The 57,671-nt window shown below is 38.7% G+C and carries 48 protein-coding genes, 1 tRNA gene and 1 pseudogene (2 of these 50 cut by a window edge); 12 read left to right on the top strand and 38 right to left on the bottom strand.

The window, feature by feature from the left end; all coding sequences use genetic code 11:
- The 6 genes from IR083_RS20315 to nusB form a co-directional block, all read right to left on the bottom strand.
- On the bottom strand, positions 1–37 hold the 5' portion of the coding sequence (locus tag IR083_RS20315) for a metal ABC transporter solute-binding protein, Zn/Mn family (protein ID WP_194225675.1). Its footprint begins 860 nt before the window's first position; 37 of the gene's 897 nt are visible here — the first part of the coding sequence; its start codon is at positions 35–37; its stop codon lies off the left edge, out of view.
- Between the two features lie 28 nt (positions 38–65).
- Positions 66–716, bottom strand: coding sequence for a carbonic anhydrase (locus tag IR083_RS20320; protein WP_006799551.1), 651 nt, complete (start codon positions 714–716; stop codon positions 66–68).
- A gap of 6 nt (positions 717–722) precedes the next feature.
- A complete protein-coding gene (gene coaE / locus IR083_RS20325; RefSeq protein ID WP_006799550.1) occupies positions 723–1,307 on the bottom strand; it encodes a dephospho-CoA kinase in 585 nt (194 codons plus the stop codon).
- Between the two features lie 78 nt (positions 1,308–1,385).
- Positions 1,386–2,369 (bottom strand): YbbR-like domain-containing protein, encoded by a 984-nt coding sequence (locus tag IR083_RS20330; RefSeq protein WP_006799549.1) that lies wholly within the window; start codon positions 2,367–2,369, stop codon positions 1,386–1,388.
- A gap of 37 nt (positions 2,370–2,406) precedes the next feature.
- A complete protein-coding gene (gene yajC / locus IR083_RS20335; RefSeq protein ID WP_006799548.1) occupies positions 2,407–2,757 on the bottom strand; it encodes a preprotein translocase subunit YajC in 351 nt (116 codons plus the stop codon).
- A gap of 116 nt (positions 2,758–2,873) precedes the next feature.
- On the bottom strand, positions 2,874–3,800 hold the full coding sequence (nusB, locus tag IR083_RS20340) for a transcription antitermination factor NusB (protein WP_194225676.1): 927 nt from the start codon (positions 3,798–3,800) through the stop codon (positions 2,874–2,876).
- Between the two features lie 477 nt (positions 3,801–4,277).
- Here nusB and lipA point away from each other — a divergent pair, with 477 nt between their 5' ends.
- Both lipA and IR083_RS20350 read left to right on the top strand, forming a co-directional pair.
- Positions 4,278–5,120, top strand: a complete 843-nt coding sequence (gene lipA / locus IR083_RS20345; RefSeq protein WP_006799546.1) for a lipoyl synthase — start codon at positions 4,278–4,280, stop codon at positions 5,118–5,120.
- A 2-nt stretch (positions 5,121–5,122) separates the two neighbouring features.
- Positions 5,123–5,533: a secondary thiamine-phosphate synthase enzyme YjbQ gene (locus tag IR083_RS20350; RefSeq protein WP_194225677.1), complete on the top strand. Its 411-nt coding sequence runs from the start codon at positions 5,123–5,125 to the stop codon at positions 5,531–5,533.
- Here IR083_RS20350 and IR083_RS20355 read toward each other — a convergent pair whose 3' ends face one another.
- Entirely contained in the window at positions 5,534–7,444 is a 1,911-nt protein-coding gene (locus IR083_RS20355; protein ID WP_194225678.1) for an alpha-amylase family glycosyl hydrolase, read from the bottom strand.
- A 441-nt stretch (positions 7,445–7,885) separates the two neighbouring features.
- On the opposite strand from IR083_RS20355, the pseudogene IR083_RS20360 reads away from it, so the two are divergent.
- Positions 7,886–9,483 (top strand): annotated as a pseudogene (locus IR083_RS20360) (IS1182 family transposase).
- Positions 9,484–9,586: 103 nt separating this feature from the next.
- Here IR083_RS20360 and pfkA read toward each other — a convergent pair.
- From pfkA to cmk, 3 genes are all read right to left on the bottom strand, one after another.
- The gene (pfkA, locus tag IR083_RS20365) at positions 9,587–10,567 is read right to left on the bottom strand and encodes a 6-phosphofructokinase (protein WP_006799542.1); all 981 of its coding nucleotides are present in this window, start codon (positions 10,565–10,567) and stop codon (positions 9,587–9,589) included.
- A 99-nt stretch (positions 10,568–10,666) separates the two neighbouring features.
- Positions 10,667–11,542: a 4-hydroxy-3-methylbut-2-enyl diphosphate reductase gene (locus IR083_RS20370; RefSeq protein WP_006799541.1), complete on the bottom strand. Its 876-nt coding sequence runs from the start codon at positions 11,540–11,542 to the stop codon at positions 10,667–10,669.
- Entirely contained in the window at positions 11,543–12,235 is a 693-nt protein-coding gene (cmk, locus tag IR083_RS20375; protein ID WP_194225679.1) for a (d)CMP kinase, read from the bottom strand.
- A gap of 457 nt (positions 12,236–12,692) precedes the next feature.
- Between cmk and IR083_RS20380 the strand changes: the two genes are divergently transcribed.
- Entirely contained in the window at positions 12,693–13,610 is a 918-nt protein-coding gene (locus IR083_RS20380; RefSeq protein ID WP_006799539.1) for an EamA family transporter, read from the top strand.
- A gap of 76 nt (positions 13,611–13,686) precedes the next feature.
- Here IR083_RS20380 and IR083_RS20385 read toward each other — a convergent pair whose 3' ends face one another.
- Both IR083_RS20385 and IR083_RS20390 read right to left on the bottom strand, forming a co-directional pair.
- A complete protein-coding gene (locus tag IR083_RS20385; RefSeq protein WP_194225680.1) occupies positions 13,687–14,172 on the bottom strand; it encodes a hypothetical protein in 486 nt (161 codons plus the stop codon).
- A 4-nt stretch (positions 14,173–14,176) separates the two neighbouring features.
- Positions 14,177–15,055, bottom strand: coding sequence for a helix-turn-helix domain-containing protein (locus tag IR083_RS20390; protein WP_006799537.1), 879 nt, complete (start codon positions 15,053–15,055; stop codon positions 14,177–14,179).
- A 335-nt stretch (positions 15,056–15,390) separates the two neighbouring features.
- Here IR083_RS20390 and IR083_RS20395 point away from each other — a divergent pair, with 335 nt between their 5' ends.
- Together IR083_RS20395 and IR083_RS20400 are read left to right on the top strand one after the other, a co-directional pair.
- On the top strand, positions 15,391–15,966 hold the full coding sequence (locus IR083_RS20395) for a superoxide dismutase (protein WP_194225796.1): 576 nt from the start codon (positions 15,391–15,393) through the stop codon (positions 15,964–15,966).
- 82 nt (positions 15,967–16,048) lie between these two features.
- Positions 16,049–16,837, top strand: a complete 789-nt coding sequence (locus tag IR083_RS20400) for a hypothetical protein (RefSeq protein WP_242052496.1) — start codon at positions 16,049–16,051, stop codon at positions 16,835–16,837.
- Here the strand turns inward: IR083_RS20400 and IR083_RS20405 are convergent.
- From IR083_RS20405 to IR083_RS20435, 7 genes are all read right to left on the bottom strand, one after another.
- The gene (locus IR083_RS20405; protein WP_194225681.1) at positions 16,834–17,478 is read right to left on the bottom strand and encodes an EcsC family protein; all 645 of its coding nucleotides are present in this window, start codon (positions 17,476–17,478) and stop codon (positions 16,834–16,836) included. The genes IR083_RS20400 and IR083_RS20405 overlap by 4 nt on opposite strands.
- A 121-nt stretch (positions 17,479–17,599) precedes the next feature.
- Complete coding sequence (locus tag IR083_RS20410) at positions 17,600–18,046, bottom strand: peroxiredoxin family protein (RefSeq protein WP_006799533.1); 447 nt, start codon at positions 18,044–18,046, stop codon at positions 17,600–17,602.
- Between the two features lie 428 nt (positions 18,047–18,474).
- Positions 18,475–20,025 carry a peptide MFS transporter gene (locus tag IR083_RS20415; protein WP_194225682.1) on the bottom strand — a complete coding sequence of 517 codons (1,551 nt, stop codon included), beginning with the start codon at positions 20,023–20,025 and terminating at the stop codon, positions 18,475–18,477.
- Between the two features lie 139 nt (positions 20,026–20,164).
- Positions 20,165–21,025 (bottom strand): formyltetrahydrofolate deformylase, encoded by an 861-nt coding sequence (gene purU, locus IR083_RS20420; RefSeq protein WP_006799531.1) that lies wholly within the window; start codon positions 21,023–21,025, stop codon positions 20,165–20,167.
- Between the two features lie 10 nt (positions 21,026–21,035).
- A complete protein-coding gene (locus IR083_RS20425) occupies positions 21,036–22,889 on the bottom strand; it encodes a DNA topoisomerase IV subunit B (protein WP_194225683.1) in 1,854 nt (617 codons plus the stop codon).
- A 91-nt stretch (positions 22,890–22,980) separates the two neighbouring features.
- Complete coding sequence (locus IR083_RS20430) at positions 22,981–24,120, bottom strand: hypothetical protein (RefSeq protein ID WP_006799529.1); 1,140 nt, start codon at positions 24,118–24,120, stop codon at positions 22,981–22,983.
- 185 nt (positions 24,121–24,305) lie between these two features.
- Positions 24,306–24,863, bottom strand: a complete 558-nt coding sequence (locus IR083_RS20435; protein WP_006799528.1) for a 5-formyltetrahydrofolate cyclo-ligase — start codon at positions 24,861–24,863, stop codon at positions 24,306–24,308.
- Positions 24,864–25,010: 147 nt separating this feature from the next.
- Here IR083_RS20435 and IR083_RS20440 point away from each other — a divergent pair, with 147 nt between their 5' ends.
- Entirely contained in the window at positions 25,011–26,222 is a 1,212-nt protein-coding gene (locus IR083_RS20440; RefSeq protein ID WP_194225684.1) for a glycosyltransferase family 87 protein, read from the top strand.
- 39 nt (positions 26,223–26,261) lie between these two features.
- Here the strand turns inward: IR083_RS20440 and IR083_RS20445 are convergent, their stop codons facing one another.
- From IR083_RS20445 to IR083_RS20465, 5 genes are all read right to left on the bottom strand, one after another.
- A complete protein-coding gene (locus IR083_RS20445; RefSeq protein ID WP_006799526.1) occupies positions 26,262–27,896 on the bottom strand; it encodes a S41 family peptidase in 1,635 nt (544 codons plus the stop codon).
- A 101-nt stretch (positions 27,897–27,997) separates the two neighbouring features.
- Positions 27,998–28,441 (bottom strand): deoxycytidylate deaminase, encoded by a 444-nt coding sequence (locus tag IR083_RS20450; protein WP_006799525.1) that lies wholly within the window; start codon positions 28,439–28,441, stop codon positions 27,998–28,000.
- Between the two features lie 300 nt (positions 28,442–28,741).
- The gene (locus tag IR083_RS20455; RefSeq protein WP_194225685.1) at positions 28,742–30,895 is read right to left on the bottom strand and encodes a S9 family peptidase; all 2,154 of its coding nucleotides are present in this window, start codon (positions 30,893–30,895) and stop codon (positions 28,742–28,744) included.
- 124 nt (positions 30,896–31,019) lie between these two features.
- The gene (locus IR083_RS20460) at positions 31,020–32,204 is read right to left on the bottom strand and encodes a DUF418 domain-containing protein (RefSeq protein ID WP_194225686.1); all 1,185 of its coding nucleotides are present in this window, start codon (positions 32,202–32,204) and stop codon (positions 31,020–31,022) included.
- 135 nt (positions 32,205–32,339) lie between these two features.
- Positions 32,340–32,597 (bottom strand): hypothetical protein, encoded by a 258-nt coding sequence (locus tag IR083_RS20465; RefSeq protein WP_006799522.1) that lies wholly within the window; start codon positions 32,595–32,597, stop codon positions 32,340–32,342.
- An 819-nt stretch (positions 32,598–33,416) separates the two neighbouring features.
- On the opposite strand from IR083_RS20465, the gene IR083_RS20470 reads away from it, so the two are divergent.
- The gene (locus IR083_RS20470) at positions 33,417–36,308 is read left to right on the top strand and encodes a PD-(D/E)XK nuclease family protein (protein WP_194225687.1); all 2,892 of its coding nucleotides are present in this window, start codon (positions 33,417–33,419) and stop codon (positions 36,306–36,308) included.
- Between the two features lie 17 nt (positions 36,309–36,325).
- On the opposite strand, the gene IR083_RS20475 is transcribed toward IR083_RS20470, so the two are convergent.
- Positions 36,326–36,715: a DUF1398 domain-containing protein gene (locus IR083_RS20475; protein ID WP_194225688.1), complete on the bottom strand. Its 390-nt coding sequence runs from the start codon at positions 36,713–36,715 to the stop codon at positions 36,326–36,328.
- Positions 36,716–36,917: 202 nt separating this feature from the next.
- Between IR083_RS20475 and IR083_RS20480 the strand changes: the two genes are divergently transcribed.
- Positions 36,918–37,973: a hypothetical protein gene (locus tag IR083_RS20480; RefSeq protein ID WP_194225689.1), complete on the top strand. Its 1,056-nt coding sequence runs from the start codon at positions 36,918–36,920 to the stop codon at positions 37,971–37,973.
- 46 nt (positions 37,974–38,019) lie between these two features.
- On the opposite strand, the gene IR083_RS20485 is transcribed toward IR083_RS20480, so the two are convergent.
- Positions 38,020–38,091, bottom strand: a tRNA-Met gene (locus IR083_RS20485).
- Between the two features lie 126 nt (positions 38,092–38,217).
- The gene (locus tag IR083_RS20490) at positions 38,218–39,702 is read right to left on the bottom strand and encodes a DUF3078 domain-containing protein (RefSeq protein WP_194225690.1); all 1,485 of its coding nucleotides are present in this window, start codon (positions 39,700–39,702) and stop codon (positions 38,218–38,220) included.
- A 306-nt stretch (positions 39,703–40,008) separates the two neighbouring features.
- On the opposite strand from IR083_RS20490, the gene aroC reads away from it, so the two are divergent.
- Positions 40,009–41,085, top strand: a complete 1,077-nt coding sequence (gene aroC, locus IR083_RS20495) for a chorismate synthase (RefSeq protein WP_006799517.1) — start codon at positions 40,009–40,011, stop codon at positions 41,083–41,085.
- A gap of 114 nt (positions 41,086–41,199) precedes the next feature.
- On the opposite strand, the gene IR083_RS20500 is transcribed toward aroC, so the two are convergent.
- From IR083_RS20500 to recR, 9 genes are all read right to left on the bottom strand, one after another.
- Entirely contained in the window at positions 41,200–41,931 is a 732-nt protein-coding gene (locus IR083_RS20500) for a DUF1796 family putative cysteine peptidase (RefSeq protein WP_194225691.1), read from the bottom strand.
- A gap of 45 nt (positions 41,932–41,976) precedes the next feature.
- Positions 41,977–43,254, bottom strand: coding sequence for a glycosyltransferase family 4 protein (locus IR083_RS20505; protein WP_194225692.1), 1,278 nt, complete (start codon positions 43,252–43,254; stop codon positions 41,977–41,979).
- A gap of 281 nt (positions 43,255–43,535) precedes the next feature.
- The gene (locus IR083_RS20510) at positions 43,536–45,179 is read right to left on the bottom strand and encodes a hypothetical protein (protein WP_194225693.1); all 1,644 of its coding nucleotides are present in this window, start codon (positions 45,177–45,179) and stop codon (positions 43,536–43,538) included.
- A gap of 717 nt (positions 45,180–45,896) precedes the next feature.
- The gene (locus IR083_RS20515; protein WP_194225694.1) at positions 45,897–46,949 is read right to left on the bottom strand and encodes a CDP-glycerol glycerophosphotransferase family protein; all 1,053 of its coding nucleotides are present in this window, start codon (positions 46,947–46,949) and stop codon (positions 45,897–45,899) included.
- Positions 46,950–47,940: 991 nt separating this feature from the next.
- The gene (locus IR083_RS20520) at positions 47,941–48,507 is read right to left on the bottom strand and encodes a pentapeptide repeat-containing protein (protein ID WP_194225695.1); all 567 of its coding nucleotides are present in this window, start codon (positions 48,505–48,507) and stop codon (positions 47,941–47,943) included.
- Positions 48,504–49,067: an L-threonylcarbamoyladenylate synthase gene (locus tag IR083_RS20525; RefSeq protein ID WP_194225696.1), complete on the bottom strand. Its 564-nt coding sequence runs from the start codon at positions 49,065–49,067 to the stop codon at positions 48,504–48,506. The genes IR083_RS20520 and IR083_RS20525 overlap by 4 nt, the downstream gene beginning before the upstream one ends.
- Positions 49,068–49,081: 14 nt before the next feature.
- On the bottom strand, positions 49,082–49,609 hold the full coding sequence (locus IR083_RS20530; RefSeq protein ID WP_006799508.1) for a GNAT family N-acetyltransferase: 528 nt from the start codon (positions 49,607–49,609) through the stop codon (positions 49,082–49,084).
- Between the two features lie 68 nt (positions 49,610–49,677).
- Complete coding sequence (locus tag IR083_RS20535) at positions 49,678–50,133, bottom strand: BT0820 family HAD-type phosphatase (protein WP_006799507.1); 456 nt, start codon at positions 50,131–50,133, stop codon at positions 49,678–49,680.
- Positions 50,134–50,233: 100 nt separating this feature from the next.
- On the bottom strand, positions 50,234–50,857 hold the full coding sequence (gene recR, locus IR083_RS20540) for a recombination mediator RecR (protein WP_194225697.1): 624 nt from the start codon (positions 50,855–50,857) through the stop codon (positions 50,234–50,236).
- Between the two features lie 503 nt (positions 50,858–51,360).
- On the opposite strand from recR, the gene IR083_RS20545 reads away from it, so the two are divergent.
- Positions 51,361–52,020, top strand: coding sequence for a suppressor of fused domain protein (locus IR083_RS20545; protein ID WP_194225698.1), 660 nt, complete (start codon positions 51,361–51,363; stop codon positions 52,018–52,020).
- 108 nt (positions 52,021–52,128) lie between these two features.
- Here the strand turns inward: IR083_RS20545 and IR083_RS20550 are convergent, their stop codons facing one another.
- The gene (locus tag IR083_RS20550) at positions 52,129–54,249 is read right to left on the bottom strand and encodes a S46 family peptidase (RefSeq protein WP_194225699.1); all 2,121 of its coding nucleotides are present in this window, start codon (positions 54,247–54,249) and stop codon (positions 52,129–52,131) included.
- A gap of 40 nt (positions 54,250–54,289) precedes the next feature.
- Complete coding sequence (locus IR083_RS20555) at positions 54,290–55,813, bottom strand: lipopolysaccharide biosynthesis protein (protein WP_194225700.1); 1,524 nt, start codon at positions 55,811–55,813, stop codon at positions 54,290–54,292.
- Positions 55,814–56,038: 225 nt separating this feature from the next.
- On the opposite strand from IR083_RS20555, the gene IR083_RS20560 reads away from it, so the two are divergent.
- Positions 56,039–57,671: the 5' portion of an AMP-dependent synthetase/ligase gene (locus tag IR083_RS20560; RefSeq protein ID WP_194225701.1), read on the top strand. Its footprint extends 179 nt past the window's final position; only the first 1,633 of its 1,812 coding nucleotides appear in the window; the start codon lies at positions 56,039–56,041; its stop codon lies beyond the right edge, outside the window.

The raw sequence follows: 57,671 nt of genomic DNA on the forward strand, positions 1-57,671 counted from the left end.
CCAGCAATATCGTGGTAACAGCTAATTTATAACTCATAACTCATAATTTATAACTTGCGTCAGACTTATTCTCCTTTTGTTAGATCGTATATCTTACGGATACGGTTCAATTCTTTTTCAAAGTCTATTTCCAGATCGTGGAGTATGCCGTCATTCAGGTCGTAAACCCAGCCGGCTACACGGGGATAACCTTTTGCCAGGTATGATTTCTGTACTTCTGCTGTCTTTATTATATTGAGACACTGTTCATATACATTTATTTCTACCAGGCGGTTATATCTGGCTTGCGGATCGGAAATAGTATCCAGCTCTTTCTCGTGCAGGCGGTACACATCGCGTATATTACGCAGCCAAGGATTCAGTATTCCTAAATCTTTCGGTTCCATTGCGGCTTTTATTCCTCCGCAATTGTAATGTCCGCATACAATGATATATTTCACATTGAGGTATTCCACGGCATAATTAATGACTGACAATACGTTGAGGTCGTTGTTGACGACCATATTAGCAATGTTGCGGTGAACAAATACTTCTCCGGGTTGCAGGCCCATTATCTCATTGGCATGCACGCGGCTGTCGGAGCATCCTATGTAAAGATAGTCCGGGTTTTGCTGATCTGCCAGATGGGTGAAAAAATCCGGGTTTTCCTCATTTATTTTCTCTACCCATTTCTTATTCGCTTCGAATATACCTTTATATGATTTTTGTATTTCCATTATGTTTTATAAGTCTTTTACTTGTTTCAGAATGTCAAGCACTTGTTCGATCAGTGAATGTGCACCATCATTAACAATTACAAAATCAGAAAGTTTAGCTTTTTCTTCATCAGGCATCTGATTGTGTATGCGTTCCAATACTTTTTCGCGGGTAGTATGATCCCGTTTCATCGTGCGTTCCAGCCTTATCTCGAGGGGAGTGTATACCATCACTATCTTGTCCATAAGTTTATTGAACCCGGACTCGAAAAGAATCGCGGCTTCGTGTGCTATCACCGGACTGTGTGCATGGTTAACCACCCATTCTTTAAAATCTTTTTCTACTTCGGGATGTATTATTGCGTTTACCTGCTCCAATTTGGCTTTATCATTGAATATATGGGACGCCAGCAATGCTTTATTCAGCACACCACCCTCAAATAATTCTTTACCATAGATATTAATCAATTTTTCCTTTATAACAGGTGAAGTTGCCACAAGTCTTTTACTTTCTGTATCGGCTATATAAACAGGTACATTACAAAGGGAGAATATCTCCGAAACGGTAGATTTACCACTGCCTATTCCTCCTGTTATACCTAATTTGATCATTCTATGAGGGATTATTATTCGTGTAAAAGAATGTATTGATATATTGCATGTAGAGGCAAATAAAAAAGTCTGCTGCCTTTATTTTTGTTCCAGGACAAATTCCACTTCGGACGGAACAGGTCCTTTGGTCTGTATATAATCCGGACTTTCAGTTATCCGTACGGGGATCGAAGCCTCTTTCAGGTCTTTGAGATCATTATAGTCTACAATTACCTGAAAGTCGTGAGACGAAATGTCATTGTATCTTTTTATACCTACAAAGAATGGTATCTTGATTGATGACGGGAAAAACTTGATTGTCAGATTTTCCGGCAGATTGATACATTCGATGGGAACTTCTACTTCCTTTGTACTGAATTTATCTACCGATACATTTAGTTCCACAGTGTTAGGTACAAACCGAATGCCTTTGGTTTGCTTCATTGCTACCAGCATTTTTTTATCCTCGGTCACTTCTCTGAGTGTATCATTCACAGTGTGGGCATAATGCAGTGTATCCAATGCAGCACGGCTGCCATATACAAGCACCGAATCGGGTTCGATTGTCAGTTCCCCGTCGATCAGATAACCTGATGCCAAACTTATATATCCGTCGTATATAACGGGCAGTTTCTTTTGGTGCAGTACGGCATAGGCATAGGATACACGGGTGGGGGAGTAGCTTATCAGTTCTGAAGAAGCGAAGAGTTTTCCCCGGACCAATTGTTCGAAGTTCCGGCCCTGTATCACTTTTTCCTGTGTTCCTTTCACTATATCCCTCACATCCACTTCCAAAGAGTCGTTTCTATGAGTGAAATAGTATTTGAACATGGCGGCCCCATCGTCTTTTATACGTACATATATTTTCAACGGCAGCTCGTTTTCGAAAACGATGCTGTCGGGTACATTTACATATTTAACAGGTATAGTAAGAGTAGACTCAAATTTTTGGCGATAGACCTGCATCATCCAAAAAACTGAGGAAAGCAATACAAAAAACAAAAAAGTCAGTATCTTTTTCCATGATATATTGGTGAAAAACGATCTGACTTCTTGTATGATGATATTTCTAGTATCGCTCATATAGCTATACCTGACTTTTATGTTTCATTCAAAAGAATTATCTGTTGTTAGCCTGAGTATCAGCAGCTGAAACGTAAACAGAAGATTTTTCGATTGTAATTTTTATTCCGTCGGCGATTTCCAGCACAAATGTAGAATCGTTTACTTCTTTCACTTTTCCGTGGATACCTCCGGCAGTAACTACTTTGTCGCCTACTTTGATAGCATTACGTGCTTCCTGCAACGCTTTTTGTTTCTTTTGTTGCGGACGTATCATAAAGAAATACATGATGGCAAATAAAAGCACCATCATCACGATCATGCTACCGCTGCTACCTAATCCCAGAAAACCTCCGCCGGCAGGTGCACCACCTTCGGCTGCTTGTAATAATACATTTAATAAAGTCATAGATTCTTTAATATTTGATTTATATTATTCTTGATTTTTCTCCTTTCCTAAAAAAGCTTTACAAATATAAGCGATTATTTTGAATTAGAGTGAAGGTGAAAATATGATAAATATTATTATTTCTTAATTATCTTCTTTTCTTCCTTTAGTTCTTTTACAATTGCATCCAGAATACCGTTTATAAATGATGCACTTTTGGCTGTGCTGTACGATTTTGCTATGTCGATATATTCGTTCAGAGTTACGCTTATCGGTATGGATGGGAAACTCACTATTTCACCTATTGCTATCTGCATTATTACCATGTCCATGAGGGCGATACGTTCCGATTCCCAGTTCTTGGTATACTTATCTATCAGTTCGCGGTATTCCTTGCCATTCCAGAGGGATTCACGAAGCAATTTTACGGCGAATTCCCTGTCGGAATCATCTTTGAACATAGGAAGTAACTCCTGAGCGGCTCCCTTATTTTCTTCAAACCTTTTAATCGTTTTCAGGACAAAAGATTCGATGATTTCGATGTCGTCATTCCAGTAAAGGCTTTCATCCTCGAGCAAGGTGTATAATTCTTCATCGGTACAGATGACATGCTTGAACGTTTTGCGCCAAAACTCACGGTCGTCATCATAACTATGGGAATCACAGTCCATATATTCTTTATAGATGTCCGAATTGAGGATGTTCTCAAGCATTTTACGAACGAAAGTATCGTGGTCGTACCAAGAAAAAGGCCTGTCTTTAAGATATTTATTCAATTCGAGGTTTTCTCTCAATTGAAGAATAAACTTATTGTTTAACAACCTGATGTTTGGCTTTATATCTTCTTCTGTGGGCAAAAGTTTTGACTTGCGGTTGTCGACTTTCTGGGCATAAGAGTCGGTAAGTTCAACCAAAAGTGACAGTAGATAGAAGTATAAATCGTATGATTTTTGCAGACTGAAAAGAAGCTCGTTTTCGGCTTTCCTCATGTCTGTAGTTTCACCCTGACTGTACGAAAACAGTATTTGGACAACTCTGATACGGATAAGAACGCGGTTTATCATTTCTACATTAAAATGTTTCAGGCTGCAAAATTAAACATTTTTTTCAATATAGTGAATAGAGTTAGGGTAAACCACGAAATTTATTTTTTTTGAAAGAGTTTATCTATATGATAAGCTATTAGCTATTAGCTGTTAGCTTATAGTTCTTTGACAGATTTGAATAAGTAGTAAGTTGAAAGTAATAAGCCAAGTCTTATAAGTTACAAGTTACTTCGCCTTGTGGGCAGTTACGAAATACGAAATAAGTTATTGACTGATTACTGAAAAGGGTGTAACCTTTGTTACCTTTTAACTATATATTGTCAATGTATGTGAAGCTGAGTAATGGTAAATAATGGTTGTTCTTTCGTTTTGTATTTTGTTCATCTATCAATGATAGTATAAATAGATGACTTTTTAACCCTTACTATTTTCATGGGAAACATTCTAAGGCTTATCTTTGTTTTATATTTTCTAAAATCATAATTCACAATATAGATGGAACATGTAAAAAAACCGGACTGGTTGAAAATAAAACTGGGAGGTAGCGACCATTTCTCCGAAACTTTAAATATAGTAGAATCACATGGATTACATACAATTTGCACCAGCGGACGTTGCCCGAATATGGGTGAATGCTGGGGGAGGGGAACTGCCACATTTATGATCGGCGGTGATATATGTACCCGCTCATGCAAGTTCTGTAATACAAAGACAGGACGTCCACTGGCTTTGAATCCTTTCGAACCGGCAAATGTTGCCAAATCGATACAGTTGATGGGGCTTAAGCATGCTGTGATAACTTCGGTTGACAGGGACGACCTGCCGGATCAGGGGGCTCAGCACTGGGTAGATACCATCAATAAAGTACGTCAGGTGAATCCCTCTACTACTATTGAAGTATTGATTCCTGATTTTCAGGGGAAATTTGAATTTGTAGATATGGTATGCAAGGCTGCTCCGAATGTTATCTCGCATAATATGGAAACAGTAAGAAGCCTTACCCCGAAAGTACGCAGCGCGGCAAAATATGATATAAGCCTGTCAGTATTGAAGCGTATTGCAGATAATGGATTGAAAGCTAAATCGGGGATGATGGTCGGTTTGGGAGAAACTACCGACGAGATATTCCAGTTAATGGATGATCTCCGGGCATCGAATTGCTCGGTGTTGACAATCGGCCAGTATTTGCAACCATCCCGCAAGCATCTGCCTGTGGTTTCATACATTCATCCGGATGAGTTTAAGCGTTTCAAGGAAGTTGCCTTAAGCAAGGGATTCGATTATGTTGAGAGCGGCCCATTGGTTCGATCTTCTTATCATGCCGAAAACTGCTTGTAATTATGGTCAACCAGATAGAATTCTCATTACAGCCCCGAAAAAGAGGCTTTCATCTGGTAACAGAAGAAATAAAGCAAAACCTGCTTGCTTTACCTCAGGCAGGTTTGCTGCATCTGTTCATAAAGCATACCTCTGCAGCTCTCACCATCAATGAGAATGCCGATCCCGATGTGCGGGAGGATATGGAATCTATTTTCAATCGTCTGATACGCGAACGTGAGCCTTACTATGTTCATACTATGGAAGGTGATGACGATATGCCTGCACATGCAAAGACGACTCTTGCAGGGGTTAGTCTTACTATACCGATTACAAAGAGCCGTCTTAATATGGGTATCTGGCAGGGGATCTATCTGTGCGAGTTTCGCAACCATGGAGGCAGCCGCTACATTGTGGCTACCGTCCTAAGCTGATTACTTGCTGAAGTACAGATAATATTCGCCCGGATCCAGTGTTATTTCTTGTGTCGGTTCATTTACAACCAAAGTCTTGCCGGTGAAATAATCCTGCCATGTTCCTGCCTTACCGAAGTTTACGGTTGCAGTCGCAGGTACAGTAGCGAAGTTTGCAATAGCACATACATGGCCCTCTGCCGACTTTAGCAGTATTTGTTTGAAGTTGTCGCCAATACCGATAGTATAATCAGTGGTAGAGAAAATAGGATTGGTCGTACGCAACTTGTTCATCTTGGCATATACATCATACAAGGCTTTCCTGTTTGTATCTTCTAAATAGTCCCATTTGATTGGTTTCTTAGCTGTACGAAAGCGCCCGTCTTGATAGTCGATCGTCCAATTGCCATCCTCACGGGCATTGATTGAGTAGTCATATCCCAATTCGCCAAACTGCCAGATCATCTTTGGCCCGGGAAGCGACATCAGGATAACAGCGGCAGCTTCTGTACGTGCCAGTCCGACAGGTAACTCCTGCACATTGTAAGACGGGTTGTTTGTATTGCCATACATGTTGTTTTTGAACATGATACGTTCCTCGTCGTGGCTTTCCATATAAGCCACAAGGTTTGGCTTTGTCCAGCCCCGTACCTTGTATGAAGCCCAATTGATATCTCCTTTCAGTTTTTTATTGTCTCCCATCTCATGCCCCCAACCCATGGTCACTTCGTTGAAGTTGTAGTTGATGTTACCCCAAAGATAAATTCCATAGTCGGACAGCACCTTCTCTTCACTATTATCCGCCAGATGTTCAAAGATAACGATCGCATCAGGATTACGCTTGCGGATTTCACTCACCATTCTTTTCAGTATATTAATACGGGCCTGGTCAAATGCATTGCCATCTCCTTTAGTATTGGTAAAACCTTTTGTAAAGTCGAAGCGGAAACCATCCACTTTATACTCTTTCATCCAGTATGAGCAAACACTGTCTACAAAGGCCTGAGTATATTTGCTTTCGTGATTGAAGTCGTACCCCCAGGAATAAACAGAGTTGGGAGACTCCTTATTGTACCATGGATTATCCCCTATATTATCATCATTCTCATTCTTATACATGGTGACCATGGGGCTTTGGCTATAACTATGATTCAATACCATATCCATAATTACGGCTATACCGTTTTGGTGGCAGGCGTCGATGAAAGCTTTATAATCGTTTGAGGTACCATATGCTTTATCGGTGGCGAAATAGAAAGACGGATTGTATCCCCAACTGTCATTCCCTTCAAACTCATTGAACGGCATAAGCTCTATCGCATTTACTCCCAGGTTCTTTATATAATCGAGTTTCTCCTGCACACCTTTTATACTTCGTTTCTCCGTAAAATCGCGGATAAGCACTTCATAAACAACCATGTTTTCAGGATTCTGAAGGCTAAAATCGGATATATTCCAGGAATATTTGCCAGGTGAGGTATTCACTACCATAGACAGGCCGGTAGTTTTTGTAGAAGGTGTAATCAAATCCGGATATATCTCATATTCCATATTGATATACTTATCATTATTGGGATCTGATATCTTAGATGCATAAGGGTCCGCAACCCTTATTTTATTATCGATCAGATATTGGCATATATACTCTTTGCCTTTCTCCAAACCACCGATCTTTATCCAGAAACGGTCATCCTTCTGATTCATTTTGTATGCCTCAGACACTTTCCAGTCATTGAAATCGCCGATAAGATGTACTGATTGCTTACCGGGTGCGAATAATACAAAGGCTAAGGAATCGTCACTGATAATAGTTATTCCATCTCTTAGGCTCTCAGAGGCGGATGGCTGTTTCGGTACTATAATGGGATCATCATTGTCGCTACATGCTACAAATATTAATAAGAACAAGAATAAAAAATGGAACTTTTTCATGATTAAAATTAGATTGAATTATCAATAGGTAGAAGTGAATGTAAAACTAACGTAATTTATTTATGCTGGTTTTTGTTTAACTGTTTAATCGATAAATTTAACCTGCAAACGGTTGCAGGTTAAATGATTGAAAGAGGTACATAGATATGTATGATTTGGACTATAACGATAAGTCAGGATAATAATATGTTTTGAAATGTTTGTTAGGAGCAGTTGAAATAATAGATGTATTAAATTAGAAGTAATTTATCTATAAGGTATGTTATTGCAAATGGATAATAATAAGAAAGATAATAATTATGAGCGAAATAGTAAAAGTACAAAAGGTGCTTTTCTTACAGGCTTCTATAAACGAAAGAGGCTGTCCCAAAAGGGTTTCAGCCTCTATTTTTTGTGTATTTCGTTAAAATATAGTATCTTAACGTTGCTTACAAATACGTTATGAAGATACGGTTTAAAGAGTTAAGTTCCAATCAAAGTGTTCTATTTCCGACTAATTTATTAGAACGGATTCCTTCTAATCATCCTGTTTTGATTGTTAATCAGGTAGTTGATCAGTTAAATATTGACTGTTTATTATCCCGTTATAAGGGAGGCGGTACTAGTGCTTACCATCCACGTATGTTACTCAAGGTATTGTTTTATTCCTACCTGTGCAATATCTATTCCTGTCGTAAGATAGCCAAAGCTTTACAAGAAAACATCTATTTTATGTGGCTCTCAGGCAATAGCACTCCAGATTTCCGTACTATTAACCGTTTCCGGGGCGAAGGTTTGAAAGAAGATATAAAATCCTTGTTTACCCAGATTGTGCTATTACTTCAGGAAGCAGGTTATGTAAGTTTGGATGTCCAGTATATCGATGGAACAAAGATAGAATCAGCCTCTAACAAATATACCTTTGTTTGGCGAGGCAGTGTAGAAAAGTACAAATCGAAACTGGAAGATAAAATACGTGATGTATTATCGTTGGTAGATAAACATATCGAACAAGATAAGCAAGAAGAAAATATATCAGAAACAAGTAATCCCATCAATAGTGACTTACTCCGTTCTAAAGTTAAAGTGCTGAACTCGCGCTTGGATAAGATAAACAAGATAGAACGCAAACAGGTTCAGCTACTGCAACAGGATTATCTTCCCCGTTTAGAGAAGTATGAGAATCAATTAGACAGGCTTGGAGATCGCAACTCTTACAGTAAGACAGATAAGGATGCCACTTTCATGCGTATGAAGGAAGACCATATGAAGAACGGACAATTAAAACCTGCCTACAATATACAGATAGCCACCCAAGAACAATTTATAACTAATCTGGGTATTTATCAGCGGGCCGGAGATACAGCTACTTTGCCTTCCTTCCTACAGGCCTTCGAAAACTCTTATCACAAACAATCCAAAACAGTAGTAGCTGATGCTGGGTATGGCAGTGAGCAGAACTATCAATTTATGGAAGATAACTTCATTGATGCTTATGTTAAATACAATTACTTCCATAAAGAACAGAAACGCACATGGAAAAAGAACGCCTTTGCTGTACAGAACCTATTTTACCATAAAGATAAAGACTTTTTTATTTGTCCAATGGGGCAAAAGCTGCTCAATATTGGACACAAGAAAAGTAAATCCGATTTAGGTTATATCTCTACTGTTACCCGTTATCAGGCACAAAATTGCAATGGATGCCCCCTTAGAGGCTTATGTCATAAGTCAAAAAATAACCGGACAATCGAAATCAACTACAAACTCAATGACTACAAACAAAAAGCAAGGGAACGTTTATTATCCGAGCAGGGGATTTATCACAGGGGACGACGATGCATAGAACCTGAAGCGGTATTTGCTCAGATAAAACATAACTCACAGTTCAACAGGTTCAGATTAAGAGGGTTAGAAAAGGTAAATATCGAATTTACCCTGGTAGCTATTGCTCATAACTTGAGAAAAATGGCAAGGAAAGCCGGTCTTTCTTCGCTTTTACTCAAAATAACAGTCTTTGGAAAGAAAAAAGGACTATCCAAAAAATTGTATACCATTAAGTCTCCAGGAATAATTTATTCTACCGCTGCTTAACAGAAAAAGAAGGCATCCCCTTTTAGGACACCCCCTTGTATATTTATTACAGTCGAAAAATTTTTCTGATTATATAGAAAGTATCTTCAGCGTATTTACCAAGTCTTGTTGTAACGGCTTATTCTTCTTGATCGCTTTTGAGAAAGGCACATTTACTATTTCGTCATTCTGTATGCCAATCATCACATTACGTTGTCCGTCCAATAACGCATCAATTGCCGCTGCACCCATTCTGCTTGCCAGAATCCGGTCGTTGGCGGTAGGAGAGCCTCCACGTTGCACATGTCCCAAAATAGTAACACGTACATCGTATTGCGGATATTCTGTTTTCACACGTTCAGCCATAGCCATTGCACCTCCGGTGATATCGCCTTCGGTTACAAGGACTAAACTACTGTTTTTGCTTTTGCGGAAACCGTTCGAGATCAAATCTCCCAACTGGTCTTGTTGCAGCATCATTTCAGGGATAATAGCTGCCTCGGCACCCGATGCAATGGCACCGTTCAGGGCAAGGAAACCACATTCACGTCCCATCACCTCTATAAAGAACAGCCGTTCGTGTGAGCTTGCAGTATCACGTATCTTATCTACAGCCTGCATAATGGTATTCAAGGCAGTATCATATCCAATGGTAAGGTCGGTACCTTGCAAGTCGTTATCAATTGTTCCGGGTAAGCCAACGATAGGATAGTTGAACTCCTGCGCAAATATACGTGCTCCGGTAAGGGAACCGTCTCCGCCGATAACTACCAATGCATCAATACCTTCTCTTTGCAGTGCTTCAAAAGCGATCTTACGACCTTCCGGCGTTTGGAATTCTTTACTACGGGCGGTTTTGAGAATTGTACCACCTTGTTGTATTATATTACTTACACTATTGGTTCTGAAAGGTTCTATTTCATCGAATATCAGCCCCTTATAACCACGCATAATACCTTTTACTTCCAGCCCGTTATAAATAGCAGCACGAGTGACAGCACGAATTGCAGCATTCATACCGGGAGCATCGCCTCCGGATGTTAAAATACCGATACACTTGATTGTAGACATAGTTTTACTAATATTTTATTCTCTTTTTTGCACGTTAAAAAATCAGGTACAAAAGTAAGAATAAAATGGCTGATTCGGTAATTTTTTAAAGCAATTTGGCTAAACTAATACCGATCTTATTTCATTTATCTTGGCTTCAACCTCTTCCATCTGCCATTTTGGTGTGGAGGTAGCACCACAAATTCCGATGGATGCAGTCTTACTTACAACATCGGGATCGATATCTGAAGGCGTGGTTATGAAATAAGAGTTTGGATTGTATTTCTTACATTCGGCAAAAAGTACTTTACCATTCGAACTCTTTTCTCCGGCTACAAAGAAGATAATATCATTTTTGGATGCAAACTCTTTGATATTCGGAATGCGGTTCGATACCTGACGGCAGATAGTGTCAAAGAATTCAAATTTGGCGTCGCCTATCATACGGCTCTGCATGATATCTATGATCTCCTGAAATCCATCGAGAGGTTTGGTCGTTTGTGAGAACAGGCATATATTTTTTGAGAAGTCGAGTTTTTCCAAATCCTCTTTCTTTTCAATGACAATTGCAGTTGATTCAGTCTGGCCTAAGAGTCCGTTTACCTCAGCATGACCATTTTTTCCATAGATAACGATCTGTGTATTATTGTCTTTCTCATTATCATATTTGTCGTGTATCTTTTTTTGCAGGCGAAGCACGACCGGGCATGAAGCATCGATAATTTCAATATTATTGTCCTTTGCAATCTGATATGTTGATGGCGGTTCGCCGTGTGCCCTCAATAAAACCCGGGCATCTTTCAATTTTGCAAATTCCTCGTGATTGATTGTTTTCAAGCCCAGTTGTTCAAGCCTGTCAACTTCCAGATTATTGTGGACTATATCACCAAGGCAATACAATGTGCCTCCTTTTGCGAGTTCCTCTTCCGCTTTTTTTATGGCGTTGACCACTCCAAAACAGAAACCTGATTTTGCGTCTATCTCTATATTACTCATTTAGTTTGTTGTTATTTGTTTGAACTTTTCCAGCAACCATTGCATCTGTTCATCAATGGTCATATGTGAATTGTCCAGAAGGATGGCGTCATCTGCTTTTATCAGAGGGCTTTCGGCCCGCGTCTGATCCATGTGGTCTCTGGACTTTAAATTTTCTAATACTTCATTAAAAGTTGTTTCTGTATTGCCTTTCGAACGTAATTCATCGAAGCGTCGTTGTGCCCTTATCGTTGCATCTGCTGTGACAAAGACTTTCATTTCAGCGTTAGGAAATACAACTGTGCCGATATCTCTTCCGTCCATTACTATGCCTTTAGCCTCACCCATTTTCTGCTGTAAGGCAACCATTGCATGACGTACAAATGGAATGGCACTAACAATACTTACTTTTGAAGAAACCTCCATGCTACGAATAGCGGATTCAACTTTTTCTCCGTTAAGATATGTGTCAGGCGCTCCTGTATCTTTATTTAGATGAAATTCTATTTTTATACTCTTTATTTCGTTATGCAATTTACTTTCGTTTAGTTTACCATCTTCGAATAAATTCTGTTGTATGCAGTAAAGTGTAACCGCTCGGTACATGGCCCCGCTGTCGATGTAGATGTATCCGATTTGTTTTGCCAGGCTTTTAGCCATTGTACTTTTACCGTTCGATGAAAAACCGTCGATTGCAATAACTATTTTCTTCATATTTAATTTTAAAACATTCTATCAGACTAAATGTTTAGTCTATCCCTTATAAATTTATTTAATTATCAGAGAGCAAAGATAGCTATTTTTGGTTATTAGCTGATACCTTTCTTATTCTGATTACTAAGCACGTAATGATTCTACTCTGATGATAATTTCTATAGGTTTGATTATCTGTAGCAAAGAAATTTATTTAGTTGTTAGATGTTTTTTGTTATTAACATTATTGTTGCATGTCAATCAAAAGCTGGATTTGAGCACTTTATTTTTTTATATTTTGACCAGGAGAATAAATTTTGTAATTTTGCAGTACCAACCCGTATATGATATTTCTATCTGATATTATATACGAACGATAAAACAAATGGAGGGGGTATCCGCAAAAGGGTACTCCCTTTTTGTGTGTCTTCTTCTGAAAAAAAAGTATGTTAGAATGGCAATAAATAACTTAAATATTATGAATGAAAGAATAAAAGGTGGGCTGCTGGTATTCGTGGGGGCAGCCAGCTTTGGCCTGTTGTCTACTATTGTAAAATTTGCTTATGCTAATGGTTATACGCTAGGCGAAATTACAGGTACTCAGTCTTTTTCGGGAATGGTTATCTTATGGATGCTATATATGGTCACCAAATCGTTTAAAAGAAAAGATAAACCAGAAGAGGCAAAAGTAATAAAATCTGAGACCAGTTGGTGGAAAATTACCCTGTCAGGAACCTTTACCGGTTTGGTTGGAATATTCTACTATCAGTGTGTCAGATTGTTACCTGCATCTGTGGCTATTATTTTGCTTATGCAATATTTGTGGATAAGTATACTGATCGAAGCTATCGTATTTAAGAAAAAGCCAAGCCGGAAGCAACTGTTGCTGCTTGGCGTTGTCCTCTTAGGTACGCTTCTGGCCGGTGGAATATTCAGTCAGGAAATAATTCTTAATCTGAAAGGTATTGTCTTCGGTTTACTGGCGGCAACTTGTTATGCTATATTTCTGATGACCAGCGGGCGTGTAGGCAATGATCTTCCTGTATTGAAAAAGAGTGCATTGATGATTACCGGTTCATGTGCTATCACCTGGATTATTTTTCCTCCTATGTTTTTCTTCAACGGTATATACTGGGAAGGATTGGTCTTTTGGGGATTAATTCTGGCTTTACTCGGTACTGTTATCCCTCCGCTTCTTTTTTCGATGGGTATACCGCGTGTAGGTGTTTCTATTGGAGCCATATTAAGTGCAGTAGAATTACCTGTAGCAATTTTATCTTCGGCATTTATCCTTCACGAATCTGTAGATAATACACGGTGGGTCGGGGTTATTCTTATATTAACAGCTATTATAGCTACAAATATCAAAACAAAAGAAATTGTGAGCCAATCTTGACTAAGAGATGGTTGTGACGGGTTTGAGTACATATAACAATGAGAATATTAAAGTAATACATCATTAATGTATCAGGTTATAGAGGCTGCATATTTTCGGGGCCGGGGTTATCCAACAGGTTATCATCTTCTATAGCCGGTTTAACTTTCTTTTTTCGAAATATGATTATTAAATATGTGACCGACAGAATTGAAGTGGCGAAAAGTAGATACACTCCGCTTCCATATTTCGGAAGTTTATAGAAAAGATTGAGGGATACGACGAAGGCCAATATGCCCGCTACCATAAGAAGTATTTGTGCTGATTTCTTTTTGAGAGACAGCCATAATACGGCGCTGAAGATGCTGAGAAGAGGAACAAGATAAACTATATATGTAGTATAAACCGATTCTTTATTACGGGAGAAGAAATTAGTGACTTTTGTTACTTTCTTCTGTATGTCGGGTATATCCCAACCTACGATTTTTACCAATCCCATATCGAGCCACGGTAACGAAAATGCGATGATAAATAACAGAGCAAAGAGCAATTCGAAAGATATGTAACGGTTTAGCTTGTCCATAATATTATAGTTCTATTTCGTCGGCGGTTATATATCCGTTTGTCATGCAATAGAATATCAATCCTGATACTGTTTTTATTCCCAGTTTGGCCGTGATATTCTTTCGGTGCGACAATACGGTGTTCAGGCTTATATTGAGTTTATCGGCCACCTCCTTATTTAGTAGTCCCAATGCTACAAGCCGGAGAACGTCCAGTTCGCGCTGCGACAAAGCCTGAGCTTTTGTTGCCTTGATAGCATGGCTAACCGATATCAGTTCCTGTAGATCTTCTACCCCTGATTCGGACAAATCAGCGATCATGGGTTTTAAAATCTTCTCCCTTATTCGGTTGTGCTTCTCCAAATCCCGTTGAAAACTGTCTATGGTAAATATAGTGGCATAGCACATGTTTTCGTTGAAGTTGCCGGATATATGTTTAATTATGATGCTTTTAAGGTCTGTAAGGAGGGCTAGGGGAGCGTCTCCTTTCATCATCCCCTGCTCAATCTGCCCGATCAGTTCGTTCTTAAACTCTGTGAACAGGCGGCTTATCAGTTTCAACTGAGGATTATTAGGGTCGCTCATAGATATAAAAGCGTTCAGATGCTTTTCCAGATTATGAAGTTGTCCGTGTATCAGGTATGCATCAGTCTGCTTTATATACGTAATTACCAGTTCGATATCGAATTTTTGAAGTTTACGCTCAGGGAAGTAGTCCTCATTCAGAAAAGTATTGAGTATGGCCAGGAAAAACTCCGTATTGATATTTGCTTTTCTGCAAATGTCGGCAATGGTACTATCTCCCAGTCCCAGCTTTATTCCGAAACGGTTTATAACGGGGATCAGCTGGTGATTTTCTTCTATGATTTCCGATAAAATAAAGGACGAATCTACAAAGAGCATATACTTGATAATTTTGATAACAAAAGTACATATTTATTCTGATATCTTTTTCTAAAATCTTTATCTATATAATTTAAGAAATATAGTCTGTATTTATATCACAATCAATACTTATAGATTTTAGCGATAAACCCTTAAAAACAATTTATGATAATTATCAGCCAATTGTTAAACAAATATCGGATTAAGATTGTTAAATTTGCATACACACTAAAAAACAGAAGTTTATGAAAAGGATATTTTTTACGTGTCTAACGCTCTCTGTATTACTTATTGGTAATATAAAAGCACAAAATATAAACAACGATAATAATAACAATCAAAAAACAAAAGCTATGAAATTTGAATTACCAAAGTTGCCATATGCAACAAATGCTTTAGAACCGGTTATAAGCCAACAGACTATCGAGTTACATTATGGTAAGCACCTTCAGACTTATATAACAAACCTGAATAATCTTGTTCCCGGAACAAAATTTGAGAATGCCGACCTTGAAACAATCGTAAAAGAAAGTGACGGCGCTATTTTCAACAATGCAGGACAGACATTGAACCACAATATATATTTCCTTTCTTTCAGTCCTAACGGAGGTGGAGAACCTAAAGGAAAACTTGCTGAGGCCATTAACAAAAAATGGGGTTCGTTCGAAAACTTCAAAAAAGAATTTGTTACAGCTGGTACAGCAGTATTCGGATCGGGCTGGGTATGGCTGGCTAAAGACAACGCAGGCAACCTGGAAATTACAAAAGAGCCTAATGCCGGAAATCCTATCACAAAGGGCTTGACCCCGCTTTTGGGATTCGACGTATGGGAACATGCTTATTATCTTGATTACCAAAACCGTCGTGCAGACCATCTTGCCGAATTGTGGAAGATAATCGATTGGAGTGCAGTAGAAGCTCGTTATTAATAGATTAGTGTTTATTATATTAAAAAAGCAACCTTCCGGGGTTGCTTTTTTGCTTATATTTGTATCAGAATGTAATACTTAAATGATGAAAAAAACAGCCATACTTGCCATAGACCTGCAAAATGATTTTACCTCTCCTGCAGGCTCCCTTTTTGTGAAGGATGCTGATATAGATGTAGTCCGTATTGCGGACTTTATCCGGAAAAATCAGGCTAAAATAGATTATGTAGCTCTCACGCTCGACTCACATCAACCTATACATATAGCTCATCAAATTTATTGGAAGAATAAGGCAGGAAATCATCCGCCGTTGTTCTCCAATATTAGTGTGGCGGATGTTAAGTCGGGATTATGGCAGGCGCAATATAACAAGGAATTAGCCATTCCATATCTGGAACAGCTTGAAGCCAAAGGCGAAGTATGTACTATATGGCCGATGCACTGTATATTAGGGACAAGCGGTTGGTCTATAGACAAAGCTGTTACCGACAGTCTTGTTGAATGGGCCGTGAATAATAATAAGTCGTATGAACTATTCCATAAGGGTTATTCGCAGTCGACCGAACATTACAGCATCTTCAGAGCGGCTGTAGAATGGGATTTCCAACCTGAAACACAATTGAATAGCAGGTTGCTGTCTAATTTAAACTCATATGACGAAGTATTGCTTATCGGAGAAGCTGCGGATTATTGTGTGGCTAACTCTCTTAATGACATCCTTGATACTTGCAGCGAACTGGCGAGGAAGACTGTAGTGCTCACAGATTGCATGTCTTGGATCAATTCTGAGAATGAAAGGGCAAAAATAATATTCGATAATGCCCGAAGAGCGGGAGTCCGTTTCGAAACAGCAGATAGCTATACCGTCTAATTCTCTTCAATCACTTCTTCAAATTTGCTTGCAGCCGGATTGTCAATAAATATTCTTTTTGCTACTTTTCCCACTACACGGGTAGATATGGCATCATACGAGCCTCCGACTACCCCGCCAATAACAGGAACGGCTTTTCCGAGTGAGGTTACTCCCTTCTCACCTGCTTTTGCAGCTAATTTGGTACTGACTTTTTCAATGGTTTTGCTTATCAGTTTCTCACTGGCTTTGATACTTACGTCCTTCAATAGCTCCTTTGCTCCATTACCTACCATGCAGATATAAACGAGCGATTTAACCCTGTCGTCTCTGATGTCGTGTCCACCCATGTAAGCTATAGCTGCTATCATGCGTATTTGCACATAAATCACACTGGCAATATTTGCAGGAACAGTCAGAGGCATAATCATAACCCCGCCTAGCCCGGTAACAAAGCCGCTGGTTGCCGCTTTTGCTACCTGCCATTTGATAAGTGAATCTACTTGCTGGCTCAGTGTACCATCCTGATGCAGATAGCTGTTGCCAAGATCATAGGCCGAATCCACACCAGTCAGGCCGACTACTGCTTTTGAATATGCCCAGTCGAGAGTTTTGGCTATCAGTCCGTTATTTGGCTTTATATTTTGTTTTTTGTCAGTCATAATTGAAAACCTTTAAACTATTCTTTATCTAAAATAAAACAATAACTATGCCAAGTTAGGCAAAAAGAATAAAGCGTCTCATTTTCAAGAAATGAAACGCTTTAATAAAAAGTAAAATAATTTAATTCTCATTCAACAGTCTGCCGAGATCATTAGGCGTAAGATTCATTGCCACAATTACCCCGTTTTCATCAATCAGGTAATTCTTAAATCCACGTTCTAACTGATAGCGATTGTACAGTTCGGAGGAAGCATCCCCTTTGGCCAGGAACTGATACCTGGTATCAATCTTATCCATAACCAACGTTCTCTCGTACACCGACTCGCTCTTGTCAAAAGAAACCGAAACCATCCGCACCGGATACTGCTTACTCTCGATCAGATGAGACAGCAGCACATTGTCCTTGTGCGAATAGGCGTCATAAGCCGCCCAGAAGTTTACCAATACTTTTTGACCTCTAAGGTCAGACAAATTAATTTTTGTTCCTGATTCATTTACCAAATTTTTAATATCAGGCAACAGGTTTCCCGGATAAATACCTTCCGAAAGACTAGAAGTTCTTGACATATTGGATGATAAACTTATAAACGTTATACCCGCAATCAAGAAGTACTTCAAATACTTCATAAAATAATCATTAGGTTACCACTAAAGTCTTTATCCCTCACTTCCCTCACAGAAAAGGGAAAAAGACCCTCCCAACTTTTGGGAACAGAATCAATTATCTACGCTTAGATAATTCATAATTCTGTATTTTGGGGTCAAAGATAATACAATTTTGCGAAATGTGAATAATCTGTTCTGGCTAATTATTAACAGTTGTAATTTTTATAGTCTCTGAATATTTTTCATATGGTTGATAATCAGTCTATTTATTAATTTGTCTTTACGCTTCTTTTTGCTTTTGCAACATACTTTAAATTAGTGTCAGGAAATAAATAAACCCCGGTTTCTGTTATGAAACCGGGGTTTTGTTCTAAATATTTAAGTATTATTTATTTTGTAATACGCTCAAGCCATTTTAGCATAAAGAGCATTGTAAACATTGAAACACAACATGCTGCAACAAATACACACCATGTAGCCCAGATAGGAATATTTTCATACAGGATAGCTCCAATAAATAATAATTGATTGCCTAATGCTGTAGCGCCAAGCCAGCATCCTTGCATAATTCCTTGATATTGTGGAGGTGCCACTTTAGACACGAATGATATACCAAGAGGGCTAATAAACAATTCTGCTATTGTCAATATTAGGTAAGTCCCGATTAGTAAAAATGGTGTTACACGAGCTGAATCTGCTAATCCTCCCACTGCTTTTACTTCATTAGCCGATGGTAAGCCTAAGGAGCCTAAAGACATTACGACATAGGCCAAAGCTGCAATACCCATACCGATAGCAATCTTTTTAGGAGCTGAAGGCTCCTTGCCTTTTGCGCGTAACCAACCAAATACAGCAAGAACTATAGGTGTTAATAGGACAACAAAGAGAGGGTTAAACGACTGGAATAATTCGGCACCTTCTAAAGTAACTAAACCAAACAGGTCAAGCTTCATACTGCTCAAATCGGTATAGTCATTGGCAAAAAATGTTAAAGTTAATCCGTTTTGATGGAATGAGAACCAGAAGAAAATCACAACGGCAAATACAGCAAATAACGCATATAAGCGTTGCTTCACCTCATTTGCATCCATTACAGGTGCTTCAACAATTTCTGTAGAAACATCCTTCTTAACAGCTTTCTTCAACGCTGGATCCGGAAAACGCTTTTTATTTATAGTATAAATAGTAAGAGAGATTAGCATCGCAAAGATTGCTATACCGAATGCATAATGAAAGCCGGTATTAAATACTCCCAGATATTCATTTGCAAATAAAGTCAAATCCGTAGGGGCTCCATTCAAACTAACTTCAGGAGCTAATTTTGTAAAACGTTCAGCAGCCTCTCCAGTAAGAGTTCCTCCGATTTGCTGGTGACAAAGAGCCGGAAGATCGGAGTTATATATAAAGCCGTTTGTTTTAAGCCACCAGTTTCTGATACCTACAGCTATAAGTGGTGCAAAAATAGCACCTACATTGATAAACATATAGAACAATGAGAAACCGGAGTCACGCATTTTTCCATATTCTTCATTATCATACATCTGTCCAACCAGAGCTTGCAGATTTCCTTTAAATAAACCATTTCCAAAGGCGATAACAAATAAGCCGAAACAAGTAAGAGTTAAATACAACGCTAAATTAGGAACCGGGGTAGGGGTAGGAATCGCTATAAGCAGATATCCAACAGCCATTAATATAATACCTGCCTGAATCGTACTTTTATATTTCTTTGTTTTATCTGCAATAAGACCTCCAACAAGAGCCAAAGCATAGATAGAAAAATAAAATACGGAGTAAATTATACCAGCATTTGATTTATCTAAGCCAAATTTAGACATTAAGAAGAGGGACAGAATCGCCATCATAATATAGAAGCCAAAACGCTCTCCCATATTAGATAATGAGGCCGCTACTAAACCTTTAGGATGATTTTTAAACATAAAATTATATTTAAGATTAATATTATAAGTTATTTCATTCCTTCCTATGGTATTAAACTTTACAAAAGTAAGAAAACATACCAGATAATCGTTTTATCCAAACATATTAAAGAACATAAAAGCTTGCTAACCGCATTTTTTATGCAAATAAGATAGTTTTGTTCTTATATACCAATACCCTTCTAGTAAGATGATATTCGATAGCATGGGATAATACTATTTTTTCCAGATCTTGCCCTTTACGCACCAAATTTTCCACACTATCGCGATGGGTAATACGGGTGATGTCCTGTTCTATGATCGGCCCTGCATCAAGCTCGGCTGTTACATAGTGGCTTGTAGCGCCGATAATTTTCACACCTCTCTCATATGCCGCATGATAAGGTTTTGCCCCCACAAAAGCCGGAAGGAAAGAATGGTGGATATTTATTATTTTATTAGGATATGTTTCGATGAATTTATCCGTCAATATCTGCATATAACGTGCAAGGACAATAAAATCGATTTCCTTTTCTTTCAACAGTGCCAACTGTTGAGCTTCTATTTCATCCTTATTATCCTTGTTGAGCTTTAATACATGGTATTCAATACCGAAGCGTTCGGCAACCCACCGCATATCTTCGTGATTACTTATGATAAGGGGAATCTCCACATTCCATTCTCCTGCTGTGTAGCGAGCCAGTATATCGAACAGGCAATGTGACATCTTGGAAACAAAAACGGCCATACGTGGTGTATAGTCGTTGAAGTAAAGCCGGAATGTCATGTCGTACTTCTTAGCATACATCGTCTGGAAGTAATCGCTGATCTTCTCGCGGGGAATAATAAAATTGGTTAAATCCCATTCGATACGCATAAAGAACGTATTCGCCTGCTTATCCACATGTTGTTCCAGATTGATGATATTACCTCCATTTACATTGATAAAATCGGTAACGGCAGCTACCAGCCCCGGTTGGTCAGGTGAAGATATAAGTATAATTGCGTGAGCGTTGTTCATTTTAATTTATTTAGTCTTCTTCTATCACAAGATTATCGATAATAAACTCTTGTCTCTCAGGAGTGTTCTTACCCATGTAGAAATTGAGCATATTATTCACTAAGTCTTCTTTCTTCATTGTTACCCGGTCGAGGCGCATATCTTTCCCTATGAAATGTACAAATTCGTCCGGTGATATTTCACCCAGACCTTTAAAGCGGGTTATCTCAGGATTTGTACCCAATTTACTGATGGCAGCAATTCGTTCTTCCTCGGTATAGCAGTAGAATGTCTCTTTCTTGTTGCGCACGCGGAAAAGTGGTGTTTGCAATATATATACGTGATTCTTCTTTATCAAATCCGGAAAGAATTGCAAAAAGAAAGTCAGTATCAGCAAACGGATATGCATACCATCCGTATCAGCATCGGTAGCAACTATTATCTTATTGTAGCGTAGCCCGTCCAGTCCGTCTTCGATATTCAGAGCAGCTTGCAACAGGTTGAATTCTTCATTCTCATATACAATCTTCTTTGTCAATCCGAAACTGTTCAATGGCTTTCCACGAAGGCTGAATACCGCTTGCAGATTCGGATTACGGCTCTTTGTGATAGACCCGCTGGCGGAATCCCCTTCGGTAATGAAAATACTGGTTTCATCCAGATTATCGCCCTTGGTATCGTTATAATGAATGCGGCAGTCGCGCAATTTTTTATTATGCAGATTGGCTTTTTTTGCACGTTCACGGGCCAGCTTAGTTACCCCTGCGATAGCCTTACGTTCTTTCTCCGAGTCAAGAATCTTTTTAAGTAACGTCTCCGATACATCGGTATGTTTATGCAGGTAGTTATCCAATTCCTTTTTGAGGAAATCTCCGATAAATTTCTGTACAGAAGGCCCACCCGGTCCCATATCTTTTGATCCCAGCTTCGTTTTGGTCTGGGATTCGAATACGGGTTCTTCAACCTTTATACTGATAGCCGCTACAATACCGCTACGGATATCAGCATAATCGAAATTCTTATTATAGTATTCTTTGACTACACGGGATAATGATTCACGGAATGCAGACTGATGTGTTCCTCCCTGTGTGGTATGTTGTCCGTTTACGAACGAATAATATTCTTCCCCGTATTGGTCGGTATGGGTAATAACGACTTCTATATCTTCATCCTTCAAATGAATGATGGGATACAGTGCTTCGGAGGTCATGTTCTCATTCAGGAGATCTACCAGCCCGTTTTTGGAAAAGAATTTCTTACCATTATAAATTATGGTAAGTCCGGTATTAAGGAATACATAGTTCTTGAGAAGGCTCTCTACATAATCGTCTCTGAAATTATAATTTGTAAAAATCGTATTATCAGGAATAAACTCAATTAATGTACCGTTTTCTTCTGTTGTATCGTGTATTTTATCCTCTTTGGTTACAATCGCTTTGCTGTATTCAACAGATGTTGTTTGTCTATCGCGAAAGCTCTGAATCTGGAAAAATGAAGAAAGTGCATTTACGGCCTTTATACCTACCCCATTCAGTCCTACCGACTTTTTAAAAGCCTTAGAGTCATATTTGGCTCCGGTATTCATTTTCGATGATACATCTTTCACTTTACCCAATGGGACTCCACGTCCGTGGTCACGCACTCTGACAACACCTTCTTCGATAGCAACATCGATAGTCTTGCCATAGCCCATCATGTATTCATCAATAGAGTTATCCAGTACTTCCTTCAGTAGTACATAGATACCATCATCGGCAGACGAGCCGTCGCCCAACTTACCAATATACATCCCCGGACGGCGGCGGATATGTTCCTGCCAGTCGAGGGTTTTAATATCATCATCGGAATAATTAACTTCGGGTAATTCGATCTTCTCTTCTTCCATAAACTTTTTAAAAATCTCTAGTAATGAAAAACGCAGTGTAAAATTATAAAAAATTCTTCGGAAGAAAAAGTTAAAGTGACACCCCTCATCCTCAATTTAGATGTTTTATATAAGCCCGGCGCATCTTATGATTCTCAGCATTAAAGCCGTCCCATAATGAGGCTACTTTATTATTCATTTCCAGTTCAGGATTGGATTCGGCGAATTGAAAACCACATTTATATGCCGACGGTATAAAGTCATTAAATATAATCGCGTTTACTCCTTTCCCCTGATATTCAGGAGCAATTCCTATCAAGAGGAGGTCTATAACCGGATTCTTTTTGCTCTTCAGATCTTTCAGCAGGTGGTACCATCCGAAAGGGAATAGTTTTCCACGCGACTTAATTAATCCTCTGGATAAACTTGGCATTCCTATACCAAAGCCTACAACTTCATCTGTTTCTTCTTTTATAATTATAGATACAATATCCCAACGTAAAAGAGGTACGTACATTTTTACATAATGATCTATCTGCTTCTGGGTTAAAGGAGCAAAGCCATACAGGGGCTTATAGGCCTCGTTCATCAACTTGAACAATCTGTCTACATATGGGGCGATTTGCTTCAGATTCTTAAATTTAAGAACTTTCAAACCATAACGTGTGGCTACCATATTGGCTATTCGCTGATGCCTTTCAGGTACTGCATCAGGCACAGGAATCCTGTATTCATTCCAGTCCGCTTCTTTCTCGAAGCCCAATCGCTCAAGTTGTGTCACATAATATGGATAACTATATTTAGTGGCCATAGTACTCACCTGATCAAACCCTTTTATAAGCATACCTTCGGGATCGAGATCGGTAAATCCCATAGGACCTACTATGGCATCCATACCCTTATCTTTTACCCATTTTATCGCAGCTGCGAATAAAGCATCTACGACCTCATTATCATCTATAAAATCGGCAAGACTGAAACGCGCGTGCTTTTCGTTCCATACTTCATTGGCTTTATGATTGATGATCGCCGCAATCCTACCCACAATCTTATTTTCTTTATAGGCCAGGAACATCTGCATTTCGCAAAAGTCAAATGCCGGATTTTTCTTTGTGTTCAGGGTATCCAACTCGTCCAATATCAGGGAAGGCACATAATACGGACAATCTTTATATAATTTTATAGGGAATTTCACAAAGGCCTTCTTGAGTGCCTTGTCGTCTTCTTTTACTTCTCTAATTACTATAGACATACTTCAATTTCTGATTCTAAGGTCTCAGACCTATTTATTGCTTTGGTAAGTATAACAACTAATGTAAATTATCACTCGAAAGTATATTATTAAATATCTTCCGTTCTTATTTGGGCGTAAAGATAATATTTTATATGATGAGTTATAAATTATAAATTATGAATTAGCTTCTGTTAACTGACACCTCACCAAATCAACTCATTCTCAGATACAATATAATCCATTTTTACATCATTTCTGTCTGCCGGTATTTCATCGAACAGCTGGAATTCGAAGCATATTCCCAACTTAGGCACTTTTACTTTGGGTAAAAAACGATCGTAATAAGCTTTTCCTCTGCCCAGACGATTCATTTTCCGATCAAATGCCACCCCGGGAATTATTATCAGGTCAACCTTTTTATAATCGGTGTAATTTTCACCCACAGGCTCCATAATGCCAAATGCCGATTGCTGAAAACAGGTGTTGGATGTGCATCTCCTGAAAACCATTTCATCTTTTTCAATCACCGGGAGATAAAAATCTTTCTCCGAGCTCCATTTACGGATAAAATCGAAGGTTTGCACCTCGTCTTCCAGACTATTATATATAAATATCGTTTTCGATTCCTGAAATATTCCGGTTAATTCAAGAACTGATAATACTTCCAGTGAACGATAATGAAGTTCATCAGATGTACATTTTTTTTTGAGTATGGAAATCTCTTTTCGTAATTTATCTTTCGCTTGTTGTATATTACTCATCCTTTTTAGACTATTGAAGCTGAAAAATAATATATCATAATTCAGCTTGATATAGAAATATCAGACAAAAATACATTTCTTCAGTAATATTATCCTATTTTTGATGCTGAAAATAAGAAATATCCTAAAAAACAACGAATAATAGCAATGAATTCCGTTTTCAAGTTCTTTCAGAAACCGATTTTCTATGATAAGCGTCTGATATTTATCTTATGGATTGGTGCTGCTTTGGTCGCAGGGCTGGGACATCTGAACAAAGCCAATAATTACCAGATATTCAAGTATGTATTCTATCATACAATCGAGCAGGTGAACCTGTACGCCGAATATCCTGATAAATATTTTGATTCGAACCATTACGGACCATTATTCAGTATTGTAATAGCGCCCTTTGCCCTACTGCCTGATTTCCTCGGAATACCTTTGTGGGAAATGTTAATTGCGGCTACATTACTAGTCGCGATCTATAAACTTCCGATGTCGTGGAAAGGCAAAGTTATCATCTATTGGATTGCCATACTCGAGGTATATCTGAATGCGACTAACAGTCAGACTAATACGCTTATAGCTGCGTTGATAATCGGATCTTTCATTTGCATCGAGTCGGAAAAGGACTTTTGGGCAGCCTGTTTTATTATGCTGGGACTATTTATAAAACTGTATGGTATTGTAGGATTGGCATTCTTCTTTTTCTCAAAACATAAGCCAAAACTTATCGGATATTTATTCTTATGGGGGATCATTTTCTTCATTTTGCCAATGATCATATCTTCACCCCAGTTTATAGTACAAAGCTATGCCGACTGGTACGAATCGCTGATGTTGAAGAATACATTAAATGCCGGCTCCGTTTATCAGAATATATCGGCAATAGGTTTGGTGCAAAGAGTTTCAGGGCTAACATTTTCAAATCTGATTATTCTGATTCCCGCCGTCATTTTGTTTGCTTTACAATATATACAGGTAAAGGAATACGGAAACCCGGTTTATCAATATGGCCTTTTAGCTTCTACACTTATCTTTATCGTCTTATTCAGTACCGGCTCCGAAAACAGCACTTACATCATAGCTGTAACCGGGGTTGCGATTTGGTTTCTGATACAGAAGAAGCCCCTGAATAAATACCTGCTTGCCTTATTTGTATTCACTCTGTTTTTAACTCTTTTCGCTAATTCGGACATAATTCCGGCCTTTATCAGGAGGGAGATTATAAGGCCATACTCACTAAAAGCTCTCCCGAGCCTGTTGGTATGGTTCGTGTTGGTTTATCAGCTTGTAACATTCCGGAGAGCATCCGGGAAAGCATTATCAAGCGGGTATCTGACAGCAAATGAAACAGAGAAACGAATGAACCCATAAAAAAAGCATGAGTTAATATCTCATGCTTCTCTTATTATTCTATTTATATTGCTCGTTCTTTATTGCTTCGGGAGTTGCCTTATTTGCTTTGAGCAGTTTTATAGCTTCCTTCATTATCAGGTCGTCTTTCTGTGCTACCGGATAGTATGCATCTTCTCCGAAGATGTTCCGCAGGATAATTGCTTCCATTTGTGCTTGCAGCAGCCTTCTGGATTCTTCGATCAGGTATGGCTGGCGACGTATTCCTTTATTATATGCATACTCTACCAGATAATCTACAATTGGTTGCGCAGCCAGGTATTTATGAGCCTCCTGCCATGTCTTATACCCTTTCAACTTATCCCTGTTCTTGGCTGAATAAACAAAAGAGTATTCCCGCATCATACCGCTGTTAGCCACTTTCAGATAATAAGAGTTGATTCCTACCGTATCGCGGGGGACAAATACATCGGCCAATATACCGTCATCACCATATACAGGACGTCCCGCTAAAGTATGGAACAATGGAAGGTTATCGAGTTTTATACTGTCCCTGTTCGAGAATTCTCCTCTGTTGTACCTGTTTAGTATATCCATATCATAGTCCGTACGATCACCTTTTTTATATGCTTTTTGGATACATCTTCCAGAAGGAGTATGATAACGGGCGATAGTCAATTGTAAAGCCGACCCGTCTTTAAACATAAACCTGTTTTGTACAAGGCCTTTTCCGAATGAACGGCGACCGACAATCAGGCCTCTGTCGTTATCCTGCATGGCTCCGGCAAAGATCTCACTGGCAGAAGCGCTTCCTTCGTCAATAAGAACGATCAGCTGGTTATCCTTGCATGTGCCCGAACCATCGGCAAATACATTTTCGCGGGGATAAGCACGGCCTTCGGTATAGACAATCATATTTCCGTTTGCAAGGAATTCATTCGTCATCATTATTGCCGCACCCATATAGCCACCTGTATTCTGTTGGAGATCTACGATGAATGATTCACATCCCAGACTTTTCAGTTTTGCAATAGCCGTAATGAATTCATTGTAAGTAGTACTACCAAATTTCGTAACTTTGATATATCCTATTTTATCATCTATCATGTATGATACCGGAACTGTCTTTACAGGTACATCGGCGCGAGTAACTTCAAATTCGATGAGGTCGGGGCTTGTATCCCTTTTTATCTTTATCTTAACTTTGGTATCTTTCTTTCCTCGTAATGTTTTGAATACCTTCTCTTCGCTAAGTCCTTTTCCTACAAAAAGGCTATCGTTGACATATACCAGCCTGTCGCCGGGAATAATGCCTACTGCCTCAGATGGCCCTCCTGGTATAACGTTCACGATGTTTACCGTATCGTTCTTGATAAGGAATTCTACTCCAACCCCGCTGAAGTGACCTTCCAGTTCATCGCCGCTATATGCCATATTTTCTGCCGAAATGTATACAGAGTGGGGGTCTAGTCCGGCCAAAATCGTAGGAATAGCATCTTCCACCAATTCATTTACGTTGACAGTGTCTACGTACGACTTATTTACATATTCAAATATAGTCTCCAGCTTATTGCTACCTCCGAATATTTTCCGTACAGGGGTAAACACAGAAAATAAATTACCAATGAGAATCCCTACAGCGATACTCAATGCGATGCACAAAGGCAGCCAAATATATATCCTTTTACTTTTCATTTATTCTATGACTCTATTAAGGTCTCAGACCTGTTTATTATTTTTATATCTGCAACAGCAATAGCCGACCATGACTAAACAATGTTGCATTAAATGCTTTTTTAGTGATTCTTTTCCGTTTCGTCCATTTCGATAAGAACAACTTCAATTCCAGCACGCTCCAGTAATGCCGCACCGTCGCTGCGCCGGTATTTTTGGTTGTAAACAACGCGTTTGATACCTGCCTGGATAATTAATTTAGCACATTCGATACAGGGAGATGTCGTTACATACATCGTTGCACCCATACTGCTATTGTGTGAGCATGCTACTTTGGTTATGGCATTGGCCTCGGCATGTAGAACATACGGCTTGGTCTCATTGTTCTCATCTTCGCAGATATTTTCAAAACCGGCCGGAGTACCGTTATATCCATCCGATATAATCATTTTATCCTTAACAATTAATGCCCCGACTTTTCTGCGTACGCAATATGAATTTTCAGCCCAGATAGCCGCCATTCTCATATAACGTTCATCCAGCAACTGTTGTTTGTTTTTAGTCATATATTTCACCTCATTTTCGAAGCACAAAGATAATGAAAAGTTCACGATATGTTATTACAAGCGTGTTTTTTATCAGAAATTCATATCCGATAAACGATGGTTCTAAGTTGTTCATTTTTCTGCATTAAGACATGTAAATTATGATACGGTATGCAGCTAAGAATATGTTTTATATCAATCAGGAATTAAAATGATTTTGTTCGTATGTCGAATGTTTGGGCTTAGCGAAGCTGTATGAGTAAACAAAAAAGCAGGAGTCTAATAAAACTCCTGCTTTTATACTATCTTAAAAAGTTATTATTACATATTTGTTTTCAAAAACTTAATTACTTTCTCATACAGATAAGTACGGTTAGCCGCACCCCGTATCGAATGGTCCTTGTCTGTAAATACAAACATATCGAATTGCTTGTTTGCTTTTACCAGAGCAGCCGCATAATCCATAGTATTCTGGAAATGTACATTATCATCTGCCGAACCGTGTATCAATAATAGATTTCCTTCCAGCTTATTTGCAAAATTGACAGGCGAACCGGCTTCATATCCGGTATTGTTCTGCTGAGGTGTACGCATAAAACGTTCAGTATAAACCGAGTCATAGAAGCGCCAGTCGGTTACAGGTGCAATTGCCACTCCGGCTTTAAATGTGCCGTTACCGCGGCTCATACCCATCAGTACATTATATCCTCCGTAACTCCATCCCCAGATTGCCATTTTGCTGCCGTCGATATATGGAAGTGTGGCAAAGTATTTAGCGGCAGCCACCTGGTCGTCCGATTCATAAATACCCAGATTCATATAGGTACATTTGCGGAATTCTTCACCTCTGGCTCCTGTGCCGCGTCCGTCCACACAGGCTACTATAAAGCCCTGAGTGGTCAGGTAATCAGTCCAGTCCATACCATAACGATCCTGTACCTGCTGCGAGTCCGGCCCGCTATATTGTACCATAACCAGCGGATATTTACGGGATGGATTAAAGTCGGCAGGTTTCATTATATATGCGTTCAAATCCCTGCCATCAGCCGATTTTACAGTTATAAACTCTTTCTTAGGAAGAGTCATCGATGCCAGAGTCTTGCTTAGGGCGGCATTATCCTCGAGTACCCGAAGTTCTTTGCCTGTGGCGTCATGCACAGTGGTTATCTTAGGTGTAGATGCGTTGGAATAGCTGTTGATATAATATTTACCGTTTTCACTGAATGTCGCTTCGTTTGTGCCTTGTTTAGCCGATAGCTTTGTTTTGATGCCTTTCACCATATCTACTTTATAAATGGCTCGTTGCAAGGGACTTTCTTCCGCAGCTTCGTAAAATACAGCTTTTGTAACAGGGTCTACGGCAAGCAGGCCGGTTACATCGTAATTGCCAGAAGTCAGTTGTTTCTGCATTACACCTGTATTGTCGTACAGATAGATATGGGCGTAGCCGCTTCTTTCGCTGACATATGTAAACTGATTTCCAAAGAAGTGTATTGTATTCAACGATTGGGAATCTACATAACGGCTATTCACTTCGTTCAGTACCGAGCGGGGAACGGCAGAACGGGCGTTGGTGAAGAACATCTCAAATTTATTCTGGTCACGGTTCAGAGTCATAATAGCCAGTTCGTCACCCGTAGGAAGAAATTCTATACGCGGGATGTACTCCGTACTTTCAGGAATATTCATTTTGCGGATAGTCTTGGCATCTATATCGAACACATTACATGTTACCTTTGAGTTTTGTTCTCCTGCTTTCGGATATTTGAATGTAAACAGCGATGGGTACAACTGATTGCCATACATCTGCATAGAATATTGCGGTACGGCGGTTTCATCGAAACGGACAAAAGCCAATAAGCCTCCGTCGGCCGAAAAATCCATCAGTCTGGTAGTTCCGAATTCTTCTTCGTATACCCAATCGGTACCTCCGTTGATAATTTTATTTATTTCACCGTCTTTGGTTACCTGCGATTCCGTATCGTAATCGAATTTAGCCAGCCAGATATTGTTGTCTATCACATAAGCAAGCATACGTCCGTCGCGGGAGAATACCGGGACAGATTGTTTGCTTTTGTTTTCGGTCAGTTTGCGCACCAGATTGCGGCGCACATCATAGTAATAATAATTTGCTTTGAAAGAATGGCGGTATATGGACTCGGAATCATTGTATACGACCAATCGTTTTTCGTCAGGGCTTATGAGAAAACCCTGAAATGAGTCGAATGTACAATCCCTGGCTTTTTTTACATTAAAAATCGTATCGGTAGGCAATCCTGTTTTATACGAATATTTGATAATCATTTTATTGTCCCTGTCGGCCTGAAAATATGATTCTCCGTCAGCTGACGATGTTACAGGCTGTACGCCACGCGCGTAATATTTTCCTGCATTAATATCCCTGAGGTCTAAACGTTGCGCATGGGCTGAAGTAAAGAGTAAGCCTGCAAACAGCAATCCAAAAATATTTTTCATTCTTTTTGTATTTTTATTTATTGCAAATATACCGATTTTTGTAAGAGTGGTATTTAGAGCCTGTTTAAATATTCGTGAAAAATTTAAAGAAGCTTCTGTTTACGTCCAAAGAATCTTTAATAAGTTATTTACTTCCAATCCATGTGAGCCTATGCCACAATCTTTCCAGCGGACCTTGCCTGTGGCTTTTTAGCCACCATTTACACAATTGCACTTGTAAGAAGAAAGTTACCAATCCTATAAGCAGGCTTAATGCATATCCGCAATAAGGGGCAAGGTAAAGTCCGATAGGAAAATAAATCAAAGCTCCGGTAATAGATTGTGTGATATAATTGGAAAGACTCATTTTTCCGTATAAACGCAGGTTTGAAACCTTATTCTGGAATTTTTCCTTTTGATATAGCAGAACAAATGAGGATACCAGTACAAAAGTGAACGCAAGCTTTTGCCACATATCCAATAATACAGCTATGCTCTGTTTTATTATCGCGTTGTCGCTGGCCGATAATTCCACCCAAAGCTGATACAGCGGGGCGAATAGAATAGCTGAAATAATTAGTGTCTTAATCCAGAATTTAATATTGCTATCGGATGAGATAAACAGTTTTTTTCTTCCGATAAGGAATCCGAGCAGAAAAAGTCCTGCGGTTTGCAGGAAGCGCCCTGCACCTATGGCCCAGAAAAGGCTAGCTTTTTGTCCGAGTGTGATGTTTCCCCAAAGGAATTCACCCCAGTTGCCGCTTTTTGTATATTCTGCCACTTCTCCGTACATCTTGCCTACTCCGAGATCGGGCAGTGTATATGCCGGATTGAGCAGGCTGGCGATATAATGGAACACCTCGATGGGCTGGCACAGAAAAATAATAGCAGTGATCAGTATAGCTTTTTCGCTCCAGTTGCGGACAATGAAAAGGAAAATACCGACTATGGAAAATAATAATAAAACATCTCCGGCAGGAAAGAATGCGGCGTTTAACGTGGCAAAGGCTGTCAGCAGTAGCAATCGCCAAAGAAAGCGATATCCGAAATCCTTACCTTTGGCCTGTTGGTTTACCAATTGGATGTAGAATGTAAAGCCAAACAGCAAAGCAAAGATGGCGTATGATTTGCCTGCAAAAAGAGTAAATATTATACTGAAAACAGCTTTATCCAGAATATTCAGCCATTCGGGTTGCGATAGAGGATCGGGATATACAGGAAAAATGAAATGCTCAAGGCTGTGTACAAGTAAGATTGCCATAACAGCAAATCCACGGAGAGCATCAACAACTTCTATACGGGGCATTTTCGATAAAGGAGATTGTTCCATAATTGTTTTCTGGTATTATATTGTAATTTAGTGCATAAAAATACACTAAATTGCTTATAGAATCATATTCCTGAAATAAAAAAGAACCGGCTTTCGCCGATTCTTTTATGTTTTTTAAACAAAAACGAGTTTGCTTTATTCTTTTTCTTTATACCATTTATACAAACTTCCGTCTACAAACTGGAAATACCATTCATTCTTGAATTTGTCTTTGTACATGATAGTTTGGTTGTTATTGTCTTTCTGTTCAACCACAGTGTATTTGTCACCCATCAATGTCACAATTTGCTGGGGAGTCATACCCAACTGAACTTGTTTGAGCTGAGTGTTGTAAGCAGTACCGCATGCTGTAAGCATTGCCGCTGCAAATAAAACGAAAAGAAGTTTTTTCATAATCGATATAGTTTGTATTTATTTTACTTGATAAACAACCATTCACGGGTATAAGTTCACCGAAACATTTTCAGAGACAAAATTACATTAAAAACCGATAGCTCGGTTGTTTTTTCAATTAAGTTAGAAACGGAATTATAAAGGATTTATTGTTAAAGGCTCTAAATAACTGTCAGGAAATTTCTCAACAGACTTAAAAAATAATTATCTATATAATTAGAGCTGATAGCCGTTGGCTGTTAGCTGATAGTTCTTTGAAGTATTGGGATAAGTAGTAAGTTTTAGGTACTAAGTTGAAAGTTATATGAGATACGAGTAAACAAGACACGAGATACAAGTTGCTAACTGACGACTGTTCACTGGTGAGAGTCTTCGCTCTGCTCAGCAAGCTAATTCTTAATTCTTAATTGTTTTCCGTGTTACCTCTGTTACTTTTTATTTTTAAACACGGAGTAAAAGGAGTAGCACGGAGTTTTTAGAAGAAAAAGTGATAATAAAAATTGTGTGAAAAGTCGTCAGGTTTGTCAGGTTTTGTAGATAAGCTATCGGCTAAAAGCTATCAGCTAATAGCTAAAAATGTGTTTCCTTTGTTACCTTTTAACTATATATAGTTAATGAAAGTAAAAATGATAAGATGAAAATAGCAATAAAGTGTCAGATGTGTCAGGTTTTAACATTGTATGGTTAATAAATGTATATTCGATCAATAGTTACAACTCCTAAATTTCGTATTTGCTAATTTAATTGGTACATCGGCATATTAGATAATTTGCACATTAATTTTACCTTTGTATTACTCATAAAAACAGAGCCGATTAAATGATTCCATTTCTATATAATGTCGCTCAGGCATACTACAAATCTTATGGTCAGGATATAAGCCGTTATACGTTTGTATTTCCTAATCGCAGGGCAGGGATATTTTTTCAGCACTATTTGTCGCAAATAGCAGGCCGTCCGATTTTTTCGCCCGAAATTCTTACAGTAACAGACCTTTTCGAAAAATTGAGTCCTTATAAGAAAGCCGACCGGATCGAGATGCTTTTCTTATTGTATGATATCTATATACGGGTAAGTTCGTCAACGGAGACTTTCGATGAGTTCCTCTATTGGGGTGAAATGCTGTTGAATGACTTTGACGATGTGGATAAATATCTGGTAGATGCACAGCAACTATTTCGTAATATACATGACCTGAAAGAGATCGATGCCGGGTTCGATTATCTTACCGAAAGCCAGATAGAAGCTATCCGCCGCTTTTGGTCCAACTTTCTGCCAATAGGGGAGAATGATAAGAAAAAGGACTTTTTGGAAATGTGGGAGGTACTTTTCCAATTGTACACATCTTTGCGTGAGCAGCTCCATAACAAGGGTATGGCATATGAAGGAATGATTTTCCGTGATGTGGCCGAGCGCTTGGCGAATGATATAGATTATAAGCTGCCTTTCGAAAAAGTAATCTTTGTAGGGTTGAATGGGCACAGTAAATCGGAAGAAACACTTTTGAAGTATTTGCATAAACGAAAAATCGCTGATTTTTACTGGGATTACTCATCTCCATTGGTTCGTGACCCGCAAAACAAAGCCTCATTCTTTATAGACAGGAATAAGATGCTTTTCCCTACACAGCTGACTTTAGAGCCGGAAAAATTGAGTATGGATCTGCCTGTAGTTGAGGTGATAGGTATCCCTTCGGCTGTAGGACAGGCTAAATATGTGCATACTATTATCAAGTCATTGATGGATGAGAAACAGATTACTTCGTCTACTCAAGCAATGAATACAGCTTTGGTGTTACCCGACGAAAACCTGCTGCTGCCGGCATTATATTCCATCCCCGGAGAGATAGATAAGATCAATGTAACAATGGGCTATAGCCTCGGCAATAGTTCTATTTCGGGACTGATGGAGCATGTGTTTGAATTACAGCGTAATATACGCAGGTCGGAAAACTATACGGGTTTTTATTACAAGCCGGTACTGGCAATACTCAACCACCGCTATATAACCAATGTGGCAAGTGACGAAGCCAAAGTGTTGCGGACAAATATTATCCAATATAATAAAACAACGGTTTCATCCCAGGATTTACAGAGTCACCCCCTTTTCCAACTCATTTTCAGGCCAGTGTTCAACTGGCAGGATATACCTTACTATTTACAGTCGATACTATCGACATTAAATACAACATTATCCGTGAATGAGAAAAATGAAGAAAAAGATGAGGATATAAATGCACGTTCTATCGATATCGAATGTGAATTTATTGTAGAGTATTATAAGACGATAAACAAGATGGACGAAGCTCTTAGAAATGTTTCGCCCGAAATGTCGGTAGATACTTATTTCAAACTGTTGCGGAAACTGATTGTCGGTATTAGTGTGCCTTTCAGGGGGGAGCCTCTGTCGGGCTTGCAGATAATGGGCGTATTGGAGACACGTGCCCTCGATTTCGATAACCTGATCATCTTGTCGATGAATGAAGGTATATTTCCGTTGAAGAAGGCCGCCAGTTCGTTCATTCCATATAATTTGCGTAAAGGTTTCGACCTGCCTACATATGAGCATCAGGACAGTATCTTTTCCTATCATTTTTACAGGATGATAAACAGGGCAAAGCGTATTTATCTGCTTTATGATACCCGTACCGAAGGTTTGCAGACTGGTGAAGTCAGTCGCTACTATAACCAGATAAAGCATTTATATAACGACTCATTCGATATCCGTGAGAAACTTGCTGTATATAAAGTGTCGTCTACCGAAAGCCTTGCCATTTCAATACAGAAAACGCCCCAGATAATGGAAAAGATGAATGTTTTTCTGCAAGGCGGGGATAAACGATTGTCGGCCAGTTCTATTAATACATACCTGAATTGCCCGTTACAATTCTATTTTTCCGTAGTGGAGAATATGGAAGAAGAGGACGAGATCGCGGAAACTATTGAAGCCAGTACATTCGGAACTATATTTCACTCTATCATGGAATGGTTGTACGAGCCGTTTAAAGGCAAAATGATAACAGCCGATTTGCTTCACAATATCAGTAAAAACAATAAGTTGCTGACAGAAATGATAGAACGGTCGTTTGCCGAAAACTATTTTAAGAGTGAAAAAGTAAAACGGCTGACAGGTCAGAACTATCTGACAGGAGAAGTTTTACGCAAATATATCAGACAGGTGCTGGCTACTGACGCTAAGCTTACGCCTTTCATTTATATAGACTCGGAAGAGCGCATTAAAAAAGATTATCCCCTGCCTTCGGGTAAAGTAGTCTCGCTGAAGGGTATTATCGACCGTGTGGATGAGGTGAGTGGTCATACCCGTATTATCGACTACAAGACGGGAAAAGGTGTGCTTCGCTATAAGGAAATGAAGGATTTGTTCGACAAAGAGATGAAAGATCGTCCGAAGGCTGTTATGCAGGTGTTCATGTACTCACACCTGTATATGCTCGACCACCCCGATAAGATATTGGAACCGGGGATCTATTACTTGCGAAACCTTTTCGATACTAAGTTCGACCCTGATGTGATCAGTAAATCGGGTAGGGGAGACGGGCGCATCACGGACTTTTCGGAATACAGGCCGGAATTTACAGGATATTTTGATGCCTGCCTAGAAGAGATATTCGATCCTCAGGTGTCGTTTAGTCAGACGCCGACAGGCGAGGCATGCAAATGGTGTATATTTACGAATATATGCAAGAAATAGGATTATAAGTACTTCTTTTATATAGGTATTTTTTCTTCCAGGACAGAGTTTCCGGATTTATTATAATAAGTGCACGTTTTAGCTAGTATATCTACAGTCCATTTGGCTATTCCTGCTTCTGCTGAATCCCTGCAAAAAGTCAAATAGTCAGTTTTTCCTTGCTGATGGGCTTTTAAATGATATTTGAATTTTTCACTAAGTGTTTCAGGTGAAATATGCAAATCTGTATACTCGTCATTCGACACAATGGTATAATCATCTTTTCCGATATATTCAGCATGTCCGTCATAGACATAAATACTATATCTTAAAACTCCGAGGGATAATAATTCTTTGACGTATTGCGGAAAATCAGCGCCGCTTTTCACTTTTGAATGGGCTTCCTTTATTTGGGCTAATGTGAACATAGTATCCGGTTTTATTGATTAGATATGGATAGAACAATGATTTGGAGTGTAAAGTTTTATCGGCGGGAAAAACAACTGATTATTTGATTGTATTTCTTTCAGTGGAATACCTTATAGAATTATTGAACGAGTTTATTGAGGATTGGAAAGAATTTATGAAATTTATAGATGGTTTCACTCTATTAGAAAAAAACGTAAGTCTATGGAAAGTCACACGGAAAAATTATTTCTACTCATTGTATTTATATTAACAATTTTCATTGCATGTACATCCGATGAAAATAAGTCCATCCCAACTATCATTGAAACATCATATGTATACATTGAAATAGATACAGTTTATTTAGAAACAGAGTTGGATTTATATAGTAGCTTCAAGTATGAAAACAAAATCTACGTATATTTTTATCAAAAAGGGTTCTGCAAAATAGCAGTTTTTAACAACAATGGGCAATTCGATAAAGTGATAGAGTTTCCGAAAGAAATAGATAAAGATTGGAGGTTAGACTATATAGCAATAGATAAGGGTTTATTTGTAATCGAAGAACGTAAAAATACAACAATACATCTTCTTAATAAAAAAGGAAATAGACTACAACTTTCCGATATTGACGAAATGCCAATATATGATGATGATAAATATTCTGTTTATAGAACTTATCATGGAGAATGGGGCGGAATGGTATATTTTAAAAATAAAAATACGAATAGAATTTATCGCGGATACTCTAATAAAGTAATTAATGTGACTAAATTTCAAGATAGTTATTATGTTACAAGCTATTTAGGGCATATGATGGGACATTCTCAAATAGTGAAGATAGACGAACCTACGAAAATGCAGGAATACAATGGCTTTATATCTGACCTTATAAATAATCGAGCAGAATCAAGTGAAGAAGAACGTTATGTTTTTGATGGAATAAAAATTCTTCTTGACACATTTGAACTTCGTTCAGTAGGCTCATTTATACACAAAAACAGATTATTACAACTATGGAATGAATATCCCTCCTCCAATAAATTATATTTTACCGAACAAATAGAAGAGAAATCAATATGTAGACATATATTTGAAACACCAATGAAAGTGAAATACTTATATAATTCTAAGAATAATAATGAATCGCATATTCTAAATTTCGAAATTGAAACCGAAGAACAGAATGAGTTTGGTTTTATAGAAATAAATAATGAAAAAGTAAAAATAATCTTCCTGAAAAAAATGAAGCTTTTATCGAACTCCTCAACTAATTGATATAAAACGAAAAAAGCAACTGATTCCTCAATTGCTTTCTCTTTAGTTGCGGAGACCGGATTCGAACCGATGACCTCCAGGTTATGAGCCTGGCGAGCTACCACTGCTCCACCCCGCGATATTGTGAGTGCAAAAGTATGCATTTTATTATAACACTCCAAATAAAAATGGCATTAATAAATAAAAAACTTTTGCGTATCTTGCTATCTGCTGATTAAAAACAAATTAGCTATAGAAGTTTTTTTTACCAACTATAGTATAAACCAAATCCCACTCTCTGATAATACGAAAAATATCCCCATTTGGAATCTTTTCTATCATATGGAATATTATCATCATACTTCACATATAAATAAAGCGAAGTACTGAAATAGCTGTTAAGTTTGAAGTTTACAGAGTTTTCAAATTCGACATAGACTCTCTCATAGTTTGTGAAATACTTCAGACGGGAAGTGAAATTTGTATATCTGTTACGGCTATAACTAACATTCAGGTTGTATGTAGAACCATATTCAGTTTTAGCCTTATCTCCCTCATCTATGCCAAACCATACTTCCTTGACCTTATCACTCCTTACATATTTGTAGTTTAGAGACAGTACGGAGATATCCGCAGTTATATTAAATTTTCTGTACTTGTCAGCTTTAGAAACTATTTCTTTTGCATATCTCATACCGACCCCGAGATTCAATTCAAACGGGGAAAGAAAGGCTCTCTGCCTTACCTTACTTGCATCATTTACATTGTATCTGTTAAACAAAGGCGTCTTCATTTCCAGATTCGAAGAATAGGACCAGTTTTTGAATGCATTTACACCAAAAGAACTGTATGTCCTGAACAAGTCGTCCAATATATTTACTTTATTGACTGTGTCAGCCTTCATTTGTTGAATGCTAAGTCTCCATTCCAGCAGATTGTTGAAATATATCTTATCTTTCTTATAATTCAAATTTACTTTATGCTCACTATATATATTAAAGTTGTTTTCTCCCGACCAGTTGTCAGAAAAGCTATTCTGACTTAAGTCTAGTTTGTGAGAACCGTTTTTGAGCCAATATACGGGCTTAATTCTTATCTTTTCTATCTCAGGAGTATTCAATTCCACTGGATTATCGGCTGTTATCAACTCTTTCCATGGATTTCTTTGTTCTACGACCTTTTCTTTTATAACCGAAGCACCCTCAAATGTCATGGCATTTAATCTTATCTGTTGCGGATTATTCATATAATACCTCCGTCTCATAGCCTCTATTTCTTCTGCTCGCTTAAGCAAGGGTGCAAATGTACTATCAGGTGATATCAGATAAAATGGTTCCGTCTGGGTAGAGGCCGTATCTTTCGGTATAAAATCTAGGCGTGGGGGAAGTATCTTTCCGTCAAATACAACAGGAAGAAAAGCCGGTTCGAAAATAACCGTATCCCTGAATGATTTATAATTATCGAAAGGAGTCCAGTCCGGTTCTACTATCAATAAACCGTTTTTGTCCCGAAGTGGTTGCAAATAGGCTTCATGTATTTGATTGATATATGCAGTATCTATTTTCAGAGGGGCTGAAAATCCTTTTGTTGTATCTTTGGCTGAGATTTCTTTCAGCCTGGTATCGATATCTGTTATTTTATTCAACAGGCTGTCTTTATTGATTTTCGTATTATTTGTTTGTTGGGCACTAACTGATACGAACACAATAAAAAATATAATAAAACTGAAAAAGAACTTGAATACTCTCATTTCATTTATCTTTTTTCTATAAAAGAACATTCGACTGTTTTCTGGGGTCTTGGATTTAATTATCACCTGTCTTTCTAAATGGTTATCGTTCATTGAGATAGGGTAATAAATACTTTCCTGTACTTACTAAGTTGCAAATTTAGTAATTAAATCTTAATTTTCATTTTAATTTATATTAAATGAGTTGTCTCCGATTCAGATCGTACAGATAAACAAAAAATGTAATTGTAATGCTAAATATATCGATTTGCGTGTCGTTTGAATATTTTGATGTAAATTTGTAAAATATTAGAGAAACAATCGGATATGAATACATTTGGCAATATTTTCAGACTTACATCATACGGCGAATCACATGGTGCAGCTATCGGCGGAGTTTTAGACGGATGTCCTGCGGGAATTGTAGTGGATATGGATTTCATACAGAATGAACTGAATCGCAGGCGTCCCGGACAATCAAAAATTACTACACCTCGTAAAGAATCCGACGAAGTAGAGTTTTTATCGGGAATATATGATGGTAAGACCACCGGAACTCCGATTGGTTTTATTATTCGCAATAACAATCAGCATTCATCCGATTATGACAATCTGAAAGATATATATCGCCCGTCTCATGCCGATTATACCTATACTCAAAAATATGGTATCCGTGATCATCGTGGCGGAGGGCGTTCATCGGCCCGTGAAACTATTGCCCGCTGTGTAGGTGGTGCATTGGCTAAGTTGGCTCTGAAACAGTTGAATATTGAGGTTACGGCTTATACTTCGCAAGTAGGTCATATCAAAGTGGAGAAAGCATATAATGGATATGACTTTTCCTTAATAGAATCTACACCGGTACGTTGTCCCGATCCGGAAAAAGCTGTAGAAATGATTTCTCTGATAGAAGAAGTTAAATCGAAAGGAGACACAATTGGAGGTGTTATTACTTGTGTTGTAACAGGTACTCCTGTCGGCTTGGGTGAACCGGTTTTTGGTAAGTTGCATGCAGCATTAGGTAGCGCTATGCTTGGAATCAATGCTGTAAAAGGATTCGAGTATGGAGATGGTTTCGATGTCAATCATCGCGGTTCTGAAGTTAATGATGTATTCTATAACGATAATGGACAGGTAAAAACGCATACGAATCATTCAGGTGGTATACAGGGCGGTATATCCAACGGACAGGATATTTATTTTCGTGTGGCATTCAAACCTGTAGCGACTATATTGATGCATCAGGAAACTATAAATAAAGAGGGTGAGCATACCGATCTTAAAGCTCGCGGGCGTCATGATGCTTGCGTACTTCCCCGAGCTGTGCCTATTGTTGAAGCTATGGCGGCGATGACGATTCTCGATTATTATTTGTTGAGTAAGGTAAATAAGGCTTTTTTGTAAAATATAGGTAGGATAGCAAAAGATACTACTTGATTTAAGGAGACATTGCTTTATCCGGTATATTTTATTACAAATGTGATATGTAGTATTTACAGTCAAGCATTTGAATATCTTTTACAGCCTTTTTACTTTTTTGATCATCTCTCCGATTAAATCCTCATCACATCGTGCCCAAAATAACTCCTGATCATCTCCTCCCCAAATATTTAATGAGTTGAAAACAAAAATATGTATGTTTTGGAAGATTTTGTATTCCAATTTCCGTTCTATTGGGTTCTCTACTATATTTTGATAAAATAATATGATTTGCGCGTTATGTTCGCCTTTTGAGTATAATTGACCAAGTTCTGATAAATGGCCTAATAGTCTATCTATATCCGTTAATGCATCTAGTCTGTGATGGTAAAAAATTATAATATCCTTTTTCCCTTTATACTTATTCAAACGGTCTATTCTCTTTGTGAATTTATCTCTAATGGATTCATCTTTAATTATATCGTGATGGGTAAACTCAAAGCCATTTGTGTGTAATTTGTTATATGAATTGGTTATTTTATCATATATCTTTAAACGAGGAACTAATTTGCTGTCAAGTTCTTCATATTTTATAAATTGAGGATTTATAAAATTTACATAATTATCTTTTTCTATTTGTAGAATATACTCGATATTAGATCTCCCATGTGAATATACCGTCGTAAAAGATTTAATGTTATATCTGTCTAAGATATTGTCTGTTAGGCAATTCTCACCAAAGGAAAGGTATAATTTCTTAGAGAATATATATCTGTTTTCTTTTATAATTCTTTTGCACTGTTGATAAATTCTTCTTAGCTTTTTTCTCATGATTTTTATATAATGGATATTGTAACCTTGTAATAGTAAGTGTTTTTATAAGCTTTCTATCACTTTCTCCATTTTCTCTATCGCATTGTCCCATCTGAAGCGTTGTACATACTCATGACCTTTTTTAGCCAGCGATATGCGATAGTCGTTATTCCTAATCAGGTAGATGATCCGGTCTGCCATCTGTTTTACATTTCTCACCTCTACAAGTAAGGCGGTCTTGCCTTCAAAGGCATATTCCTGATGTCCTTCTATATCAGTACATATTAACGCGCATCCGCAAAACATGGATTCGACGGATACCAATCCGAAGCCTTCCGTAAAACTGTTGGAAATGAAAATAGCGTTACGGTTATAAAGATCGCAAAGGTCGTCAGGCTCGCGAAAATATCTTATCCATTCGGGTAGTTCGTCCGGACAAGGTGAGATACCGAACAATTCTACATGCAGCTCGGGTATTGCTTCTTTCACAAGCTTTAATGCTTCCAAGCCGTATTTAGACCCTTTAATTTCCTGTATGGAATAAGTCATGGCTACAGATAACGGATTTCTGTCCTCAATCTTGTCTTTTATATAGTATTTTGTGTTGTCTATTCCATTTTCAATAAGTTCTACCCTGTTTTTAGTGTATTTACTTACAATATTTTTCAGGTACGATGCCACAACCACATTTACAGTATCTTTCATGTCATAAGAAGCAAACAGCAGGTCTTCGTGTCCTTCCCAGTTCTCAAATCCCTGTATCAGATTTATCTTCTTACCTTTGCTGATGTTCAGACTACCCATTTCCAGCACAGTAGACCACCATGTAGCTATTACAACATCTGCGTCAGGTATATATTTATCTTCTACCCGAGGGACATAAGACATAGTAATATTAGGTTCGAAGTCGAACCAAATATCTCTTTTGAAGCCTTCTATTTTGGATAGCATGCAACGTATGGAGTAAGGTAGGCGGTATTTCATATACCGGGTTCTTATGGGATACATAAGTTGTATTTTAAATCCACGTTTTGCCAGCCGGTTCGCATATTCATACATTACCCGGAATCCTCCCGCCGGGCGTCGCGGCTTGAAGGGCAGGATAAATGTTATTTCCACAGGTTCACCTTTTATCGCAATAATTTTCCCTTCTGATGTTATTGCCAGAGTACCATGCTTTATATCTTCACGTATTTCTTTTATCCTTTCAGTATATGCTTTCCTATTTTCTAAATCCTGTACGGTTTCCGGTTGCCCCATATTCCCATAGAAAGGAATAATAGGTTCTCTCCAAATATCATTTTCGGTCAGGTCGGATAGTTTATGTTTATATTTACGCATATGAGGATCGCTTTTTGTAATTACAAATATACGGAAAAACTCTTACAGCGAATTATATTACAATTAAGCTCTTAAATCTATAATCCTAATTGATCTGAATAAAGTAAAATAATTGACTGTAAAGCTGCTATCGATTTGAAAACCTTGCTATAATATAAAGAGGACGTAGGTAAAACTTTACCCCTGAATATCAATACTTATTTACGAATATATCCGAAAGTCTTTGATAAAGGGTATCGAAAGCTTTCGGATATAAACAATGATATATTAAAAGTTGTTTTTTATTGATCTTTAACGCATCTCACTGATGCGCCCATCGACCTGGAAGCTGTTGTTGCAGATACAACTGGTCCTTCGAAAGGAGAATAGTTAATAACTTCAGCTTTGGCTGAAGATTCTCCAGCTTTCGGAGTTGCAGTCCAATAATATCCTGTCGGATTAGATACTTCGATGGAATAGGTGAATAATCCACCTGCCACAGCCCCTGTCTGGCTACCGACACTTCCCGGCTTATAAAATTGTCTGGCTATACGTTCGAAGCCATAGGGGTAAAAGCCCAGTTCAGTTCTGCTGGTAGAGGCGTATGCGTTGAGCATAAGTCCGATTCCGTATCCTCCGCCGGTTCCGGCTTTAGTAACATTTGGAGCAGGATCCCATCCGGCCGATTCGAATTTGGCCCAAGGAGATTTATTTGCACTACTATATGCCGGGACACGCCATCCCGCAGGGCAAGGATCAAACATTGATTTTTTACCTGCTTCAGCCCATAAGGAGTTGTCTCCTCCTGCCCCTGTATCGTCCGATGTAAACCAGTCGAAAGGAGGAAATGAAGACTTATATTCCCCATAGTAATAAGTCGTAGGGTTTTGTATTGATTTTTTTAGGTTGGAAACTGTATTTGCTACGACTTCTACATGTTTTATTCCACTTCCGGAAGCACCCGAAAAGTCAAATTCATTTTGTTCTGTCAGTACATTATTGTTGATGTCATATAACTCACGTATATCAGGATCATTATAAAATGATGCGGAAGCAGTGAAAGGGTCTTTCCTTCCCCACTGATATAGTAATCCCATGGCATCTTCGAAATAAGGTTCGGAAGGTGCAGCTCCTGCGTCCATTTTTACAGCCCCCAGGTTACGATCCATAAAAATATAAGTAGCCTCACCATTATCATGTGTATATGATGTAGCTTCAGGATCAAAACCTGTTACCCATATATGCCATGACCAATATATGGGATCTGTGGCATTTCCGTTAGGGCCTATATGGATACCAACCAAAGCATTACCTTCAGTGCTTCCAGCCTTAGTTGTAACTTTAAATTTAGAAAAGCCGCCTTTGTCTCCAGTCGACAGTTCAACCTTTTCTATAAGGTCTTTTTTATCTTGCCAAATCAGATCAACAGAAACTTTTGCTTTGTCATCGAAAGTCCCTAAATCGGAGCGCTGTTCCCATACCAGATAGGGTTTGCCTACAGGTATTTCTTCAGACACTCCTCCATTGGGCGGGACAATGTAACAATTCGGAGAATTTATCAATTCTGGATCAAGAGGGTTATAACATGGTTCCGGTAATCTTATCCATTGAGTGCCATCCCATACATGTAAGCCCGGGCATAAGCCGACCTCCAGTGAATCTGTGATGTTATAAACTAATAAACCAATGTGTGATTCTTTGTCTCCGGCCTGAAGATCTTCAGTTTTTATACATGGATCCATCTTATCCAGCCCTATCAGATATACACGTGCATTGAGAAGACCTTTTGTAGAATTGGAATTGATATTATCATTTTGCTTCAAATCAAGTAAAGCACCATCTAAAGGAGTAAGATTTGAGCCAACAGTCACTTGTGCGTCGACCTGTACCGAAATAATTATTGCCAACAGCAACAGGTGCAAAAATCTGTGTGTTTGTAGTTTCATGTCAAAATTTATTAACGTTTTTTATTATGAATTTGTCTTATGTCTTAATTTTGTCTTATGTCTTAATGTCTGTTCAAAATAGTCTGATAACGTGCTAAGTCTCGTAGGCGATGTTGTAAATTTTATGATAAAGTATTCAATGCATAATTTATTGATAATAAACGAAAAAATTAAGAAGATAAGATAGAGGCAAATTTCTCAGATGGGTAGATACTTTTATTTATCATTACACTTATATTGCAATTAACTTGCTAACTGTTGCTGCTTTCTAAAAAAACAGACAGGCGCAAACTTTAAATGATAGCTTTTTATTCGCTTCATTTCATTACTGCTAAAATCAAATTGTTTTGAATTTGAGTCTTTTGTCTTTATTAAATCTTCGGTAGTAAAAATAATTTATCAAAACTTATCAAAAGGGGATATTTAAGTCTATTTGCTTCTTTTGTAAGCGATATATGGTCGTTTTAAATTAATAATATCAATATGTGACATGTTTTTCGTGTATATGTGTCTGTTTTGTGCTTATGTGTAGTGTGTTATGGGTTTGTTGGTCAAAAAATGGACTTTACATGTGTTAAATGTTGTCAGAAAAGGTGCGCTGGTCAATTGACCGGAAAAAGTATAAGAAAATTGTTATGATATCGAATGAATCCCGGTAAAGAATATTCCGTCTCAATATAAATAATCAGATGAACCCTTCCTATATAAACAGATTATTCAGAGTGTTTTATAGCAGGGGCCAAAAGGAAAGTATCCGGCTTTCTTGCGAAGCTTGTATTTGCGATACAGGTTCAAAGGCTTCTTTTTTATCTTACCTTTATAATTAGCAATGAAGTCATCGACAGAATCAAGAATACGAGCCGACGATTTACCATCACGAAAAGGATGTACTTCTTCCATAAACAGCCTGATGTTTTCCATCAGATCAGCCGGCCGTTTCAAGGCTTTTTCCAATGCTTCTTCGAGAAGCTCAGGGGTGTCTATGTTTATAAGATGATTAGCCGGGAAAGTATTTTTGTATGTTACCGCCGGCTTATTGAACCAGAGGTATTCATAAATAACTGAAGAGGTATCGCTTAACATTACATCTGATTGCCGGAACAGGTCTGCCTTATCCTCCGTTTCACAAAAAATAGCATTGTCATATTGTTGAGCCAGAGTTTTATAACGGTCAACAGTTTCTTTATCCATCTTCGGATGAAAAGAGAACAACCATATCCAGTCTTTCTTATTCAGTAGTTCTTCTATCTTATCATGAAGGACTGAGGCTGATTCCATATTTTTAGTAAAAGTGGGTGCAAATACAATAGTTGGTTTAGTATTTGAGGCTTCGCTTTCAGGAGAGGGAAGCCACCCGTCAAACTTACTCCAGCCGGTTTCATATACCTTGAAGAATCCGTATTTTTGTTCCAATTCTTTAAAGCGGGGTGTGAACATTGGGCTGGTAGTACAGTAAATATCGAAGAATCCCCGGATTTTGTAATGGTCGCCATAATCGCCTCGTTTGTAGTATAATCCGTGGAATACTTCTACTTTCAGTCCCGGGAAAAAATCATAAACACGTACCCCCGGAACGAATACTGCAATGGGGTTGTATTCCATGACTTCTTTGATTGTTTTCAATTGTTTCTCATTATCATGCAGGCATACGGGAGCAGAATCTTCAATATACCATGCTACATCATCACCTCTTCTCCATATTTCGTTTTGTAAAGGACGAAGGATGGTATATGAATATGATAATGAAACAAAAAACAAATACTTTTTCATGAATACAGGCATCAATTTATCATTCCGAGCACAAAAATATAAAAAAGATAAGGTAGAACAACCTTAATGTGAAATTAACTGATGGTAAACATACGAAAAATTGCAAGCCATAATCATTCGTTTAATTCTTATTTATTAACCACGTTTAGTTAAAATCTGACACATCTGACAGCTTTTCATTGCTTTTATCCTGTTGTTTTTGTTTTCGTTAACTGTATATAGTTAAAAGGTAACACAGAAAACAATTAATAACTAAAGCCAATCGGTAGTTGAGGTAGTATATCGTAGTATAAAATTGTTGGATTTTTTTCTACTACGCGCAATCAAAGATTGCTTGTATTACTTTTTTCCTAAGCAAAAAAAGTAATCAAAAATGCTTTGACGCCCGCTTTAAAGGCCGACCCATAACAGGCTTAAAGGCTAAACGAAAAAACTCGCTCTCAATAGAGCATAATACGAATCGGTCGATAAGCTCAAACACGTTTTCGTTTTTCAGCCTTTTTCGCCCTATGGGTACCCCGTCCATAAAGCAAATGGCGTCGGCTGATGCACGATAAGGCTGATGCATATTTGATTAAGGGCTTTGCCCTCACTATGGCGTCCGCCCTTGCGCATTAGTGACGCAGGCGGGCACCCAATCCGTAAAGCGGAGGTGTAGAGCAAAATACGGTAGCTGCTGTACTCGACTGATAATCCGGCTAAAGGTGGTTCCGTATTATTTTGCTCCACCGAAGTTGCGGTTCTGGGTCGCCGAGGAATGGAGCGCTAGCCTTTTGGTTCGTTTTGGGCAATGCCAAAATGAACGTTTAAGCGAAACGAAGTGGAGCTGAAAAAAATCCAACATTAAAATGTAACAAACGTAACTACCTTTTCAGTCATTTACTTATATGCCATTCAAAATTTCAAAGAGCTACCGGCTACAAGCTATCGGCTATATACATAGATAAATTTTTATGAAAAAATAAAACCTTATTCATCATCCCTATTATTTCTATTCAATCACAATGTCAAATTGGCTCAGCAATCCGGCTAATCCGTCCTTCGAGAAGCGGGCTTTTTTTATCTGGTTTTGACTAAGGTCTATTATATAATTGAATGCAGAGGTGAAGTTTACCTCTTGTATATTAGAATTGTAGAATATAGCTTCGTTCAGGTCGCAGTTGATGAATTTCGATTGCTTGAGATCAGCACCTGCGAAGTCTACACCTTTGAGCGATGAATCTTTGAAATGTGTTTTTATCATCTTCCGTTTCTCGAACGAGCTGTAGTCCAGCATACATTTATCAAAACCCACCTGAAAAATAAAATCGTGACAGTGGTTGAATTTCACACCCAGTATTTTACAGTTTCTAAACTCTGCGTTATTCAATGTGGTTTGCGATAGATCAGTCATGGAGAAATTACAGTCGGTAAAGACACAATCGGTAAAACTGCAACCTGTAATTCTGGCATTAGAGAAATCGCATTTCGAAAATGTACATTGGTCAAATGTTTCTTTACTTATCCCATTGGTGTAGGATATGATTTCCAATAGCTTATCTTCATGTATAACTGTCATTCCCTTATTACTTTTACTTCTCCCGATTTGCCCAGTTTTATGATGCTTGATGCTTTTGATTTGGAAATATCGTTTTGTCTGTATTGGACAATATAATCCACTCCGTTTTTGATCTCATCACTGATCTCACTGAAATTTGCGGGAGAGGGTTCCCCACTTATATTGGCGGATGTAGAAACAAGCGCTTTGCGGAAACGTTTACAAAGCTCTTGTGAAAAGCTTTCCTTTGTAACGCGAATAGCGAGGCTCCCGTCTTCTGCTATTAAGTTGGGTGCCACATTGCGGGCATTATCATATATTATGGTAAGAGGCTTATCAGATACTTCTATCAGGTCCCATGCTATTTCGGGCACTCCATCTATATAGAAATCGAGCTTCACAGGGTTGTCTACCAGTGTAATAAGCGCTTTGCTATCTACACGCTTCTTCAATTCATATACTTTCCGTACTGCCTCCTCATTGGTTGCATCGCAGCCGATTCCCCAGATAGTATCGGTTGGGTAAAGGATAAGGCCCCCTGCTATCAGTACCTCGAATGCCTTTTTTATATCTTCGTTCATTATAATCGTTTAAACTACTTGTTGTTAATTAATTGAGATAATTGTACATCTTCAAACTTATCGCCTCTTTGTATCCAGTCTTTAAGTATGCCTACTTCTTTATATCCGGCTTTGGAGAAAAGTCCGATACTCTTTATATTGCTGACGGATATGTATGCATACAACTGATGAAGGTATAGGAAATTGAAAGCATAATCGGCCATCAGGCTTAGAGCTTGCGAAGCATAGCCTTTCTTGCGATATGTTTCGTCTATCAGTATTCCTATACCGGCCCGACGGTTATGCGCGTCTATTTCATATAGGTCTATTGTTCCGATAGTGATTTTATCTTCGGTCAGGTCTATCATCAGGCGCAGTTGCCTGCTTTGGAAGATATCCATTTCCAATGCATCATTTATATACTGTCGCAATACGAGCTTTGAATATGGGGCAAGCGTATTGCCGTGAACCCACAGCGCAGTGGAGTTTTCCCAACCATAGAGCTGATCCAAATCTTCCGGTTCTACAGCTCTTAACGATATATGTGTATTCTTTAGCAACATGTTTTCTGATAATGAGTTATAAATGATGCATTACAAATAGCCTGCACCACTCTGTATTCTTAATTATTTCAGTATCTGTTGTTCTCAAACATTTCCCCCAGACGGATAAAGAAATTCTTCTTCCTGCGTCGTATACGTTGGTTTTCACCAGATGACATCATTATTCTTTCAAACGAAGTTTCGCCTCTTTCCATTGCTTTTATTGCATGGTAGATAACTCCCCAGTCGGGTAACCCGCCCAGATTGCGGTCGTCGATAAACATTTCGGCATTCAACTTGCGTGAGGCGGTCGATACATCTTCGTCGGGATGGTTCTTGTTGGCTGCATAGAATTTCAGGCCTTTCTTTTCACAATAGTTTACTGCCTCCTGAAGTAAGTCGCCGTCGCGTACTGTCCACATGAGGAGAATATGCCCTTCTTTCTGTAGTTGGAGCAACGTCTCTATGGCAAAAGGTATTGCTCTGCCTATCTTAGGGTATTCGTGCTCTACAATTGTTCCGTCAAAATCTACTGCGATTACCATATGTTTGATTGATTACAAGTTTCAATATTGTATTGTTGTTAAGAATAATGCAAATATAACAATAAATTACAGTTGCGAGCTGCTGAATAATTCTTCACTTTCACATCCTGTACGATTCGTTGAATAGGGTCCGGTTCAGTATCGAACGTCCGAGAGTGACCTCGTCGGCGTATTCTATTTCATCTCCGATGGAGATTCCCCTGGCTATCATGGATACCTTTACATCATAAGACACCAGTTTTTTATAGATGTAGAAGTTAGTGGTATCACCCTCCATTGTAGTGCTCAGGGCAAGGATGATCTCATTGATATTTCCCTGCGACACACGTTCCACCAGGCTTTCTATCTCCAGGTCGGCAGGGCCTATCCCGTCTATAGGGGAAATGATGCCGCCAAGTACGTGATACTGTCCTCTGAACTGCATGGTGTTTTCAATAGCCATTACCTCCTTTATGTTTTCCACCACACAGATTGTTGTGGCGTCCCGTGACTTATCCTGACAAATAGGGCATACCTCAGCGTCACTGATATTATGACATACCTTGCAGTATTTTACTTCATGTTTCAGGGCGACCAGCGATTGTGCAAAACCATCTACCATCGCGTCATCTTGCCTCAGCAGATGCAGAATAAGGCGTAGCGCTGTTTTACGGCCTATACCGGGTAGGCGGGCAAATTCATTTACTGCATTCTCCAGCAGTATGGAAGGATATTTTTGATTCATAAATATTACTCAAAATAGAAGTTCAAAGATAGAAATATTTTGAGAGTTTTCATTTATCATATGTAGTAGCATGATAAAAGAAGCTCATCGTCGGAGGTTTAATATGTAACATTCCGGAGCTGTTTATTAACGAATACTTTTTCTAACCATGATTCAATTAACCTATATTTGCATTATATTGTTAAAACCTGACAAACTTGACAGCTTTTACTATATTTTTCCATTTCAACTTTTTTAAATCCATCTTTTGCTTTTAACTTTCTATTTTTTTACATTTAGGCTTTAAGTATAAAACTTGACAAACTTGACACTTTTTTATGTTTTTTCATAGGCATGTTTTTATTAGGGCGAATTTTCAAAGAATCAACGGCCTCTTCGGTATATAGATAAAATTTCGGAACAATCGTACTGACTAAATTAAATAATTTCGTGCGTTTGCCCTAAAAAATCAGGATTACTACTTCTTTAATTTTTTATATCTTTAAACCTCCAATTAAACATATATGACACAGAAAGAATATAAAAACCTCTTCGATGAAGATGATGCCGTAGGGTGGTGGGAAATAGACAAAGCAATAGAAAAACTATATGGAGATGCTGAACCCCGTCATTATGCTCCCCAACTGCATTATATGGTTGGCGGTGAAGACCCTTTGGACGGAGTCAGTATTTTCGATTCCCGTAATCAGGAATTTCATCGTCATCTGGTGAGTTATGGCATGTCGGAACTTTATTATAATGAAGAGGCTGCGGGTGGTGAATTTAGTAAATGGGGTTTTGAATTTACTTTTCGCCTCAAGCCTTTCGAAGAAGACGGGGAAGACCCTACATGGGTTGTTAACCTGATGAATAACCTGGCACGCTATGTGATAAAAAGCGGCCGCTGGTTTGAAGAAAACCATGTAATCCCTGCCAACGGCCCTATACGGGTAGGCGGGAAAAAGGAAATCGACATAGTGGGAGTTGCTTTTACTCTCGACCCCGAAATGGAAAAAATACAGACTCCGCATGGAGAAGTGGCTTTCTTGCAGATGGTCGGACTTACCTCCGGAGAGATGGACCGGATAAAATCGAGTGACTCGGTTTATGAAGAAGTGAAGAAAGTACTGGAGGAAATGAAGGCCAATAATCCCTTGATGATAACAGATTTAGACCGGCGATAGTAAAGTGTGTTTTCAGAAATGGCGTAAAAACAGTCAGAACGCCGATTTGTATAAAACAGAAATGGCTGTCGAAAATAATCGGCAGCCATTTTTATTTTAACGTATTCCTTATTTTATAATTTTCAGTTCCTGAATCAGACGGGGGCATTTCATTACTTTATCTATTGTATAAAGTACATAGCGAATATCCACGCTGATAGTGCGTTGCACTTCCGGCTCAAAAACAATGTCTCCGCTCAGCGCTTCCCAGTTACCATCGAAAGCCAGACCGATAAGTTGAGCTTTTCCATCGAAAACAGGACTTCCCGAGTTGCCTCCGGTTATATCATTGTTAGATAAGAAGTTTACATGCATCTTACCGTCTGCGTCAGCATACTGGCCGAAGTCACCTGCTTTCAGGTCGTTAAGGATATATTCCTGTACGGCAAATTCGGGGTCGTTCGGATTTTCTTTTTCCAAAACACCTTTCGAGGTAGAATAGTAATCGTATGTTACAGCATCGGCAGGCTTGTATCCGCCAATAGAACCATAGCTCAGGCGTTGGGTGAAGTTAGCGTCCGGAGAGAATACTTTATTCGGCTCCATTTCCATCAATCCCGCCATAAATAAGCGTCCGCCCTTCTCTATTTGCGCATGATATGGGGCAGAGTCTTTCTGAAGCAATTTCAGGCATGGTTCAAGCGATTTTGCCAGTTCTATCGCAGGATCTTTTTCTATATCTTTAGCTTTACCGTTGGCAATAAGGGTTACTATTCCGTCCAGACTTGTCAGCTTTGTATTTTTATAGAACCAGTCGGCGTATTTATCATAATCGCCTTTAAACTTCTTGTTGATAGTTTCATATATAGCCGGTTGGTATGCCGCAGGCACACGTTCCGCATATAATTTTAGCAATACAGGCATTACTTCACGGTCTAGAGACGGCTCGTAGTCCTTATAAACGTTAGTCATGCGGCTTCTCAATTCGTCACCTTTATTTCCTTCGTCCATTTTGCTGACAAACAAAGCTGTATTGGCAAAACGGGTTATTTCTATACCGTTGTAGAATGTTTCGAACAGGTATGTCTGTATTTTTGCAGCATCCATTGTAGAAGTATAACCTTCTTTCAGCATCGGTAATACATCCCCGTATTTAGCTTGGTTGTTTGATGAAGATACCCATTGGGAAAATCTCGTTTCAAGGTCTTCTTTATCTTTTATTACATCCAGCTTTGCGATGGCTTCATTCATTCCCATTGCATTTTTCCAATAGTTGGAGCTACCTGCGTATTTATTTGCATATTTAATGCGTACAGCGTCACTTGCGTTCATCGCTTTTCTCCAGATATCCTGTTTCGCCCCACGTACTTCGATACGAGGTTTGTGTTCCGATTCTACCATTTGGTTGATACCCCACGATGACATGTAGCGTTCGGTACTTCCCGGATAGCCGATGGTCATGGCGTAATCCTTATCCTTGAATCCCTGTATGGATACAGGAACGGAATATTTAGGCTTGTAAGGCACATTATCGGCACTGTAGCGCGCAGCCTGATTGTCCTTGTTCGCGTATACGCGGAATACAGAGAAGTCACCTGTGTGGCGTGGCCACATCCAGTTGTCTGTTTCCCCTCCGAATTTACCTACGGATGAAGGTGGAGTGAAAACAAGCCTTACGTCGCGGAAGACATCGTATATAACCGCATAATATTTGTTGTTGGAATAGAACGGTACTACCTGCGCACGTATAAATTCATTTCCCTTGTATTTTTGCAGATATACTTCCGATAATGAATCTATCTTCTGGTCGCGCACATCTTCGCTGTCATCAGGCGACAGAGTAGAGGTCACGAAATCTGTAATGTCTTCTGTCTTTTGCAGGAAAGCAACCATTAATCCTTCTGCCGGCAATTCATCGGCAAAAGCCTGGCTGACAAAACCGTCTTTCAGGTAATCGTGCTCTACCGAACTAAGTTTCTGAATGTTTCCGTAGCCACAGTGATGATTTGTGAAGATCAATCCCAGGTCGGAAACGGCAACTCCGGTACATCCGCCACCGAAGATTACTACCGCATCTTTCAGCGATGGGTTTGTCTCACTGTAAATACTATCGGCCGGGAACGAAAAACCCAGTTCTTTCATACGAGCCAGACTTTGTTTGTTCAGCTCTTTCAGCAACCACATACCTTCGTCTGCCTTTACCAGCAGGGCCGAGAGGAAGAGGATTGAAAATAGAAATATCTTTCTCATTGATTTATAATTATTATTGATTAATTGATTGTTTTTTAGTTTATTTATTTCTCTTGAAATACCTGTTGATAATGGGTATTTCACTTAAAGGCAAATCCTTTTTTATCACAATCGCTGCAAAAGCGATGAGGAATAATGTACGGTATCCCATACGCAACAACTCATTATCTATTTGCGGATACATCGCAGCTATATAAAATACGGTTGCCAGAACGAAATAAAGGAATATATTCTTCAGGTCATATTTTATAGGGAAATACTTTTGTCCTATGAAGTACGATATGGCAGCGATTATCAGGTTGCAGGCGAATGTTGCCCATGCACTGGCTATATAGCCGTAAATAGGAACCAGAACGATATTCATTACTACCTGTATGACGCACCCCAGTATGGAAAAATATGCACCGTATTTGGTCTTGTCGGTCAGCTTATACCATACCGAAAGGTTGAAATAGATACCGAAAAATATTTCACCCATCATGGCGTATGGCAGAACGTCCAGCCCTATGGCATAATTACGGCCTATTCTATGCATAATATACTGGATAATATCTATGTAGAACATTACTACCAGAAATATCAGCAGCACAAATATGATGAAATACTTCATTGCGTCCGCATAAGACTTGGTATTGTCCTTCCCATCCTTGTTTTTCCCGAAGAAGAAAGGCTCATAAGCGTAACGGAAGGCCTGGATGAACATAGATATTATGACCGAGAATTTGACACAGGCGCTGTATATCCCCAACTGGCGGTCGGCTTCTTCGACACTGTCAAAAGGAAGATAAGGATACACCAGTTGCGCTACGGTCTGGCTGATAACTCCTGCCAGTCCCAGCATGAGCAGCGGAAAGGAGTATTTCAGCAGGCGGCCCAGCAGGCTTTTGTCAAAGTCTATCTTCAATCCCTTCATCGTTGTTGGTATCAACAAGATTAATACTGCCAGCGTAGATATAAGATTGGCTAGAAATATATATCCTATACCGATATCCTGATGATAAAACTTATTCAGTATAAAATCGGGGTAAGCCTCCTTTATCCATGGGCAAAATACTAAGAAGAACAGATTGAAAAATATATTGAAGAAAATAAAGGCGAGTTTCAGTGCGGCAAACCGTTTCGGCCTTTTTTGTTGTCTCAAATATGCGAAAGGAATGGTCATGAAAGCATCCAGGGCAACTACGATTGCCATAATCATTATATGTTCCCTGTGGTCCGTATATCTGAGCCATTCGGAAATGGGCGTAATGAAGCAGATACAGAACAATATAAAGAGCAGTGAGGTGCAGCCTATGGTTATCAATGAGGTAGAATATACCTTATCCGCGTTTTCTTCCTTTTTATTCATAAATCGGAAGAAACCCGTTTCCAGTCCGTAAGTCAGCAATACCAGAAACAGTGCCGTAAGTCCGTATATACGGCTGACTTTCCCATATTCGATAGTATTGGTGAAAATGCTGATGTGCAGTGGCATCAGAAACCAATTGAGAACACGGCCGAGAATACTACTCAATCCGTAGATTGCAGTATCTTTCGCCAAACTCTTCATTCCACTACCTGCCATAGAAAATTATTTGGCTACAAAAGTAGTAAAATAAGTTATGAGTTATAAGCTATAGGTTATAACTTTTTGCCATACTCCCGAAAACAAGAGGGCAAACCGTTTATACATCTTTGTTTGATTGGCTTGACAATGGGTGTTTGTGCAACTATAAAAATTGCAATTACATAATATATTTTCCATATTTAAGACTACCTTTGTAGCAATTACGAATCAAAAAGAATTTCCATGAACTATTATCATTTATCTATTTTGGTGCATCGCCAAGCCATCAGATATGGGAAAAGAACAGCCCTGAAGTATAGGAACCCTTACGAGAAAAAATGGAAGAGTATTTCATGGAAGAAGTTTTCGGATAACGTAATGAAGACGGCATGGGCTATGGCTGAAATAGGTGTAAATGAAGGTGATAAGGTCGCGGTTTATTCCCAGAATATGCCTCAGTATCTTTTTGCCGATTTTGCTTCGTATGCCAACAGATGCGTATCAGTGCCTATATATGCGACCTCTTCTCCTACACAGGTAGAATATATAGTCAATGATGCGAATGTCGAATTATTGTTTGCCGGAGAGCAGTTCCAGTATAATAATGCTTTTAAGGTACAGCAGAGCGGATCTTCGGTACTGAAAAGGATAATTGTATTCGATAACAAGGTAAAGTTCCATCCCGAAGATAAGACATCTATTTATTTCGATGATTTTATCGCTTCAGGAGAGAATTCCAATACGGAAGTTATTGTGCGTGTACGGATGAAATCGAGACAAGAAGACGATATCGCTTGCATAATATATACTTCGGGTACAACAGGCGAGCCTAAGGGTGTTGTAATACCTCATTCTTGTTTCTTGCAGGTATTTCGTATTCACGATATGCGGTTGACAATGACGTCCAACAAAGATGTCTCAATGAATTTCCTCCCTCTGGCACATATCTTCGAGCGGGCATGGACGTGTTATGCACTTCATAAGGGTATGACTATTGCCATCAATCAGGATGCAAAAGAAATACAGAAATCTATACAGCAGGTTAAGCCAAGTATTATGTGCAGTGTTCCCCGCTTTTGGGAAAAGGTATACGCCGGGGTACATGAGAAGATTGCAGATTCGAAGGGAGTTATGAAGTGGTTGTATACTCATGCGATCAGAACAGGCAAGAGATATAACCTTGATTATAAGAATAATGGAATACGTGCGCCTTTTGGCTTGAGAATCAAATTCTTCTTATATAATAATACTGTATTTCGTGTATTGAAGATGGTTGTCGGCATTCAGAATGGTAATATATTTCCATGTGCCGGAGCACCACTGTCAGACTCTATAAACGAGTTCCTGCAATCGGTGAACATACCTATAATAATAGGTTACGGATTAACAGAGACCAGCGCGACCGTTAGTTTCTATCCGGAAAAAGGATTTAGAATAGGTTCCATCGGCACTATTATGCCGGAGGTGGATGTAAGGATAGATCCTGCAAACAACGAGATACTGGTGAAAGGAAAAACCGTTATGCGCGAATACTATAAAAAACCGGAAGAAACGGCTAAAGTATTTACCGAAGATGGCTATTTCCGCACAGGTGATGCCGGACGACTGGAGGGCAATGTCCTGTTCCTGACCGAGCGTATAAAAGACCTTTTCAAAACGGCTAACGGAAAATATATTGCTCCTCAGGCGATAGAAACAAAAGTGTCTGAAGATAAGTTTATCGACATGATAGCTGTTATAGCGGATGAACGCAAGTTTGTGAGCGCCCTGATTGTACCGGACTATAAAGCATTGGAAGAATATGCAGAGGCTCACAATATTCAATATGATAAACTGGAAGAATTGCTCTCGAATGTAGATATTCTGCGTATGCTCG

Origin of the sequence: Dysgonomonas sp. GY75, from assembly GCF_015234155.1 — a bacterium.
Lineage (GTDB): Bacteria > Bacteroidota > Bacteroidia > Bacteroidales > Dysgonomonadaceae > Dysgonomonas > Dysgonomonas gadei.

Coding starts and splice junctions, on each gene's coding strand:
- IR083_RS20510 (WP_194225693.1), bottom strand. CDS start 45,179: ATGAAACTACAAACACACAGATTTTTGCACCTGTTGCTGTTGGCAATA.
- IR083_RS20320 (WP_006799551.1), bottom strand. CDS start 716: ATGGAAATACAAAAATCATATAAAGGTATATTCGAAGCGAATAAGAAA.
- IR083_RS20430 (WP_006799529.1), bottom strand. CDS start 24,120: ATGTCTATAGTAATTAGAGAAGTAAAAGAAGACGACAAGGCACTCAAG.
- IR083_RS20515 (WP_194225694.1), bottom strand. CDS start 46,949: ATGAAAAAGTATTTGTTTTTTGTTTCATTATCATATTCATATACCATC.
- cmk (WP_194225679.1), bottom strand. CDS start 12,235: ATGAAGAAAATAGTTATTGCAATCGACGGTTTTTCATCGAACGGTAAA.
- IR083_RS20425 (WP_194225683.1), bottom strand. CDS start 22,889: ATGGAAGAAGAGAAGATCGAATTACCCGAAGTTAATTATTCCGATGAT.
- aroC (WP_006799517.1), top strand. CDS start 40,009: ATGAATACATTTGGCAATATTTTCAGACTTACATCATACGGCGAATCA.
- IR083_RS20415 (WP_194225682.1), bottom strand. CDS start 20,025: ATGTTTAAAAATCATCCTAAAGGTTTAGTAGCGGCCTCATTATCTAAT.
- IR083_RS20490 (WP_194225690.1), bottom strand. CDS start 39,702: ATGAGAGTATTCAAGTTCTTTTTCAGTTTTATTATATTTTTTATTGTG.
- IR083_RS20525 (WP_194225696.1), bottom strand. CDS start 49,067: ATGAACGAAGATATAAAAAAGGCATTCGAGGTACTGATAGCAGGGGGC.
- IR083_RS20330 (WP_006799549.1), bottom strand. CDS start 2,369: ATGAGCGATACTAGAAATATCATCATACAAGAAGTCAGATCGTTTTTC.
- yajC (WP_006799548.1), bottom strand. CDS start 2,757: ATGACTTTATTAAATGTATTATTACAAGCAGCCGAAGGTGGTGCACCT.
- lipA (WP_006799546.1), top strand. CDS start 4,278: ATGGAACATGTAAAAAAACCGGACTGGTTGAAAATAAAACTGGGAGGT.
- IR083_RS20535 (WP_006799507.1), bottom strand. CDS start 50,133: ATGGTAATCGCAGTAGATTTTGACGGAACAATTGTAGAGCACGAATAC.
- IR083_RS20435 (WP_006799528.1), bottom strand. CDS start 24,863: ATGAGTAATATACAACAAGCGAAAGATAAATTACGAAAAGAGATTTCC.
- IR083_RS20555 (WP_194225700.1), bottom strand. CDS start 55,813: ATGGCAGGTAGTGGAATGAAGAGTTTGGCGAAAGATACTGCAATCTAC.
- IR083_RS20390 (WP_006799537.1), bottom strand. CDS start 15,055: ATGCTCTTTGTAGATTCGTCCTTTATTTTATCGGAAATCATAGAAGAA.
- coaE (WP_006799550.1), bottom strand. CDS start 1,307: ATGATCAAATTAGGTATAACAGGAGGAATAGGCAGTGGTAAATCTACC.
- IR083_RS20480 (WP_194225689.1), top strand. CDS start 36,918: ATGGAAAGTCACACGGAAAAATTATTTCTACTCATTGTATTTATATTA.
- recR (WP_194225697.1), bottom strand. CDS start 50,857: ATGAATCAAAAATATCCTTCCATACTGCTGGAGAATGCAGTAAATGAA.
- IR083_RS20455 (WP_194225685.1), bottom strand. CDS start 30,895: ATGAAAAATATTTTTGGATTGCTGTTTGCAGGCTTACTCTTTACTTCA.
- IR083_RS20545 (WP_194225698.1), top strand. CDS start 51,361: ATGACACAGAAAGAATATAAAAACCTCTTCGATGAAGATGATGCCGTA.
- IR083_RS20380 (WP_006799539.1), top strand. CDS start 12,693: ATGAATGAAAGAATAAAAGGTGGGCTGCTGGTATTCGTGGGGGCAGCC.
- IR083_RS20475 (WP_194225688.1), bottom strand. CDS start 36,715: ATGTTCACATTAGCCCAAATAAAGGAAGCCCATTCAAAAGTGAAAAGC.
- IR083_RS20395 (WP_194225796.1), top strand. CDS start 15,391: ATGAAATTTGAATTACCAAAGTTGCCATATGCAACAAATGCTTTAGAA.
- IR083_RS20410 (WP_006799533.1), bottom strand. CDS start 18,046: ATGTCAAGAACTTCTAGTCTTTCGGAAGGTATTTATCCGGGAAACCTG.
- IR083_RS20350 (WP_194225677.1), top strand. CDS start 5,123: ATGGTCAACCAGATAGAATTCTCATTACAGCCCCGAAAAAGAGGCTTT.
- purU (WP_006799531.1), bottom strand. CDS start 21,025: ATGAACAACGCTCACGCAATTATACTTATATCTTCACCTGACCAACCG.
- IR083_RS20520 (WP_194225695.1), bottom strand. CDS start 48,507: ATGACAGTTATACATGAAGATAAGCTATTGGAAATCATATCCTACACC.
- IR083_RS20445 (WP_006799526.1), bottom strand. CDS start 27,896: ATGAAAAGTAAAAGGATATATATTTGGCTGCCTTTGTGCATCGCATTG.
- IR083_RS20550 (WP_194225699.1), bottom strand. CDS start 54,249: ATGAGAAAGATATTTCTATTTTCAATCCTCTTCCTCTCGGCCCTGCTG.
- pfkA (WP_006799542.1), bottom strand. CDS start 10,567: ATGTCTACAATCAAGTGTATCGGTATTTTAACATCCGGAGGCGATGCT.
- IR083_RS20355 (WP_194225678.1), bottom strand. CDS start 7,444: ATGAAAAAGTTCCATTTTTTATTCTTGTTCTTATTAATATTTGTAGCA.
- IR083_RS20460 (WP_194225686.1), bottom strand. CDS start 32,204: ATGGAACAATCTCCTTTATCGAAAATGCCCCGTATAGAAGTTGTTGAT.
- IR083_RS20385 (WP_194225680.1), bottom strand. CDS start 14,172: ATGGACAAGCTAAACCGTTACATATCTTTCGAATTGCTCTTTGCTCTG.
- IR083_RS20370 (WP_006799541.1), bottom strand. CDS start 11,542: ATGAGTAATATAGAGATAGACGCAAAATCAGGTTTCTGTTTTGGAGTG.
- IR083_RS20405 (WP_194225681.1), bottom strand. CDS start 17,478: ATGACTGACAAAAAACAAAATATAAAGCCAAATAACGGACTGATAGCC.
- IR083_RS20450 (WP_006799525.1), bottom strand. CDS start 28,441: ATGACTAAAAACAAACAACAGTTGCTGGATGAACGTTATATGAGAATG.
- IR083_RS20470 (WP_194225687.1), top strand. CDS start 33,417: ATGATTCCATTTCTATATAATGTCGCTCAGGCATACTACAAATCTTAT.
- IR083_RS20465 (WP_006799522.1), bottom strand. CDS start 32,597: ATGAAAAAACTTCTTTTCGTTTTATTTGCAGCGGCAATGCTTACAGCA.
- IR083_RS20505 (WP_194225692.1), bottom strand. CDS start 43,254: ATGCGTAAATATAAACATAAACTATCCGACCTGACCGAAAATGATATT.
- IR083_RS20440 (WP_194225684.1), top strand. CDS start 25,011: ATGAATTCCGTTTTCAAGTTCTTTCAGAAACCGATTTTCTATGATAAG.
- nusB (WP_194225676.1), bottom strand. CDS start 3,800: ATGATAAACCGCGTTCTTATCCGTATCAGAGTTGTCCAAATACTGTTT.
- IR083_RS20500 (WP_194225691.1), bottom strand. CDS start 41,931: ATGAGAAAAAAGCTAAGAAGAATTTATCAACAGTGCAAAAGAATTATA.
- IR083_RS20400 (WP_242052496.1), top strand. CDS start 16,049: ATGATGAAAAAAACAGCCATACTTGCCATAGACCTGCAAAATGATTTT.
- IR083_RS20530 (WP_006799508.1), bottom strand. CDS start 49,609: ATGTTGCTAAAGAATACACATATATCGTTAAGAGCTGTAGAACCGGAA.